Origin of the sequence: Microvirga sp., assembly GCF_014699075.1 — a bacterium.
Classification (GTDB): domain Bacteria; phylum Pseudomonadota; class Alphaproteobacteria; order Rhizobiales; family Beijerinckiaceae; genus Microvirga.
Genome location: NZ_JACXAB010000019.1, coordinates 1 through 56,406, shown reverse-complemented (window position 1 = coordinate 56,406; position 56,406 = coordinate 1). Strand labels below are relative to the sequence as shown.

Sequence of the window (56,406 nt, the reverse complement as noted above, 5' to 3'; positions counted from 1 at the left end):
TGGCCCTCGAGGCAGGCCACATGGGAACCTGGTGGTACGATCCGGACAAGGATGCCGGCGGCTGGTCCCCGCAGGCGGCCGCGATGATCGGGCTGCCTGAAGCCATGGCGACGATGAACCCGAGGGACTGGGTGGGCATCCTTCATCCCGAGGACGCGGATCGCGTCATCGAGAAATGGCGCGCGGCGGTGAGGAGCCGGGGCGACTACGAGGACGAGTACAGGATCCGTGACAAGAACGGGAACATCCGCTGGATCAACTCCAGGGGCCGCGTGTTCCTCGATACGCAGAAGCGGCCGGTCTATTTCGTCGGCATCCTGCACGACATCACCGAACAGAAGCACGCCGAGGAGCAGCAGCGCTTCTTCCTGAACGAGCTGAACCACCGGGTGAAGAACACCCTGGCCACGGTCCAGTCGATCGCTTCCCAGACCCTGCGCACAACGGAGTCGCCGGGACAGTTCAGGGAAGCTTTCGAGGGCAGGCTCCTGGCCTTATCGAAGACTCACAACCTCCTGACGCGGCAGTCCTGGCGCGAGGCGGAACTGCGCGACGTGGCGGAACAGGAACTGGCCCCCTACCGCAAGGCCGGCGACGCGCGGGTCGTGCTCGAGGGCCCTGACGTGAAGCTGCCGGCGCGCTACGCCATCAATCTTGGGCTGGTTCTGCACGAGCTGGTGACGAACGCGGCCAAATATGGGGCGCTCTCCACCAATGTGGGCCATCTGGAGGTGGCTTGGTCCGTCATCGAGAGCGAGGATCGCCCGAAGCAGTTGCGCATCCGCTGGTCCGAAAGCGGCGGGCCGCCCGTTGCGCCGCCCAAACGCCAGGGCTTCGGCTCACGCCTCATCCGACGCAGCATCGAGGGCGAGCTCGGGGGCTACATGGTGCTGAACTTCGCCGAGAGCGGAGTCGCCTACGACATTTCCGTTCCGCTGACGCCACCGGCTAGCGCAGCAGCATAGACAGCAGGCGGTTCATGCTTCTTCCATAGGGCGCCTTCGTCATGCCGGCTCCGTTGAAGCGCGCCTGCCGGAACACCGACCGGGCATGGCTGAAAGTCTTAAAGCCCGCCTCTCCGTGATAGGCCCCCATGCCGCTCGGCCCCACGCCGCCGAAGGGCAGCTCCTCCTGCACGCAATGCAGCAGCGTGTCATTGATTGCGACGCCACCGGATTGCGTCCTGGCAAGAACGCGCTCGGCGGTCGCCTTGTCATGGCTGAACAGGTACAGGGCCAAGGGATGCGGACGCGCGCCGATGAAGCGGCAGGCCTCCTCGACATCGTCATAGCCGACGACGGGAAGGACAGGGCCGAAGATCTCCTCCTGCATGGCCTGAGCCTGATCGGGCACATTGGTCAGCACCACAGGCGCGAGCTTGCGCTGCGCTGCATCCAGCGTCTCGCCGCCCGGATTGATCTCGTGCACCTGTGCGCCGCGCTCGCGCGCATCGTCGATGAGATGGCGAAGGCGTGCATGGTGCCGCTCGCTGACGATCCCCGTGTAATCGGGATTGGCCGCAAGGGTCGGGTACAGACTTGCGACCGCATCCCGATAGGCAGCGACAAATGTTTCCTGCTTGTCACGCGGCACGAGCACGTAGTCGGGCGCAATGCAGGTCTGGCCCGCATTGAACAGCTTGCCGACGGCGATCCGCTCCGCTGCCTTCTCGACCGGGTAATCCGTCGCTATGAGTGCAGGCGATTTCCCTCCCAGCTCCAGCGTCACCGGCACGAGATTGTCGGCCGCCGCCTGCATGACCTGACGCCCGACCGATGTGGAGCCGGTGAAGAGCAGGTGATCGAACGGCAGATGTGCGAACACCCGCGCTACATCGGGCTCACCCTGCACCACGGCCACTTCCGCCGAATCGAAAACCTCCGCAATCACCTCCTCCATGAGTGCGGAGGTGCGCGGCGTGATCTCCGAGGGCTTGATCATGACCCGGTTGCCCGCTGCCAGCGCTCCCGCAAGCGGCCAGAGCGCGAGCTGGACCGGATAATTCCACGGGCTCACGATTCCGACGATGCCGAGGGGCTGATAGAGGGTGTGCCCGGTGCCGGGTTGGAACATCCATTGAATAGGGCGGCGGCGCGGCTTCATCCAGCGGCGGAAATTCTTGCGCGCATGGCGTAAGGCGGCGATCACCGGGTAAAGATCCGCCAGCTTCGTCTCATGCGGCGAGCGATGCCCGAAATCGGCCGCGATGGCCTTCGTGAAGTCATCGGCATGGCGCACGAGCGCCTCGCCGAGCGCGCCGAGCGCCTCGTCGCGCCGCTCAGGCAACAGTCCCCCCTGCTCCGCCCAGGCATGCTTCTGGGCTTTGAAACAGGCCTGCAGCCGGTCTCTGGCCGGATTGGGGACGGCGTCGTGCACGGGTCAAAAGCTCCTCTGGCTCCAGGCATCATATGGCGGAGGAAACATCATTCTCAACACAGCATCGCCCGAGACGGATTGACGGGGCGTGCCGGATCGCAAGGATAACCCTTTGACCCGTCCCGCAGGAGAACGACAGTGAACAGCCCCTCCCCCGTGCTGTCGATCGAGAATCTCTCCATCGGCCTGCCGGCCCTGGCCGACCGGCAGCACGCGATCAGGAACCTGTCGCTCTCCATCAAACCGGGCGAGACCCTGTGCGTGGTGGGCGAATCCGGTTCCGGCAAGTCAATGACCGCCATGGCGGTCATCGGCCTGCTGCCGGTAGGCGTCGGAGTCCTGTCGGGTGCGATCAAGCTGGGCGGGCGCGACCTCCTGTCTCTCGATGAGTCCGGCTGGTGCGATGTTCGCGGTCGGGAGGTCGGCACGGTGTTTCAGGAGCCGATGACCTCGCTCAACCCGGTGATGCGGGTAGCGGACCAGATTTCCGAGACCTTCCGAGCCCATGGACTGCACAGCTCCAGTGAGCGCGACAGGCGTGTGCTCGACCTCCTGACGGAGGTGCACCTGCCTCACCCGGAACTGATTGCCAGAGCCTATCCGCACGAACTCTCCGGCGGCCAACGCCAGCGGGTGATGATCGCCATGGCGCTGGCGCTCGAGCCCAAGCTCCTCATTGCCGACGAGCCGACCACGGCGCTCGATGTGACCACGCAGGCACAGGTGCTCAAGCTCATCGACAACCTGCGCCGCAAGATGGGCACGGCGGTTCTGTTCATCACTCACGATTTCGGCGTGGTGGCCGAGATCGCCGACCGGGTGGCCGTGCTGCAGCACGGCGAACTGGTCGAGGAAGGAACGGTTGATGAGGTGCTCACCCGCCCGCAGCACGCTTACACCAAGCGGCTGCTTGCCGCCGTTCCCTCTCTGACGCCTCCGGCCCCCAAGGTGCTTGCAGGCGAGCCCATTGCCCTCAAGGTTGACGGCCTGACGAAAACTTATGGTGGCCGCGGCTTCTTCCGCAAAAGCCGCGAGGTCCAGGCGGCGGACGCGGTGAGCTTCGACATCCGGCGTGGCGAGACGCTCGGGCTCGTCGGAGAGTCCGGCTCCGGCAAATCGACGGTCGGGCGCTGCGTGCTGCGGCTGATCGAGCCTGATGGCGGGGCCATCACCATCGGGGATCTCCCGTTCGGCACCCTGTCCCAGCGCCAGTTGCGTTCCCACCGCCAAAAAATCCAGATGGTGTTTCAGGATCCCTTCGCCTCCCTCAATCCGCGACGCACCGTCGGTCGCATCATCGCCGAGGGGCCGGTCACGCAAGGAATGGACCCGGCCAAGGCTCTCGATGATGCGCGCATCCTGCTGGAGAAGGTCGGGCTTCCCGCACAGGCCATCGACCGCTATCCGCATGAATTCTCCGGCGGCCAGCGCCAGCGCATCGGCATCGCCCGCGCGCTCGCCATGCGGCCGGACGTGCTGGTGGCGGACGAGGCCGTCTCAGCCCTCGACGTGTCGGTTCAAGCTGAGATTCTGAAGCTGCTGAAGGGCCTCCAGGAGGAGTTCGGCCTTGCCATTCTGTTCATCACCCACGACCTGAGGGTTGCCGCCCAGATCTGCGACCGCGTGGCTGTCATGCAAAAAGGGCGGATTGTGGAAATGGCTGAAACCGCGCAACTGTTTGCGCATCCGCGGGATGCCTATACCCGCCAGCTCCTGGCCGCCGTGCCGGGCATGCACACAACGTTTTAGGGAGACGACACCCGTGAACGATCAGGTCAGCGCGACGGTTGCGCCCAACATGGTGTTCCAGAATTTCATCGGCGGACGCGACCGCCCTGCATCGGACGGCATGACGCTCGATGTATTCTCGCCCGTCGACGGCACGCTCTTCGCCCGCATCGCCTCCGGCACGGCGCAGGACATCAATGAGGCCGTGAAGGCTGCTCGTGAAGCGCTTGATGGCGCATGGGGCAAGCTGACGGCGACGGAGCGCGGGCGCCTGCTCATGACGCTTAGCCTCGCCGTTGAGGCCCATGCGGACGAGTTGGCGCTTCTGGAAAGCCGCGACAATGGCAAGCCGCTGCGCCAGTCCCGCGCCGATGCCGTCGCACTCGCCCGCTATTTCGAATTCTACGGCAGCGCCGCCGACAAGCTGCACGGCGATGTGATCCCGTATCTCAACACCCATTTCATCGGCGTCGAGCGGGTGCCGCACGGGGTGACGGGACATATCGTGCCGTGGAACTACCCGATGCAGATCTTCGGCCGCTCGGTAGGGGCGGCATTGGCTGCCGGCAACGCCACCGTGGTGAAGCCGGCGGAGGACGCCTCGCTGACGATCCTACGCATCGCGGCGCTTGCCCGCGAAGTCGGCTTGCCCGAAGGCGCACTCAACGTGGTGACGGGCCTCGGCCGCACGGCAGGCGCGGCACTCGCCGGTCATCCGGGCATTGATTTCCTGTCCTTCACCGGCAGCCCCGAGACTGGCACGGCCGTCCAGGTTGCGGCAGCGCGGAACCATGTGGGCGTGACCCTCGAACTCGGCGGCAAATCGGCCCAGGTGGTGTTCGACGATGCGGATCTCGAACGCGCGCTGCCGACCCTCGTCAACGCCATCATCCAGAACGGTGGCCAGACCTGCTCGGCCGGCAGCCGCCTGCTGATCCAGCGCGGCATTTTCCAAGACGTGGTCGACGCCGTCGCAGAGCGCTTCCGCGCCCTGCGCGCCGGCCACCCGGAGCATGAGCCCGATCTTGGCCCGATGATCAACCAGGCGCAGCAGCGCCGCGTCCTCGGCTACCTGGAGCGTGGACGCAACGAGGGCCTCACAGTCGTCGGCGAGGGTGTGGTGGCGCTCGACGCGCCTCCCGGCGGTTATTACGTGGCGCCAACCTTCCTCGCTCCCGTTCCGCACGAAAGCATCCTGACCCAGGAAGAGGTCTTCGGACCGGTGCTGGTGGCGACGCCCTTCGAGGATGAGGCGGAGGCCATCCGGCTCGCGAACGGCACGCAATTTGGCCTTGCGGCAGGCGTCTGGAGCCGGGACGGGATGCGCTCCACGCGCGTCTCCCGCGCCATGCGCGCAGGCCAGGTTTTCGTGAATTGCTATGGGGCCGGCGGCGGCATCGAGCTGCCCTTCGGCGGCTTCGGCCGCTCGGGCCATGGCCGCGAGAAGGGTTTCGAGGGTCTGATCGAGTTCACCACGACGAGGACGCTCGTCATCGCGCACGGATAAATCAACACGTTTCAATCAGGGGAAGAACGCATGAATCGCCTTGAAGGCAAGGTGGCGCTGGTCACGGGCGCCGGGTCGGGCTTCGGCTTGGGGATCGCGGAAACATTCGCCCGCGAAGGCGCCAAGGTCGCCATCGTCGACATCAACGAAGCGGCGGCCAAGAGCGCGGCGGAGACAATCGGCACTTCCGCCATCGGATTGGCGGCCGACGTGTCGAAGGCCGCCGACGTGAACGCAGCGGTCGAGAGGACCATCTCGGCCTTCGGCAAGCTCGACATCGTCGTCAACAATGCGGGCATCAGCCATCGCAACCGGCCGATGCTGGAGGTCGAAGAGGACGAGTTCGACCGTGTCTTCGCGGTGAACGTGAAGTCGATCTACCTCTTCGCCAAGGCGGCCGTTCCGCTGATGCAGAGGCAGGGAGGCGGCGCGATCATCAATGTAGGCTCAACGGCAGGCCTGCGCCCGCGTCCGGGCCTGACCTGGTACAACAGCACCAAGGGCGCCGTGCACACCATGACCAAGTCCATGGCCGTGGAGCTCGCCCCCAGCAGGATCCGCGTCTGCGCTCTGGCCCCGGTCGCCGGAGAGACGCCGCTGCTCGCCACCTTCATGGGCGAGGACACGCCCCAGAAGCGCGAGCAATTCGTCAATTCCATCCCGCTCGGCCGCTTCTCGACCCCGCAGGACATCGCCAACGCGGCTCTCTACCTCGCCTCGGACGAAGCCAGCATGATCACCGGCGTGGTGCTGGAGGTCGATGGGGGACGGTGTATTTGAGGCCAGCAACATCCGCCGCGACATCGCCGACCCTGTGCCGATGGTCGCGGTTTGAAATGACACGCCCTGTCATTCCGGGGCTGCGCAGCAGAGCCCGACCCGAAGGGCCGCGCCGAAGGCGTGGAAATCCATAACCGCTAACGGTACAGAACCAGACGTAACACTGCTCGCTCTTCTTGAAACGTGGTGGTTATGGATTCCGGGCTCGTCTCTGATGAGCCGCCCCGGAATGGCAGGGGCCCATCAGCCCTTGGACCACGCGAACGTCAGCGGCGACTCCCGGAAGGCAAACCGGTCGAGATGCGAGACGACAACGCCTTTCATCCGCTGCAGCGTCTCGTCGTCCTCTGCCTCCACTTTTACCGTGAGGGCCTCAGAATCCGCCGTCACGGTGGCAACGGCGGCCGGGAAGCGCACGATTCCCTCGTTTTCCGACAGGTGGACATCCAGCTTGTGGCTCCAGTGCTTGCAGAGCTGCTGGAGGTATCTGGCGCCGTTCACAGTCGGCACCCGGGATGTCTCAAAAGCCATCTCAAAGCCTTTCGTTGCCGCCAAAACCGTTCACACGAGTGGGCTTTGCGGGTCACTCAACAAGCCTGCTTAGGCTTTCCCAGAACCGAAGTTAAGTGAACAATCCGTAACGGCGGTCTTCCATCCGGCGCCATCCTGCGTAAGCTGAGAACATCGCGACCTGTCGCAGCCCACACCGGATGGAGTTCAAGCCTGATGACGAAGCGCCTCCTGACTGCCGCCCTCCTCCTCTCCGTCAGCGCCCTTCCGGCTTTGGCCGCCAAGACCTCCCTGGTGGTGGGCATGCCCATCGAGCCGCCGGGTCTCGATCCGACGATCGCCGCCCCCGTGGCCATCCGCGAGGTGACCTGGGTCAACCTCTACGAAGGCCTGGTGCGCATCGATCGCAGCGGCAAGGTGCAGCCCCTGCTCGCGAAAAGCTGGGAGGTCTCGCCGGACGGCCTCTCCTACACCTTCCGCTTGCAGGAAGGCGTGAAGTTCCACGACGGTTCGACATTCGATTCGGCGGATGTGAAGTTCGCCTTCGACCGCGCCCGCGATCCGAAATCGACGAACGCCCAGAAGCAGATCTTTGCGCCCATCACGTCCATCGAGACGCCCGATCCCGCCACCGTGGTGATCAGGCTGAAGGAAACCTCGGGCAACTTCCTCTACTATCTCGGCTGGGGCGACGCGGTGATCGTGGCGCCCGAAACGGCAGCCAACAACGCGGCGAACCCAGTCGGCACCGGACCGTTCAAGTTCAAGTCCTGGACACGCGGCGACCGGGTGGAGCTGACGAAAAATCCCGATTACTGGCAGAAGGACAAGGTGAAGCTGGAGAGCGTCACCTTCCGCTTCATCAGCGATGCGCAGGCGCAGGTGGCGGCCCTGCGCGCGGGCGACGTGGACGCCTTCCCGAACCTCGGCGCACCGGAGCTCTTCGCCGAGTTCCAGAAGGACAACCGCTTCAAGGCGGTGGCCGGCAACACGGAAGGCGAGACCGTCGCAGGCATCAACAGCGCGAAAAAACCCTTCGACGACGTGCGCGTGCGCCGCGCGCTCATGCATGCTGTCGACCGCAAGGCGCTGATCGAGGGCGCCTATTCCGGCTTCGGCCAGCCTATCGGCAGCTTCTTCTCGCCGAACAACCCAGCCTTCGTTGATACCACGAACGTCATTCCCTACGACGTGGAGAAGGCAAAGGCGTTGCTGAAGGAGGCAGGACACGGCAACGGCCTGTCGATCACCATCAAGTCGCCCCAGATGGCCTATGCCAGCCGCTCGGCGGAACTGCTCTCGGCCATGATGGCGGAGGTCGGCGTCGACCTGAAGATCATCCCGACCGAGTTCCCGGCCAAGTGGATCGAGGAGGTGTTCAAGAACAAGGATTACGATGTCACCATCGTGTCCCACACGGAGCCACTCGACATCGAGATCTTCGCCCGCGACAGCTACTACTTCAACTACAAGAACGAGAAGTTCAAAGCCCTGGTGGCGGAAGCAGCCAAGACCACGGACGAGAAGGCGCGTTTCGCGAAGTACGCCGAGGCGCAGAAGATTCTCGCCGAGGACGTGCCCGCCCTCTTCCTGTTCCAGCTGCCGAAGCTCGGCGTGTGGAACGCGAAGGTGCAGGGTCTGTGGGAGAACTCACCGATTCCGTCGAACGATGTGACGGAAGTTTCGTGGAGCGAGTGAGACAGGGATATGGTCTCACGCAGCTTCCTTTGACACGCCATCATCCCCGGACTTGTTCCGGGGATCCACGTCTTAACACCGCTCAAAGACGTGGATGGCCGGGACGAGCCCGGCCATGACGGAAAGGTTTCACCTGGTCACAGTACCCTCCCCGCAAGGGGGAAAGAGAGAAGCGTAAACTCGTGCTGCGTCTCGTCATCACCCGACTCGTTTCCCTCGCGGTGACACTCCTGTTCGTGTCGCTGGCGATCTTCCTGATCCTGGAGGTTCTGCCGGGCGATCCGGCTGCCATCATGCTCGGCACAGCCGCACGGGAGGATACGCTGGCCGCGTTGCGGCAGGAGCTCGGACTCGATCAGCCGGCGCTCCTGCGCTATCTGCAATGGATCGGCGGAATCTTTCAGGGCGATCTCGGCACGTCGATCACCTACAAGATGCCGGTCTCGACGCTTGTGGCCGAGCGCATGAACGTGACGCTTCCGTTGAGCCTGCTCGCCATCCTGATCTCGACTGCCCTCGCCCTGCCGCTCGGCGTTGCAGCGGCCGCGCGGCGCGATGGGCCGGTGGATCGGGCCGTGCTCGTGTTCAGCCAGCTCGGCGTCGCGGTTCCGAATTTCTGGATTGGCCTCCTGTTCATCCTGTTCTTCTCCACCTGGCTCGGCTGGTTCCCGGCGGGCGGCTTTCCCGGCTGGAACGCTGGCGTCGGCCCTGCCCTGCAGGCCCTGCTCCTGCCGGCCGTGGCGCTTGCCCTGCCCCAGGCCGCCGTGCTCACCCGCGTGACGCGCTCGGCCACCCTGGAAGTGATCGGCGCCGACTTCGTGCGCACCGCCCGCGCCAAGGGCGTCGACAAGAGCGCAACGCTGCGCCGTCATGTGGTGCCGAATGCGCTCATTCCCGTGACGACCATCCTGGGCCTGCAGCTCTCGTTCTTCTTCGGCGGCGCGATCCTGGTCGAGAACGTATTCAACCTGCCCGGGCTCGGACGGCTCGCCTACCAGGCGCTCAATCAGCGCGACCTCGTGGTGATCAAGGACATCGTGCTGATCTTTTCCGGTCTGGTGATCGTGGTGAATTTCCTGGTCGACATCGGCTATGCCATCCTCGATCCGCGTCTGAGGAGTCGGGCATGACGAAGCGAGCGCGCATTCCGCTGAATTCCGCGCTTGTGGTCGGCGGCATTCTGACAGTGCTGCTCATCGCCACGGCTCTCCTGTCGCTCGTCTGGACACCAGAAGTGCCGACCCGCGTGCGTGTTGCCATGCGCCTGAAAGGCCCCGGCGAGGTCGGCATCCTCGGCACGGATCATTTCGGCCGCGATGTCGCTTCGCTGCTCATGGTTGGGGCGTGGAACTCGCTTGCCATCGCCTGGCCGGCGGTTCTGCTGGGGGCAGCCATCGGCACCGCCATCGGCTGTGCGGCAGCCGCTTGGAAGGGCTTGGCGGACGAGATCGCCATGCGCGTGTCCGACGTGGTGTTTGCCTTCCCGGCCGTGCTCTCCGCCATCATGATCGGCGCACTCCTAGGCTCCGGGCCGCTTGCGGCCATTCTGGCGATCGCGGTGTTCAACATCCCCGTCTTCGCCCGCGTCACGCGCGGCGTTGCCCTTCAGGTCTGGACGCTCGACTACATCGCAGCGGCGCGCGCCATCGGCAAGCATCCGCTGCGCATCACCTGGGAAGACGTGATGCCCAACATTGCGGGTGCATTGATCGTGCAGGTCACGATCCAGCTCGCTCTCGCGATCCTCACCGAAGCAGGCCTGAGCTACCTGGGCTTGGGCGTGCGCCCGCCGAACCCGAGCTGGGGCCGCATGCTCAGCGATGCGCAGACCTACCTCTCGCAGGCGCCGCACCTTGCCATCGCGCCGGGCATCGCCATCGCCCTTTCGGTGCTCGGCCTGAACCTTCTCGGTGATGGCTTGCGCGACGCGCTCGATCCGACGCTGAAGGGAAGAGGCGCTACGGCTTAAGCGCCTCGGCAAACCCATTCTCGACCTCATCCTGAGGAGCAGACGCGTCTGCGTCTCGAAGGAGCTTCAAGAGAGCACTGGATGATCCTTCGAGACGGCCGCTTCGCGACCTCCTCAGGATGAGGGTGGAGTATTGGTGAGCGCTCTCAAGCCGCATTGCTCGTTGCCTTCTGCAGGTCAGCCAAAATCTCGTAAGAACGCAACCGCTTGCCGTGATCGTAGATTGCCGAGGCGACGATGAGTTCGTCCGCGTCGGTCTCGGCGATGAAACCCTCCAGTCCTTCCCGCACGGTCTTCGCGGAACCGACGAAGGAGCAGGAGAGCATACTCATGGCCTGCGCTTTTTCATGCGGCGTCCAGTAGCTCTCGATATCGTCGATCGGCGGCTGAAGCTTGCCGCGTGTGCCGCGGAACATGTTGGTGAAGGCCTGCTGTGCTGAGGTGAAGAGACGCTTCGCCTCCTCGTCCGTCTCGGCGGCGATCACATTGACGCCCACCATGGCGTAGGGACGGTCGAGCTGGGCGGACGGCTGGAAGCGCTCGCGGTAGACCTGCAGCGCCTGGATCAGGGCACCCGGAGCGAAATGGGATGCAAAAGCGTAAGGCAGCCCCAGCATGGCAGCCAACTGCGCGCCGAACAGGCTGGAGCCCAGAATCCAGATCGGCACGTTGGAGCCTGCCCCCGGCACGGCCTGAATCACCTGATCGGGCTGCACGGGCCCGAGCAGCGCCTGCAATTCGAGCACGTCCTGCGGGAAGGTATCGGCGGCGGTCGGATCCCGGCGCAGGGCCCGGAGCGTGCGCTGGTCGGTGCCAGGCGCGCGACCGACGCCGAGATCGATGCGGCCTGGGTAAAGCGCATCGAGGGTGCCGAACTGCTCGGCGATCACCAGGGGCGAATGGTTCGGCAGCATGATGCCGCCAGCACCCACGCGGATCGTCCTGGTGCCGCCGGCCACATGGCCGATTGCCACGCTCGTCGCCGCACTCGCGATGCCCACCATGTTGTGGTGCTCGGCGAGCCAGAAACGGGTGTAGCCCCACTTCTCGGTGTGCTGCGCCAGGTCGAGAGAGTTGCGCAGGGCATCGGAGGCCGTGAAGCCTTCGGGGATATGCGCGAGATCGAGAACGGAGAAAGGAGGCATGGACAATCTTTCTGGTGCGGTTCAAGGCCGAACAAGGGTGATCATGAGATCATCATTCTTGGCCTCGGATACAACCCGCCGAGCCTCCCGCTCGGGGCACACCAGCCCTGCAAGTAAAAACCCGGCGTCTGGGACGCCGGGTTTCCGCTGGCTTGACGGATCAGGGATCAGCCGCGGGTGCGGGCGCGGATCATGTAGCTGTCGAAGGCGTATTCGGCCACTTGGAACCAGAGGTATTCCTCGTTGCGGAAGGCGCGGATCGAGTCGATCAGCTTCTTGAAGTCCGCATTCTGGGCGGAGATCTCCGCATAAACCTCATTGGTCGCCTTGTAGGCGGCATCCAGGATCTCCGCCGAAAACGGGCGCAGCTGCGCGCCGGCGCCCACGAGGCTGCGGAGTGCGGCCGGGTTCTTGGTGTCGTACTTGGCCAGCATGTCCTGGTTCGCCGCCATGGCGGCGGATTCCACGATCGCCTTGTAGTGCTTCGGCAGCGATTCCCACTTCTCCTTATTGAACATGAAGTGAAGCGTCAGGCCGCCTTCCCAGAATCCTGGATAGTAGTAGTACGGCGCGACCTTCTGGAAGCCGAGCTTCTCGTCATCGTAAGGGCCGATCCACTCGGCGGCGTCGATGGTGCCGCGCTCGAGCGACGGATAGATGTCGCCGCCGGCCACCTGCTGCGGAATCACGCCCAGCTTCGCCATCACCTGACCGGCGATGCCGGCGATGCGCATCTTCAGGCCCTGCAGGTCCTGAACGGTCTTGATCTCCTTGCGGAACCAGCCGCCCATCTGGGTGCCGGTGTTGCCACCGGGAAGGGCATAGAGGTTATGCTTGGCCATGAACTCGTTCACGAGGCCGATGCCGCCGCCATGATACTGCCAGGCATTGAGCTGGCGGGCATTGAGCGTGAACGGCACTGCCGCGGCGGCCGCGAAGGTCGGGTCCTTGCCGACATAGTAATAGGCTGCCGTATGGGCCATCTCGACCGTGCCGGAGCTGACGGCGTCAGCGGCCTGGAAGGTGCCGACGATCTCGCCTGCTGCGAAGGGCTGGATCTGGAACTTGCCCTCGGTCGCCTCGGACACGTACTTCGCCAGGAAGTCGGCCCCGCCATAGATCGTGTCCAGGGACTTCGGGAAACCCGAGGTCAGACGCCAGCGGATCTCCGGATTGGATTGGGCGATGGCCGGCTTGGCAATGGCACCGGCTGCAAGGCCTGCACCGGCTGTGGTGAGAAAGTTGCGGCGTTTCATGATTGCCTACTCCTGTTCGGGGGCATGTCGCGCTTTGAAGGAGGCCCGGTACAAGGGATTGGTGACGCTCAGTAAAGTTAGACTAAAGTTTTAAATTCAATGTCCCACGCGTGGCGGCTTCCGGCGAGCCAATCAACAGCATCCGTGATGGTTCCAGACTAACATATTGATAAGCTTCACACACTTTCTGCGGATGGTTCGAATTCACAGATCGAAGTGGGTTAGCGCGTGTCGCGAGCTATGAGATCAGCGCAGAAGCAGGCAGGCGAGCTTGCACACGAAGCATGAGTTCGGATGCCGGGCCTTACGCGTCGCGAGATGAGACGCCGGGCTAAAGGATCGACAGTCGCGAGCGTGAGCAATCGATCTCGGCCATGGCTCCGTAGGGCAGCGTCGCGATCGGGTCGGTGTGGCCGAAATCGAGTTCCGCCAGAACCGGCAGATGATGGAGGCCAGCCTCGTCGAGCGCGCGCAGGACCGTCCGTTCCTGTTCCTGCCGATACGCTTCATCGGTCTGCCCTCCGGGCCGCCCGAGAACGATGCCGGACAGGCGGTGCAGGATGCCCTGCGCTGCGAAGTTGCGCAGCCAGCGGAGCACCTGTGTGGCCGCCGGCGCCTCCTCGGAGGTTTCGTAGAACAGGATCGCGCCGTCCCAATACGCCAATGGAGGCCACCAGTCCGAGCCTTTGAGCATCTCCAGCACTTCGGCGCAGCCGCCGATCAAGTGTCCCCGGACGGTGCCCTCTCCCTGCAGGATTCGGGGACCGGTCGAGGGTGTCAGCTTGCGACGTTTGTTCTGGTTCTCAGGATCCTTCCAGGGCAGGTGCTCGACCGTCCATCCCTGGCTGTTCGCCTCGATCTCGCCGATGGGTGTCGTTTGGAAGACAGCCTTGCGCACGGAGGTTTCCGCGTAAGCGTGCATGCCGCCATTCTCGGCAAAGCCTGACATGATCATTGGGCCGTAGAAGGAGCAGAGACCAGCCTTAAGGCAGCCGAAATGCAGGACTGTCGGGTCCGAATAGCCGAGAAACACCTTCGGATTGCGCGCGATCACATCGAGATCGACATGCGGGATCAGCCGGATGGCATCGTCGCCGCCGATGCTGGCAATGACGCCTTTGATGGAGGGATCAGCAAAAGCCGCGTTGATGTCCTCGGCGCGTGCCTTGGGATTCCGGTCGAGCCAATCCACTTCGCGCAAAACGTGAGGCATCTCGACGGGCACGAGTCTGAGCGCATCCGCCAGATAGCGTTTGCCGGCCTCGTAGCGATGCGGGAAAACCGCCGGGCCGCCCCAGCTCGTCGAGACGATGGCAACGCGATCACCCGGCCGAAGGGCCTGCGGTTTGACGAGAGGTCTCTGCCACCAGCGATCCGCCATGATGTCCTCTGCGAAGTGAGCACACTTTTTGGCAGATCCTGCGCGCAAAGAAAACGGCGCTGCTCACGCAGCGCCGCCCATTGTTGGGATCGGTGCTGAGGCTTAGAAGTCCATGCCGCCGGCAGGCATGGCCGGAGCAGCGTCCTTCTTCGGCTTCTCGGCGATCATCGCCTCGGTGGTGATGAGCAGGCCCGCCACCGATGCGGCGTCCTCGAGCGCCACACGCACGACCTTCGCCGGATCGATGATGCCGAACTTGTACAGGTCGCCGTATTCGCCGGTTTGGGCATTCCAGCCGGCAGCGTAGTCCCTGGCCTCAGCCACCTTGCCGACGATGACGGAGCCGTCCTCGCCCGCATTGATGGCGATCTGACGAGCCGGAGCCTGGAGCGCGCGGCGCACGATTTCGACGCCGGTCTTCTGGTCGTCGTTGGCGGGCTTCACGGCATCGAGCGCCTTGAGTGCACGCAGCAGGGCTACGCCGCCGCCGGGCAGGATGCCCTCCTCGACCGCCGCCTTGGTGGCGTGCATGGCGTCATCGACGCGGTCCTTCTTCTCCTTCACCTCGATTTCGGTCGCGCCGCCGACGCGGATCACCGCGACGCCGCCTGCGAGTTTGGCGAGACGCTCCTGCAGCTTCTCACGGTCGTAGTCGGAGGTGGTCTCCTCGATCTGCGCCTTGATCTGGCCGACGCGGGCTTCGATGTCGCGCTTGTCGCCGGCACCGTCCACGATGGTAGTGTTCTCCTTCTCGATCACCACCTTCTTGGCGCGGCCGAGCATGTTGAGCGTGACGTTCTCCAGCTTGATGCCGAGATCCTCGGAGATCGTCTGCCCCTTGGTGAGAACCGCGATGTCCTCGAGCATGGCCTTGCGACGGTCGCCGAAGCCCGGAGCCTTCACAGCGGCGATCTTCAGGCCGCCACGCAGCTTGTTGACCACGAGGGTGGCAAGAGCCTCGCCTTCTACGTCCTCGGCGATGATGAGGAGCGGCTTGCCGGTCTGAACGACGGCTTCCAGCACGGGCAGCATGGCTTGGAGGCCCGAGAGCTTCTTCTCGTGGATGAGGATGTAGGGATCCTCAAGCTCCACGCGCATCTTCTCGGCATTCGTGATGAAGTAGGGCGAGAGGTAGCCGCGGTCGAACTGCATGCCCTCGACCACTTCGAGCTCGGTCTCCAGGGACTTCGCTTCCTCGACGGTAATCACGCCCTCGTTGCCGACCTTCTGCATGGCCTCGGCCAGCATGCGACCGACGTCAGAGTCGCCGTTGGCCGAGATGGTGCCCACCTGGGCGATCTCGTCGTTGGACGTGACCTTCTTGGCGTTCTTCCTGAGATCCGCCACCACGGCCTCGACGGCAAGATCGATGCCGCGCTTGAGGTCCATGGGGTTCATGCCGGCGGCCACAGCCTTGGCGCCTTCGCGGACGATGGCCTGAGCCAGAACGGTCGCCGTGGTGGTGCCGTCGCCGGCACGGTCGTTCTGCTTGCTTGCCACCTCGCGTACCATCTGGGCGCCCATGTTCTCGAACTTGTCGGAGAGCTCGATTTCTTTCGCGACGGTGACGCCATCCTTGGTGATGCGCGGAGCCCCGAAGCTCTTCTCGATCACCACGTTGCGGCCTTTGGGGCCGAGGGTGACCTTCACCGCGTCGGCGAGGATGTCGACGCCGCGCAGCATCTTGTCGCGAGCGTCCAGGGCGAATTTGACTTCCTTAGCAGCCATTGTTCGTCACTCCTGTGAGACGTAACGATGTGTGACTCTGATTATGGATTTGGCCTTAGGCGGCCTTCTTCTGGACGGCGGACTGCTCCAGCACGCCCATGATGTCGCTCTCCTTCATGATCAGGAGATCCTGGCCATCGATCTTGACCTCGGTGCCGGACCATTTGCCGAACAGCACCGTGTCGCCGACCTGAACGTCGAGGGGCACGAGCTGGCCCTGCTCGTTACGGGCGCCGGGTCCGACGGCGATCACCTCGCCCTGCTGGGGCTTTTCCTTGGCGGTGTCGGGGATGATGATCCCACCCGCGGACTTCTGTTCGGCCTCGATGCGGCGGACCACAATCCGGTCATGCAAAGGACGGAACTTCATGAAGCTTCCTCCAATGATATCAGTCTATTAACTGCCTCAAGCGGAGCCGTTCGGGCCTCCGCGGTCGATGATTTGGTTGAAAGAACGTCACCGTTCAAGAGGGGTCATGAAAATTTTTTGGCACTTATGGGAACCGAGTGCCAAACCGGTCTCGCTGTCATTCCGGGGCGAGCAAAGGGAGAGCCCGGAATCCACAACCGCTAACAGGGCAGAATAGGACTTTATGAGAGCCGCAGCACTCTTGATCAGCGTCGTGTTTATGGATTCCGGGCTCCGCTACGCGGCCCCGGAATGACAGTGGAAAACTAAGTATGAACCTTAGAAGGCCTCGGCTTTAGTAATGCGGCGGCGGAGGCTCGGGCGAGCGGGGCCCGGTGCTGTCCTCGACCTCCTCAACCCTGTCCAGCACCTCGTTGAGCTGGCGCCTGAGGGCATCGATCTGCTTCCATTGGGCAATGACCGTCTGGTTCAGGTCTTCGATCACCTGATCCTGGTAGGCGACGCGCACCTCCAGGGCCTCGATCCGGGCATTGGCGGCATCAGGATCGGTCATCATTCGACTCCCCTGCCTCCACCAAGCCATGGCCCAGGGCCACACGCTCGTCGAACACGAAGCACTCGCCCTTCCACCGGCTCTCGGCTTCCGGCGTGTCCTCCAGGTATTTGAGGATGCCGCCCTTCAGGTGGAAGACCTCCTCGAAGCCCTGGTTCAGCATATAGGCGCTGGCCTTCTCGCAGCGGATGCCGCCGGTGCAGAACATGGCGACCTTCCTGTGCTTGGCCGGGTCGAGCTCGTTCTTCACGAAATCCTTGAACTCGCTGAAGCGCTTGATCCGGGGATCGACCGCGCCCTCGAAGGTGCCCATCTCGACCTCGAAGCCGTTGCGGGTATCGAGAAGCACGATGCCGGGCTCCTCCAGGAGCCGGTTCCACTCGGCCGGCGACACATAGGTGCCGACCCGGCGCAGGGGATCGATCTGCGGATCGCCCAGGGTCACGATCTCCTTCTTCAGGCGCACCTTCATGCGCTTGAACGGCATTTCGGACGCGGCGGAGAACTTCAGCTCCAAGTTGTCGAGGCGGCTGCCGAACAGCGCCCCTGCCCGCAATTCGGTCATGAGCGAATCGATGCCCTCCCCCGTGCCGGCCACGGTGCCGTTGATCCCTTCATGGGCGAGCAGGAGCGTGCCCTTGATCCCGAGGTCGAGGCAGAGCGCATGAAGCGGGTCCTTGAGTTCCCGGAAGTCGGGCAGCGGAACGAACTGATAGAGAGCGGCAACCTTGTACGTCATGGCGGCTGTTTATCAGGAGGAGCCGAGCCGGGGAACCCGGCTGCGTGATCCGCGATGTCGCTCCAATAGTGACACACGCTCGTCATCACCGGCCTTGTGCCGGTGATCCCGATTTGAAAAGCGCTGCGCCCCACAGAATCGGGATGGCAGGGACAAGCCCGGCCATGACGTGGTGAATGTCAGCGGCTTACCTAAAGCTTCGGCCAGGGCCGCTTCTCCGGGCACATATCCTCCCAGGCTTGGGAAAGCCGGAGCACCCCCACATCGTCGAAGCGGCGGCCGATGATCTGGAGGCCGATGGGCAGGCCCGCCTTCGTATAGCCGGCGTTCACGGAGGATGCCGGCTGGTCCGACATGTTGAAGGCGACCGTGTAGCCGATATGCTCGAAGGGCTCCTCCGGATTGTGGATCGGCGACGCCAGTTCCGCCGGATAGGCCACGCAGGGCGCCACGGGCGAGATCACGAAGTCGAAGCTTTGCGTGGCGGCCACTGCCGCGTGGCGCATCATCATCATCTGGTTCATCCCGCTATAGACTTGCGAGCCTGTCAGGCTCTTGCCTCCCTCGGCCCATTGCCGGATGTAGGGCAGGATCTTTCCACGCTCTTCCTCGCTTAAAGGAGCCATGTCGGTCCAAGCGCGCTGGCGCCAGAAATCGTCGAGACCGTCGAGCATCTCGCGAGTGATGAAGGCGGGCGCCTCCTCGATGATGGCACCGGCATCGGAAAAGAGCTGCGTGGCCCGCTCGACCGCAGCGCGGATCTCCGGGTCGAGCGGCATGCCGATGCCCGCCTGCATCATCACGCCAATCCTCAGGCCCTTGAGGTCGATCCCGAGATCGAGCCAGGGCAGATCCTGGTACGGCAGGCTCATGGCGTCGCGCACATCCGGACGCGTCAGGCTCGTCATCATGAGAGCGGCATCGCGCACCGTGCGGGTCATGGGCCCGGCCACACGGCCATAATAGGTGGGGTCAATGGGGATGCGGCCGAAGCTCGGCTTCAGACCGAAGACTCCACACCACGACGCAGGCAGGCGGATCGAGCCGCCGATATCGGTGCCGATGTGGAACGGCCCATAGCCCGCGGCAGCCGCAGCGCCTGCTCCTGCCGAGCTGCCGCCGGGATTCTTCGACAGGTCCCACGGATTGCGTGTGAGCGGATGGAAGCTGGAGAGGCCCGAGGAGAGCATGCCGTAATCCGGCATGGTGGTCTTGGCGAGAATGACCACGCCATCCTCGCGCAGCCGTGCCGCCGACGGTGCATCGTCAGCGGCAGGAACGAGCGGGCGTGCAGCGGTGCCGAGCGGCACCGGCGTTCCCTTGGTGGCGATGTTTTCCTTGATCGTTGCTGGTACACCGTCGAGCGCCCTCGCCTCACCACGCATCCAGCGTTGCTCCGCCTCGGTTGCGGCGCTCAGGGCCGCCTCGGGATCGAAGGCATAGAGAGCCTGAAGCCGCGGCTCGTAAGCCTCGATGCGAGCGATGACAGCCTTCGTCGCATCCACAGGCGATATCGACTTGCGGGCATAGGCTTCAAGGAGCTGGGAAGCCGACCAGTCGGCGAGGTTCTCGGATGAATTCCGAGAGGAATGATGTGCCGACGATTGCGTGCTCAATGCGAAACTCTCCCGCTCGCGGATTCGACCGGCAGCCATGCTGAAGCCATCCTCGGGCCTGGTAAACCCGTTTTACCGCATCTCTGCGCATGGCCCTATGAAGCTGGTGCAGGGGCATGTCGGTCCGGCCTCGCCCAAACGGCTGTTTCCAGCTCTTTGGAGGCATCAGCCTTACCTTGGCGGCACAGAGCTGGGCCGATGCCTGTTATCGGCCGGGAGAGTGGAACATCATGTTCAGAATGATTTTTTGAGAGGTGATGGAATAACAACGCTCATTTGAGTGTTTATACTGAGAGACTTGGCTATTCAGCCGCTAGTTGTGCCATTACAGTATTGCAGTATGGCTGATTTCCGTTTTGGAAGTCGGCTCAACCCAGTGATCCCTTGCCATGAAGAATGGTTCCAAGGCTGCCACTCACCGAAGAAACCGGCTCCTCGCCGCTTTGGAGCTTGAAGACTTTTCTTGGCTTGAGCCCCACCTTGAAATCGTCGATCTGCCGCGGGGCAAGGTACTCTTCGAAGTAGGAGAGCCGATCAGGCACACCTACTTCCCCCATGACGCAATCGTTTCTCTCCTGACGGTTCTTCGGAGCGGCGGATCCGTCGAGATGGCCGTCTTCGGCCGGGAAGGCGCCCTCGGATTCATCAGCGCGCTCGTCACACGCCAGTCGTTCGGCCGCTACATCACTCAAATTCCTGGAACGGCGTCGCGCGTTTCCCTGGAGCGGCTGAACGAAGGCGTGGCGGAGCGGCCCAAGCTGCGGCATGCCATGTTCCGCTTCACCGAGGCGTTCTTGGCCCAGACGCTGCAGACTGTAGCCTGCAATGCCGTTCACAGCGTCGAAGCCCGATGCTGCCGATCCATCCTGACCACGCGGGATCGCACGGACCGGGATGAGCTTCCCCTGACCCACGAAACACTAGCCGAGATGCTGGGCGTTCAGCGCTCCACGGTCAGCAGCGTCACGAGCGCTCTTCAGAAAGCCGGCCTCATCGTTCAGGGAAGGGGCACGATCCGAATCACGGATCGACAAGGCCTCGAAGCGACGGTCTGCGAATGCTACCGCACAATCTGTGAGAGCTTCGAGAGGCTCCTGCCCGGTGCGCTCAGACGCGATTGATAGCGTCCGAATGGTCTGTGATGTGCAGGCCAGCACAAGAGTTTTCAATGAAAACGATTTCTTCCGAGCTTATGTCGGCTACCCAACAGACGAGGTAACTCCAGCTCAGTACCTTCAATCTTTATTAACGCAAGTTAATACGAGGAAGAAGATGAACGATACTAAGTTTCGCAAAGATGAATTTAATAACAGGGCTCTCCACCCGAGAATTTACTCACCCGCATATCAACCTTTGCTGCAGTCTCTCCTGGCGACCCTGGCCGATCTGGACTTCGACTACGAACAGGAGCGCGAGAAACTCAGCAGCACGTCACCCGACGCCACCATCAAGGATCGTGCTCTCGAGAAGCTCAAGAACCGGCATCGAGAACGCCGCGAACCGTACATTCAGCAGCTTGCCATCCTGCAGAAGCGCATGATGGATCTGAGGGCCTGATCCGATCGGCTTGAATCCGTTCGGTGCATCCCGATGCGAGGCACCGGATTTGAATAACAAAAGAATTCTGCTGGGGGCTAATGCACTCGATGAACAGGTCACACGAGTGCCATCACAAGACCTGAGCACATCACACATGCTCACGCGGGATTGTAAGCCAATGACAGAGGAAGAGATTGAGGTCGTTGCGGAAGAACTGGCCAAGATCGGGGGCGTCACCTGGTATCCGGGCAGGGAGAGGGGAACCCTGATGAGGGTCGTCTGCGATCGCTACCGTGACCGCGCCAGGGTCGCGATCGAAGCGCTGGAGCGCCACCGCGCGGCCCGACAGGCGAGCGTAGCCCAGGACAACGAGAAGCCTGCAAGTCTGCCGACAATCAGCGCGCCGGTTTCCCTCGCCAACGATGACATCCGACCGGGAGCCACCGTGATCTACCGTCCTCCCGGGGACCGCAGGGCCTATCCCTGCCGCGTGGTCGAGATCGAGGGCAACCGCGCCTATCTCGCGCCGATTCTGCGGGCTTGCACGGAGTGGGTGTCCGTCGAGCACCTGATGCCGTCCGGGACGGACGATGTCGTGGCACGCGACTGAATGACAAAGGGCGGTTCCTTTCGGAGCCGCCCTCGCCGATCAACCACCCACACGCCTACTGGGCCAGCTTGCTGTAGGTCCCGCCCTTCCAGACATTGATGTCGTATTTTGGGTCCTTGATGTCGCCCTTCTGGTCGAAGGTCACCGGACCGATCACCGTGTCGACACTGGTGCTGCGCAGGGCCTTGGCCACCGCCTTCGGGTCCGCGCTGCCGGCCTTCCTGATGCCTTCCGCGATTGCCTGGACGGTCGCGTAGGAGAACAGGGTGAAGCCCTCGGGCTCGAATCCGATCTGCTTGAACTGCGCCAGCGCCTCCTTGGCCGCCTCGCTGCGGCGGGCATCGGGCGGGAAGGTGAAAAGGGTTCCCTCAGCCGCAGGTCCTGCCACCGAGGCGAATTCCGGAGTCGCGAGACTGTCGCCCATCATGAGCTGGAACTTGTAGTTCTGATCCGCGGCTTGGCGCATGAGGAGGCCGGCCTCTGTGTGGTAGCCCCCGAAATACAGGAACTCGACACCCTGGCTCTTGAGGCGATTGACCACCGCCGTGTAGTCCTTCTCGCCGGCGTTGATGCCCTCGTACAGCACCTCCTTGACGCCTGCGCCGTTCAGCGAGGCCCGCACCACATCCGCCAGCCCTTTGCCGTAGGCGCTCTTGTCGTGAAGGATCGCAATCTTCTTCGACCCATAATTCTGCTTGATCCATGGCCCGATGAAGCGGCCCTGCGCGTCGTCGCGCCCATAGAGGCGCATGATCGTCGTCCAGCCCTGCTCCGCCGCCTTGTCGGTCATGGCCGGATTGCTGGACGCCGGGCTCATCATCAGCACGTCGGCCTCCGCATAGATCTCGGAGGCCGGGATCGAGGAACCGGAGCAGGCATGGCCATCGACGAACTTGACGCCGTCGGAAATGATGCGGTTGGCAATGGCGACGGCCTGCTTGGGATCGCAGGCATCGTCATGCACGACGATCTTGATCGTGTTGCCGTTGACGCCGCCATTCTTGTTGATGGCCTGCGCGGCCAACTCGGCGCCGTTCTTGAGCTGCTCGCCGATGCTGGCCACCGCTCCCGTCAACGGGCCCGCCACCGCGATGGTGATCTCCGCAGCCTGCGCGAAGCCAGCGCTGACCAGCAGGGACAGGGCAGACAATTGATAGGCGTATGCTCTCTTCATGGGCTTGCCTCCATGTTCGACTGTTTAGTTTCTATGCGTTGGCGTCTTGAACCAATTGTGCTCCGAACCGGCGGACCCGGAAACGGGAGATGTCGCTCGCAGATGTCTTCCCCAGAGCAAGGTCGGCCAACACCTCGCCGATGACGCTGGCGAACTTGAAGCCATGTCCCGAACATGGCGACGCGAGAACGATCCGCGGGTCGACAGGCGAGAGATCGATCACGAAATCCTCGTCCGGCGTACGGGTGTACATGCAGGCGCGCATCTGTCGAAGGGGGCCGTTCGCATCCGGCATCGCCAGCTTGAGCATCCGCCGGATCTGCGCCTCGTCGGCGGGACCGCCATCCTGCGCCAGGTCACCTGCCGTCGGCAGGACCGTTCCCTCCCGATGGGAGGCTGTCTTGACGCCGGTGCCGGCGAAATCCGGGAATCCGTAGCAGGCATCGTCTTCGGATTCGAGCAGGAAGACCGGGCAGCGATCCGGCGTGAAGAGCGAGGGCTCGAGCGGCGAGAACCAGCCGAGCACCTGACGGGTGATCTTGAGATGCGGCGTCAGCGCGGGCGCGAAGTCGCCGATCCACGCACCGGTCGCCACGATCACCGAGCCGGCCTCGATCACCTCCGTGTCTGTCCGCACCCGGATCCCCGCACCGAAGGGCTCGATGGCCACGACACGCGTGTTCATGCGGGTTTCCGCGCCCTGCTTCTCGGCCAACCGCACGAAGGACCGTATGGCCAGTTCCGGCCGAAGGAACCCGCCTTCGGGTTGGAAGAGGCCGGTCCAGTGAGACGGAACCTTGAAGCCGGGAAAACGCCGGGTGATCTCCGCCGCGGTCAACACGTCATGAGTCAGCCCGTGCTGCCTGGAGGCATCGAGGGAGCCGCTCACGATGGGAGATCCCGGATAACCCGCTTCGAGAACACCCGTCACCGTCAGGATCGTTTCGCCGGAGACGTCCTCCAGCTCGCGCCATTTCTCCAGGGCCCGCCGCACCAGAGGCACGTAGGACGGGTGCTCGAAATAGGACAGGCGGATGATCCTGCTCTCGCCGTGCGACGATCCCCTGTCATGGCCTGGTTCGAACTGCTCGATGCCGACGACGCGGTGACCCTGGCGGGCCAGGTTGAACAGAGCAGCGCTGCCCATGGCGCCGAGCCCGATCACCGCTACATCGAATGTCTTCATCGACTTCCCTTCACCGCCTACTGCGCAGGATGGCGGGCATCGCGGCTGATACGGTCGACAGCGTAAAGCCTTCTGCACCCCTGCCAACCCATATTCACGTTCTTGCACGGCGCTTCAGCCGGAAAAAGAGGCTTGGAGGGAACCCTTTCGGTGCACTTGCGATTCCCCGTCCATCGAATGAGGAGAAACGACATGAGCCGCGGCTTTCCATCCATGACAGCGCTTCTGGGCCTTCTGGCCGTTGCCGGTTACCAGAACAGGGACAAACTTGCCGAGATGCTCGGCGGCGCCTCGGGCAACCGGACCGGTTTGCCGGGAGGAGCGGGCCAGCAGTCGGGCGGAATGGGCGGGCTCGGTGGCCTTCTCGGCGGCGGAGGCCTGGGCGGGCTTCTGGGTGGCCTGAGCGGCAATGCGAGCCCCGGCGGCCTGGTGAGCGGCGGCCTGGGTGAATTGATCAACAGCTTCCGCCAGAACGGCCATGGCGACACGGTCGATTCCTGGGTGGGCACCGGTCCCAACAAGGAGGTTGCACCGGACCAACTGGAGCACGCTATCGATCCCGACGTGCTCGCGACGCTGACGCAGCAGACCGGGCTTTCCCGCGAGGAGCTTCTGTCTCGCCTGTCGAGGGAGCTGCCAAAAGCGGTGGATCAGTACACACCCAACGGGCGCGTTCCGAGCGAGCAGGAATTCTAGTCGAACTGCTTCACCGGATTCATCGTGTACAAGCGCTGCGCTCCCGGCCCAAATCCGGGGCGCAGTCGATCTTTTGACACTCCTGAGAGCGGCGCCGGCGACGGGCAGACTATCCTTCTTGAGGTGTGATCGCTGTGACTTGAGAAACTCTACCCTTTTGTCCTGGTCGCCTACCCCCATCGTTTTCCCCGACGCGCCTCGCAATCGGATAGGCTTCTCCCGCTTCGTCAAAGGGCGGAGTGAGGGAGAAGCTGATGCATACGGATCGGTTTGTCGTCTTCAAGTTTCAGGGCGAGTGGCTGGTCACCTACGCGGACCGAAAGCAGACGGCGTTTGCAACATGGCAGGACGCGGAGCGCTCTGCGTTCGATGCCGCCGACAGTCTCGCTTCCAGCGGCCATGCCGTTTCCGTCCTCATCTTACCGGATGAAGCCGAGGCAACGACTCCGCTTCCGGACAACAGCGCACAAAGGGCGAGTTTGAACTGACTCGAAACATTCTATCGCACTCAAGGCGTCAACCCTGGGGATAAAGGGCGCTTTAGGTCCATGCCTCCTGACCAAGGCCAGCCTGCCGCAAGCTTGGGCATTCAGTTGCCACAATTGTATGCCCAAAAGCCGAGATTGTTCGGATTGTTCATTGGAGAGGATTGTGATTGCAGCCTACAATCTCGACGAGATGGTCGACCTCCTTGCGCTCAATCGCCCGTTTGAGGGTCCTGTCGGCCAGACCATGGCCGGCAAAGTCGCGACGCTAACTCTTCGGGACGCGGTCACCCTGGTTGTCGAGGATTGGGCCGATGACAAGTTCCGGCAGCTGAGCGCCGTCATCGTGAGGCCCTCCGGACCTGCAATCCGGGGCCTCGAGGAGATCAAGGATCTTTATGCCATGGCGGAGGCCGCTCCGGCCTCCTGACGGGCCCTGCCGCCCCTCCGCGGCCGGCGAATTTGGACCTTGACGAAAGCACCCTGTTCGCGTCTATTGCGCCACCTGCGAAGCGGGATCCCGATCCTGCCTTTTCGCCTGGAGACGTGGCCGAGCGGCTGAAGGCACTCGTTTGCTAAATGAGCATACCCCAAAAGGGTATCGAGGGTTCGAATCCCTCCGTCTCCGCCACTAACTCATTGAAATCATTGAGCTTTTTATCTCACAGGGATAATTCCAGGGATAATAAGCTTGGGATTCAGTGGAAAGAGTTGTGGTAACTGCGGGGATAACCCGGTTCGTAAATCCTTGCGCCGCTTAGGAAATCCGACCATCGGGCCTCTTGCTCATGAGCGTCCTAGCTTGCCCGGCGCATGACTCAACAGTGCCTTACCCTCAGTACGAGCAGACGCTATCGGCGGGAAGACACCGATAGCCAAAACCAATCACCACAGTTCCGTTTCCGAGTTACAATCTTTCGTTGGCGCGCTTGAAAGCGGCCGCGCAAATGAGCCTGTGAATAATTCACCTGTTATTTGAAGCACATAGGGGCTCTGGGTACGCCTGGAGGATGAACAATATTTTGAGATAATGAGATAAAATGAATGAGTTGGCTCTTTTCGCGGGCGCTGGTGGAGGAATACTCGGAGGCCATCTGCTCGGATGGCGAACAATTTGCGCAGTCGAATGGAACGCCCACGCCGCAAGCGTACTTGCCGCTCGACAGAATGACGGACTTCTCCGGCCCTTCCCGATCTGGGATGACGTTCGCACCTTTGACGGACGCCCTTGGTGTGGCCGTCTTGATGTCGTTTCTGGCGGCTTTCCCTGCTAGGATATCAGTGCCGCGGGGCGTGGAGCTGGCATCAATGGAGCGCGCAGCGGGCTCTGGCGAGAAATGGCAAGGATCGTTCGCGAGGTACGACCACGCTACGTCCTCGTGGAAAACTCCGCAATGCTCACTTCTAGAGGGCTTGGACGAGTTCTCGGAGACTTGGCCGAGATGGGGTTCGATGCGGAGTGGGGTGTCGTATCTGCAGCCGACACCGGCGCTCCCCATTTACGAGAGCGCATCTGGATTGTGGCCCACGCCAACAGCAGTGACTGCAACCGGCGGCGCAGCCCTGTGCAAATGGGGCGGATCGGGAGCACGGGCGAAGTTGCGCACCATGGTTTCCGAAAAGGAGCTGAATGGCCCACTGAACCCGGAGTGGGTATCTTGGCTCATGGGGTGGCCGCGCGGGTGGAGCAGCTTACAGCCCTTGGGAACGGACAGGTTCCAAGAGTGGCAGCAGCAGCATTTACTATTCTCGCTGGACGCGCAGCAGGAGGCGGCCTGACATAAGTGACCTCGACGAGATCCAGCGCGTCAGTACTGACGACATCCTCTCCCGCTTGCGACAGGAGGAAGCTGCGCGTGCCGAGCAAATCAGGATGTGGCGCCGCAACGCCTGTGGCGGGAGCATCCAGGAGGCTGATCACTACCACCGCCTGGCGAGCGATGCAGCGTTCGAGATCGCCCGGCTGCGGCTCAAGCTGCGCGAGGCCGCGATCTCATACGAGATTTCGGGGTGACGTATGGGTCGAGGCGGTCAACCGCCTCTCGCACCGTCTGAGCATAATTTCGGTTTAGCTGAGCTGTGAGAGGAGCATGCTGATTTCTCATGAGCACTAAGCGCCCGTCTAGGCCCTTAGCTCCCGTGGGAATGCCACCAAGGAGAATGAGTTGCTGTGAGTGCTGGTCGATCAGCCCGTAAGCCCTCAAAATCGCTTTGACGGTTTCGACGTCGAGTAGCCCAAGTTTAGAGATTAGTTCAGGCATCACCCGAACCAAATTCCCAACGTTCGGAGTGTAGAAAGAATCCTCGCCATTGACGCTGCCGAGGGTCTTTGCATTCGCAAGCAGCATCTCTTCGATAGAAATCAGCTCAGCTCGCAGTGCGGCAGCAACTGAGCGCGCGTCGGCGCTGCGGAGCGCATCATCCCTCCGCCGATTTAGGTAAGCATTGAAAAGCGCGCCCAGCAGCAGGGCGATCAGACCAATTGCGGACCCAGTTAGCGACCCCACGAAGGCAGCGGCTCCGCCCGAAAGCCCCTGTAACCACTCAAACATACTTCGCCCCAGACCAATATTCTTGGGACGCGCCGGGCCCAGCGCGCCGCCGCCGAAGCGGCTCCCTTATCCCTGGGACCAAAGTGAATGGAAGGCCCGCCCGGGAGCAGATGCCCAACCATTGGTTGTCCCCTCTCTCACGCCCGAAGCGTTACGAGCTGGGCCTTCCCTGCTTTGAGAAAGGGCGCAGTCCAATCAAGCCGTTGCCGGCTCCCCTAGCGCTATCTCGGGCCAAAGCAGCGATCACATTGGTCCATTCTCAGGGATAATTCCAGGGATAATTGAAGGACATCGAGGGGTAGCCCAGGGTAAGGGGCCATTGAGTTCATTATGTATTTTGGCCCTGAGTTACCCTCCAAATACCCTGGAAAGTGTACGGAGGGGGTTCGAAGCCCTCCGTCTCCGCCATTCCGTTGATCTAAATTCTTCTACTTGTTGACTTATTCCTCAAGTCCGCAGGGTGGGCGCCGACAGTAGCTTAAGGCCAAAGTTTCCTAACAGAACTGCCTTGGCTCAAATCATCAAACCACCAATGTCTCAGCAGTAGGCAACCTCGTTTCCGACAGCGGCTACCCCTCTGAAATGGTGACTATGTTCTTTAAGTGGAGGATGGGCCGCTAGACCATCGCTGCCCCGGCCAAGGCGATCAGATTCGGCCACGACCGTCCAGAAGCGGATATGGGGGTGTCTGGGACCAGCATGCTGGGACTCGAATCCAGAGCTCTTTGATTAAAAGTCAGATGGTTGGATGGAGCTGTTTTCCAGCTGTTCAGCGCCCCGGCAGAGGACCAGGATCTTCGTAGTTTTCGGCAGCGCGGCGCGCGAGGGTGATGGCCGCAGTGTCGCTAAACTCTACTTGGAAGTCCTCCCGAGCCGATTCAAGAAATCGGTTGAGGGTAGAGGGTCCGAAGAAGTGCATCGGGATCATCAGCGGAGCATTGATTGCCCGCAGCACCTCCATCATGTCGAACGTCTCCAGCGTGTAACCACCATCCACCGGCACCAGCAGAACATTGATGCGCCCTAGCTTCTTCAAATGCTTGGGCGAGAGGGTGTGGTGCAGGTGACCCAAATGAGGGATGAATAGCTGGGCGGTCTCAAACACGAAGATAGAGTTGCCATTGTATTCCGTCGCTCCACAATAGCTGCGGATGTTCGTTGGCACATTCCTGATGCGCACATCCTGCACGGTCAGGTCCTGGACGGCAGGCCCTCCGGCGGGGTTCCAGCCCTTGAGCACATGTTTGATTCCCGGATCCGGACGTAGCTGAAGTGGGTGGAGTGCGCCTTGTTCATCGTGGCCACGTCGGGCGTGACGCGCGGATGTGTGCCATCGCTGTCGTCGGTGGCGATCCGTACTCCCTGCGGTATCCCGATCAGGAAGGTGGCGTGGCCCACGAAGGTAAGGTCAACCTCGTCTTGGCGCAACGCAGCCCATGACAACAGAGTGTCTCGGAAGGCAATCGGGCCAGGGCAGCTTTCCGACTCCGCCCAAGTAGCAGACAACCGCGCGCTCAGGCCTAGCCATGCAGCAACCGCACAGGCGATTTGCATCAATCTTATCATCGGCGCCTCCACTGTCCTAGATCAGGAAAGTCGTAAACCTCCAGGATGCCGGCGGAACATTGAAGATGAAGGCATTGGAAGTCGCCAGACCACAAGCCGATGGCTCACATGGTCTCTCGCGCCGCAAATGATTCCCTCCGGCCGCTACCACGATAAGACGAGAGCCCCCGACATCAGAGGCCTTCAGGCAAGGGGCGCACGCTGCGGCGCCAAGAGGATGGCCTGCTCAAGGGCCTCAAGCATGCTCCGCTCGTCAGCCCGGCCCGTTCCGGCGATATCGAAGGCTGTGCCATGGTCAACGGACGTGCGGATCACGGGCAGCCCCACGGTGACATTGACGCCGTCCTCAATACCAAGGACCTTGACCGGGCCGTGGCCCTGGTCGTGGTACATGGCGACCACGAGATTAAAGTCGCCGCGTTGGGCGCGGAAGAACAGGGTATCAGCCGGAAGAGGGCCTTCGACATGGAGGCCGCGCGCCTGGAGGGCCTGCACGGCTGGCTCTATCTTCTGCTCTTCTTCACCACGGCCGAACAGTCCGTTTTCGCCGGCATGAGGATTGATCCCGCACACCCCGATGCGGGGGCTGGCGATCCCCGAGCGCACAAGGGCCTCGTGTCCGCGCAGAATGGTCCGTTCGACCACCCCCGGCTCGATTTTCGCAATGGCATCGATCAAGCCGATGTGGGTGGTCACGTGGATGACGCGCAACTTCGGTGTCATCAGCATCATCGAGACTTCCGGCGTACGCGTCAGTGCCGCTAGGATTTCGGTATGGCCCGGGAAGGGATGCCCTCCTGCGTGGAGCGCCTCCTTGTTGAGCGGGGCCGTGCAAATGGCATCAACCTCATTTACTGAGGCTAGTGCGACCGCCCGCTCAATGTACCGGAATGCCGCATCGCCCGCGAGCGGGGACAGCTTGCCCCAAGGCAAATCATACGGAATCAGGCCGAGATCGATGCAATCAACCGATCCATACTCGAACGCAGCCTCCTGCGGACCTGACGCAGGTCGAACTATCAGGGAGGATCCGACGATCTCACCGGCCTGCCGCAGGCGGTTGACATCTCCAATGATCAGGGGGTTACACCGCTCGTAGACCTGCCGATGAGCAAGCGCCTTCATGATGATCTCGGGACCGACACCGGCCGCATCGCCCATTGTGATCGCTATGACAGGCTGATTCATGCACGCATCCCTCTCTCCAAGAGATTACATTACTCGCTCACTGCAGAATTGGAACGACTGCTCCGACGACCTTGCAGGGCTGCGCGGCACCGTTTCAAAGTCGCAGGATCGCCAAAGGCCCCGGCCTTTGTGATCACCGGGATGGCAATAGCACCGGTCGATACTCCAAGGGATGCTCCGGGCTCGATCTCGCCCTGGATTCTCAACCCTGATATGCCAGCCCGATCCAGAATCGCTCGTGCCGTCTCGCCACCGGTCACAATAAGCCCGCCAACCTGGGACAGGCGCGGGGCAATCAGCTCCGCCAAAGCCGCAGCAAGCTGCGGCCCTTCCTGTAAGTTGATTACCTCACCCCTAATCGTGACCGCGACGTCTGACCCCGATGTCAAAGCCGCATCCAGTGTTCGCGCATAGAACTGCACTTGGTCTAGGGCATTGCTCTCCCGTAGAGCTGACGGCAGAATGGTTAGGGATATGACGCCCTGTTCCTCTGCCAGCGCATCAAACTGCGTGTGTGACACACTGGATGCACTGCCCACGACAGCAAGAATGGGCCTTGCCGCCGCCCATATTGGGACTGATGAGGGAACGACCTCCCCCTCCCTGGCCGTAACGAGAGCCCGCATCAGGCCTGCAGACCCGACCCAAAGCGGCTTTCCCGGCAGCATGAGTGATGCGGCCGCAACTGTGAGCAGATCGTCGTCTGTCTCAGCATCGCACACAACAACATCGCACCCGACTTCTGCCGACTTTGCGAGCCGCGCCTTGAGTGCCTCTGAACCGAGCGCGACCTGCTCGAGAGTGGCCATTCCGACCCTGAACCCTGCATCCTCAAGGATAGCCCGCAGATCGCCGGAACCTGCCAAGCCCGCCTGTTTCCAGAGGCCTGTGTTCCCGAGCGGGGTGCCGTTGACGAACACCTGCCCGTTGATCGTAGCGCGTCCCGTTCCCGGGAAAGCGGGTGCAATAATCACAAGGGGCGGATGCCCAAGCACATTGGTTGCGACTTGACGGATATGGGCAAGCTCCAATGGCCAGTTGCCACGCAAAGTAGAGTCAATCTTGTGGTAAAGGATGCGTGTGCTCTTGCTGTAGAGCTGTTGGACAACTCCTATGACGGCGGCTCCGGCCTCCTGGGCCGTCATGGCCCGTGAGTTCACATCGACTGAAACAGCAGTTGCACCGCCCGGATCGGCTTTCGCATCGAGGAGAACCACCGTGTCGGCGCCCACCGTGGCGCAAGAAACGGCGCAATCTGCGGCACCAGTCAGGTCGTCAGCAATGATAAACGTTTCAGTCATCGGCGTCCGGCTACCCCAGCCTCTAGAGACATACTTACTAGTACATCGATTCTGAACTGCCGATCAGGCTCGTGAGGGATTGCATTGCGCTTTGGCGCCCTCGCGGTAACTTCGAGCCAGGATCACGGTGGTGGAGCCATCATGGCTGGAAGGCAATGGGTCCGTGTTCGCTCCCAAGTGGGACAGAAGCCGCCTGAACCGGAGAAGGTGGCGATTACCGCCGCCTGCGAGCGCTTTCTGGCCGAGGTGCTGCGCCCGCGCTTCCTGCCCGAGATCCGGCCCAGTACCGCGTTCAACTACCCGGTGGCCATCCTGGGTAAATGGCATGGCAACAAATACCGCTTCCTGCAGCGCTTCCGCTGCGATGATCCAGACGCGCTCGAGCCCGAGTTCGATTCGCCGTTTGCGCGTCTGGAGTATGTTGGCCGCGACTGTTTTGATGTGTCCTGGTATCGCCATACGGGCGAGTGGTGGTGTCTTCACCGCTCGGTCTCCCTCACCGAGGCCTTGCGGCTGATCGAGAGCGACGGCCATCTGCACCCGGTGTGACGCGCCGTTGCGCCCCATGGGCTGGAACAAGGAGGCGCGATGTCCCGTGCGACTGTGTCCGTTCTGCCTCTCACCGCGGCAGATCACTCTCTCCTGAGCACGCTCGCCCAGGCGCGCACCGCTCCCCGTCACCATGCCGAGCGCGCCGGCATCGTGCTGCAGTTGGCGACGGGCCGAAGCGTGCGTGAAGCCGCAACCCGGCTTGCTCTCAGTCGGCAGCGGGTGAGACGCTGTGCCAGGCGAGCCGCAGCGGTCGGGGTCATCCGCGCACTGGACGACTTGCCCCGCTCCGGACGCCCGCGCCAGATCACGCCGGCGGCGCGGCTGTGGCTGGTCGGGCAAGCGTGTGCCCAGCCCAAGGCCCTGGGCTATCCTCATGAACTGTGGACCTTGCGGCTTCTGGCCAGCCATGCCCGTCGCCTCGGGCCCGCGGCCGGCCACCCCTGCCTGGCCACTCTGGTGCCGAGCACGGTTCGGGCCATTCTCCAGGAGCAGGAGGTCCGGCCGCACAAGGTCCGTTACTATCTGGAGCGGCGTGATCCTGCCTTCGATGAGCGCCTGGCGGCGGTGGTTGAGGTCTATCGGGCCGCGCAACAGCTCCAGGATGTCGCGCCGGAGGGGCATCGGGTGGCGATCCTGTCCTATGATGAGAAGCCGGGGCTGCAGGCGCTTGCTCCTACTGCCCCGGACCGGCCGCCGCAGCCGGGCCGGTATCCAACAGTTCAGCGGGATCATGAATACAAACGGCTGGGCACCGTGACGCTCAGCGCTGCGGTGGACCTGGTCTCAGGTGTCGTTCATCACGCTCTCACACAACGCCATCGCAGTTGCGAGTTCGTGGCCTTTCTGCGCCGCCTCGATGCGAGCTATCCGGCCGAGTGGCGGATCCGTCTGCTCCTGGACAACCATTCCGCCCATCGCTCGCGGGAGACCCGCCGCTTTCTGGACAGCTGTCCCGGGCGGTTCGAGCTGGTATTCACGCCCAAGCACGCCTCGTGGCTCAACTATGTCGAGACGTTTTTCTCCAAGATGGCCCGCTCGGTGTTGCGCCACATCCGCGTCGCCAGCCGGCAGGAGCTGTGCGAGCGGATCACCGCTTTCATCCAGGCCTGCAACGACACCCCGGTTGCTCCAAAATGGTCCTACGGCTTGGGCACCCCTGAAGCGCGTGCAGCCCCATGAACTGCTTCGAGAATTCAAAAACGATGTACTAGCCACAGATGAACTCGTAAGACGGCAACGTTCGAGTGCGCTGATGGCGTGGCACTGTCGCGGTGGTGCCTTCAGCATTCACTCCGTAGACCTGAAACACACGCTTGGCCAAGTCTAGACCGACTGTGGTAACTCCCATGGTGGAGAGTTCCTTGCTCGAGTTTGCCTGATAGCAATCTATCCTGACACTCAGATTCTGTCAGTGGCAGCCATCCATCTCATCTGCTTATAAGATTGGACAAGTGGCTCCTCCAGGAACGCTAAGGGTCAAGGAGTAACCAACCGCAGATGGAATGAAGGTCCGATCACCGCCTCATGAGCAGATCAAAGCGTTTCTTCCGAGATGTGCCAGATGCTGACACCAAGGGGGCAAACGTCCGGCGGACTGCTGTTCGAGAGACCTAGCGCAAACTGGGCATAATTCCACGTACGTCTCGTAGCAACGCATGTTGGCATAGACCTCCGGGAGCTTCGATGCAGGATGCACCGGCGAGTGGAGCTCACCAAGAAGATCCGGGGCATTCGGCTATGCCGCGGCATGGGCAGCAGGACGGATGCCTCCAACGCCCCATTTCTTGACATCACCGTCCCAGCGCAGCGCAGCGCAGGACATCATTCGGCAGCGATCCTTGAACGCGCATCCGCACGAGTGTCTGATGGAACAGCCAGGATTGCTCTGTCGAGCGTTTCCGTCTCAGGTTCATCCCTTGGCCCGACGAAGCGGCTGAACATGCGACTGAACAGGCGCGACAGGTCATCCATGAGGATGAAGAAGGCCGGCACGAACACCAGTGACAGCAAGGTCGAGACGATCAGTCCCCCGATCACCGCGATGGCCATCGGTGCGCGGAATTCACCGCCCGCACCCAGCGCCAGAGCGCTCGGCAGCATGCCGGCAGCCATGGCAATGGTCGTCATCACAATCGGCCGCGCCCTTTTGCGTCCGGCATCAATGATGGCTGTTTTGCGGTCCACACCTTTCGCCACCTCCTCGATGGCGAAGTCGACCAACATGATGGCGTTCTTGGTCACAATGCCCATCAGCATCAGGAAGCCGATCACCACCGGCAGGCTGATCGCTTTCTGCGTGATCACCAGGGCCATGATCGCGCCGCCGATCGACAAGGGCAGCGAGAGCAGGATCGTGAAGGGTTGCAGGAAGTTGGCGAACAGAAGGATCAGCACGCCCAGCACCATCATGATGCCGGCTCCCATGGCCTTGCCGAACGAGGTGAAGACCTCCGTCATGACCTCGGCGTCACCCGTCTGCTTGATCGTGACGCCCGGCGGAAGATTTTTGACCGTCGGCAGGTTGTAGATGGCCTCCAGCACCTCGCCGAGCGCATCCGTGCCCCGCATGTCGGCTTCAAGCGCCACGCGCAAGGAGCGGTCATAGCGGTCGATGGAGGTCGGTCCCTGACCGAACGAGATGTCGGCGACAGCCGAGAGCGGAACGGCAGCGCCGTCCTTGGCCGGGACCTTGAGGATATCGATCAGCGCTCGGTCGCCGCGTACCGCCTCGGGCAACTGGACGCGGATCGGGATCTGCCGGTCGCCGGCATTGAACTTGGCGAGATTGGCCCCGACGTCACCGATGGTTGCAACCCGCACCGTCTCGGACAGCACGTCCGTCGACACCCCGAGCTCCGCCGCTAGGTCCGGCTTCGGGCTGATGCGGATCTCGGGCCGGTCGAGTGGCGCCGTCGACATGGGATTTTCGACAGTCGGAATGCTCGCCATCTCGCGCTGGAGCTTGGCCGCGGTCTCAACCACCACGCCTTGGTCGGGTCCGCTGACAATGAGCTGAAGTCCGCGTTGTCCGCCCTCTCCGAGGACGAAGAAGCGGATGTCCGGCACGTCGCGGAACTCCTCGACAATACGGCCCTCGAACTGGCGTTGCCGCAGGGACCGATCCTCCTTCGGCACGAGGTTGACCGTGAAGGTCGCCAGCCGCACCTCTTTCTTGCCGGGAAGCTGGAGGCCGCCGTTCACGAACACCGACCTGACCTCGGGCATGGCGCGCAGGCGCTCCGCGAGCCGGTCGCTCACCTGCTGCGTATCGCTCAGTTTCGATCCGGGCGGCAGCTCGGCCACGAAGAGGGAGCGGGAGATATCCTCCTCCGGCAGGAACGCCGACGGCAGGAGATTGGTCGACCAGAGCGATGCTCCGAAAATGCCGAGCCCAAGGATGAAAGTGATGAACTTGTGCCGGACGGACCAGCCGACCAGGCGGGTGTATGCCCGCATGACGAACCCGTCCTTCTGCTCGACATGTTTGTGCGGCCGCATGAAATAGGCCGCCATCATCGGGGTGATCAGCCGGGCCACCAGAAGCGAGATCAGGACCGCGGCCGCGACGGTGAGCCCGAACTGCTTGAAGTACTGCCCGGCGATGCCGCCCATGAAGCTGACTGGGGCGAACACGGCGACGATGGTGAACGTGATCGCAATCACCGCCAAGCCGATCTCGTCCGCCCCTTCAAGCGCGGCACGGTAGGGCGACTTGCCCATGTGCATGTGGCGCACGATGTTCTCGATCTCGACGATGGCATCGTCGACCAGGATGCCCGTCACCAGGGTCAGCGCCAGAAGGCTCACCAGGTTGAGCGAAAAGCCCATGGTGCTCATGATCCAGAAGGTGGGCAGCACCGAGAGCGGCAGGGCTATGGACGCGATCAGGGTAGCGCGCCAGTCGCGCAGGAAGATGAACACTACGATGACGGCCAGGATGGCGCCCTCGATGAGCGTGTGCATGGCGGATTCGTAGTTGCCCACCGTATAAGCAACGGTGTCGTCGATCAGGTCGAAGCGCACGTCGGGATGAGCCTGACCCAACTCGGCGACTTTGGCGGCGACTGCCTGGCCTACTGTGGCGTCGCTGGCGCCGGTTGCGCGTGTGACCGCAAAGGCGACAACCGGTTGACCGTTGAACCGCGCGAAGGTGCGCGGCTCTGCGGCGGTGTCGGTGACGGTTGCCAGTTCATCGAGGCGAACCTTTCGATTGCCTGGGAGAGTGATGCTGGTCGACGCGAGGTCTCCAAGTGTTTGCGCGGCACCTAGGGTCCGGATCGACTGCTCCTGCCCGCCAACCTCGCCGCGTCCGCCGGCAAGATCGACGCTGGTCAGGCGCAGCTGCCGGTTGACATCCGCAGCCGTGATGCCGAGCGCCAGCAATCGATCAAGCTTCAGCTCGATCCGGATCTCGCGCTCGACCCCGCCCACTCGTTCAACGCGCCCGACACCCTGGACGCTCTGAAGCTGACGCGCCACAACATCATCGACGAACCAGGACAGTTCTTCCGGCGTCATGGCGGGGCCGGAGGCGGCGTAGGTGACGATCGGGAGACCGGCGATGTCCAAGCGCTGAATGACAGGCTCGTCGATGGTGCGTGGCAGGTCGGAGCGGATCTTGGCAACCGCATCCTTCACGTCATTGACGGCCCGATCCGAGTTGATTTCGAGCCGGAACTCGATGGTCGTGGTGGAGATGCCTTCCGAGATCGTCGAGGTGATGTGCTTGACGCCGTTCACGCCGGCAACCGAGTCCTCAACCCGCTTGGTGACCTGGTTCTGGAGCTCGGACGGCGCAGCGCCGGCTTGCGTTACCGAGACCGTGACGAGCGGAACGTCGATGTTCGGGAACCGCGTGATCGGCAGCCCCTGGAAGCTGAAGACGCCCAGGATCATCAGGACGATGAACAGGACGAGGGACGGGATCGGCTTTCGGATCGCCCAGGCGGAGACGTTGAGCTGCATCACCGGGCTCCTTCGGCCTGCGCCGACTCGGCCAAGACCGGCCGGACCACATCGCCGTCGCGCAGGAAGCTGCCGGCCCGGGTCACGATCAGGTCGCCCGTGCTGACACCCTCGACCTGGACGAAGCCGTCTGCTGAGAGCCCGGTGCGGACCTGGCGTGTCTCGATGCGTTCATTGACTACGATCTGGACTGCTGCGCCCTTGGCGCTGTAGAGCACGGCACTGAGCGGAACCGCCACCCCCGTGGTCCGAGCCAGCTCGACGGTGCCCCGGGCAAAGGCTCCGATGCGCAAGGCGGGATCCCGAGGCAGGGCGATCCGTACCCTGCCGAGGCGGGTGGTGCGATCAACCTCCGGAGAGATGTTGCGCACACGCCCCTCGATCGTCCGGCCTCGGTCGATGCTCACCTGAGCGGGAGCGCCCTCGCGCAGGCGAACGAGTTGTGTCTCCGTCACCTCCCCTTCGAGTTCGATCTCGCCGTTCGCGATGATGCGAAAGAGCGGGTCGCCTGCGGCGGTCGCGGTGGCGCCGACCTTGGCGTTCTTGCGAGAGATGATCCCCGCTTGGGGAGCCTTGATCGCGGCACGGGCGAGGCGAACCTGAATCTCCCGTTTCTGCGCCTCCTCGGACTGCCTTTCAGCTTCGGCGATGCGCAGGCCGTCGCGGGCGGCGGCAAGGCGCCCTTCCGCGGCCCGGGCCGCGGAGACCCGCTGTTCAAGCTGGGCTTCTGTCGTGTTGCCGCCTTTGATGAGCGATCGCGTACGCTCCAGGGCCTGGGCTGCCTCGACCTGTGCGGCCTCGGCCTGCACGATCTGGCTGCGGGCTTGCGCGACCCCCGCCTCGGCTCGGGCAGAGGAGGCCGTGTTGCGGGCCAGTTCCGTTTCGAGGAGATCGGTCGCCAGACGGGCCAGAACCTGCCCCTTCGTGACCGCATCCCCCTCCTCGACCAGAATGTCCGTGATGCGCAAACCCTCCAGTTCCGGGGCGACCAGAACCTCCTCGCGCGGAACAAGCGTTCCGGTGACCACCGCCCGCTCCGTGATCTCCCGTTCCGCGATGCGCGTCACGGACACAGCGGGCGCAGGAGCGCCCTGCGGCTGCGCGGCCAACGCTGCCAGCGGGAGAAAGACCATGGCAGCCGCCACACTGTGCAACCTGCGCATCATGACACCCTTATCTCCGGCACCCGATGTCAGGTGCGTGTTAGGTTGATCTTCCCGGCAAAGGCCGCCTCGATGACAGCCATCAGGCTTGCGACCCCGCGCTCGGCATCCAGCGTGGCATCCACGGCCCGACGCACGAACAGGCCGTTGGCAATGGTCACGATCAAGGACGCGAGCACCTCCAGGTCAACCTCCGGAGCGATAGCCCCATTGGCCTGCGCCTGCCGGAACAAGGCGCACATGCGCTCGCAGATATCCCTGTCGAACGCCTCCGACATGGTGGCGAACGATCGGTTGCGGGTCGCCTCAGCCCAGATCTCCAGGCAGAGCACCGCCCGCTCCCGCGGCTCCTCGGCAAAATGCTTGTGGGCAATAGAGCGCAAGGTAGGCAGGAGGTCACCCGGCCAGGACAACGCAGCGAAGTCCTCACCGATCCGGGCACGGTCCCTCTCGGCGAGAGCCAGAACGACGGCATCCTTCGAGCCGAAGTAGCGGTAAAGATTACCAGGGCTCATTCCAGCCTCGGCAGCCACGTCCTGCATGGTGGTGCGGTGAAAACCGGAGCGGACGAAGCAGCGCTCGGCGGCATTGAGGATGCGCGTCTGACGCTCGGCAGATGGATCCGCCTTCGGGTCGAGGAGAACTTGCTGATCTGCCATGAGGCACAATGTTTCGAAGTTACGAGAATGAACGTTCATTCTCATGTATTCATCAGTCGGCGCAGGGTCAACCCACACCTAGTAAAATCCGGCGGCTGTCGAGTGGCCTGATCTGCCCCGGATTAAATTTCACAGTCATGGTCGGTTGAGAGTTTGTTGGTCACTAAAAATGAAACCCTCGGTCGGCCTGTGCTGGATTTGCTTCTATCAAAACGAAGGTAGCGACGGCATCAAGGTGCCCGATTTCGCTTTCCTCCACCGAGCAAGTTAGACTGGGAAGGACTTCTCTGGGTCGCGTCTCTGAAACTCACCTGCCCTACAGGAAGGCCGGTGTTCCTTAGGTAGGCGGACGTCCGCTGTGCTTCAGTTCAGAGGCAAAAGCGGCCCTTCGGCATTTCTGGCATGGCGCTACCGCGAAGACCGGCAGATCTACGTCCAGGCCGATGTCAACACTTGCGCTCAATCGCGATAACGCAACGCATCAACGAGAAGGGCGAAGGCTGGCGTGGGTTGCCGACCGCCTGGATAGTAGAGGTGATAGCCTGAAAACGGGCGGATACCGATCCGCCAGCACCCGAATGAGGCGTCCACTCTTGAGGAGTGCCTGCACGTGATCCTAGACCAAGGACTCTAATCCGAACCCCACCAATGTCGCGTTTAGGATCGGAGCGGTGTTGCTGAAGACGAACCGAACCATGTGGCGGACTCCGTCTCCGCCATTCCCTTCCCCGATCCTCTGCCCCTCTTGTCGAGCAAAGCTGGAAGCCATGCCCCAAGTCGACGGGGTGAAAGGGTGAGTTCAGCCTTTCACGCTCACGACGCCCGTCGCCACACCCGGACAGGACAGAACGAACTCCGAGTGCAAGCGGGTGTGCTCGATTCCGCTCACGACCGTGCAGCCCTTCAGGTCAGGTCTCGTGGCGATGTACTCGACCGCGGCTTCCTCATGCCTGACACCGGTTACTGATACGGGCACGATCCCGCGGCGCTGCTCGCACATGGTCTGCACCGCCTCGGAAATGGCGTATGCAGCCACCAGGATTGTTGGCTCTCCGGGTCTCTGGAAGACCTGGTAGCCGCCGCCGCATCGCGTCTCGACCTTGTACGCCGGTGTCGCCACGTAGTACGAGAGCGATCCGGGAGCCGTTCCTCGGGCACAGCCTGAGACGGATGCGGCCAGGACCGCAGCGAGAATCAAGGGCAGAGTCCGGGCGAGCATCGGTTCCTCGGAGTAGGAGCAGGGTCAGCCCTCCTAGCAGCAATTGCCGAGCTTGTCTTGTGGGCCTGTGCTCCCAGAAGCCGATGGGCTGTGCTAATCCGGCGCGGGAGAGGCAACACATGAGCGGGATGAGGCCATGATGGACATTCGGCGCATCGGCGTCGCTGCGCGATACAGCGATCTCGTGATCATCGGGAACACGGCCTATTTCTCGGGCTATGTCCCTGAGACCACGCTTGATGGATCCGTTGCGGAGCAGACCCGTGACATTCTCGGGCAGATCGAGCAGTCGCTGGCCGAGATCGGCAGCGACAGGTCGAAGCTCCTGCAGGCGACGATCTGGCTCGCCGACATGGCATCCTATGAAGAGATGAATGCCGTGTGGGATGCCTGGGTTGTTCCGGGGCAGGCTCCGGCCCGGGTCTGTGTCGAGTCCAAGCTGGCGGATTCCGACTACAAGCTTGAAATCCAGGTCATTGCCGCCCTTTGAGGCCGCATAACGTTACGCCCGCTCAGCCCTGGAATTGGCCTTGGCCAGCGCATTCATGCGCTTGCGCTCGTAGTGCTTGGCCAGCCGCAGATGGCGCCAGGTGGCGTAGTTCATGGCGATCAGGAAGCCGTAGGTGCCGCGCAGAACATGCAGCCTCCCGAAATAGGCTTTCAGGAAGGCGGCGGGGAACTCGAAATAGACCCGCCATGTGGGGATCGAGATGCCTCTCACCTCGAAGTCGACGGCCTGCTGATCCGTATAGCTGTTGAGCTTGGCGAGCTGATCCCCGAGGGATCGCACGGACCGGTGGTGCACGAGGCCCTTCAGCTTGCCGGTCTTCGTGTCCGGCTTCAGTTCGACCCGGTCATGAACGAGCGACGAGGAATACCGGCCGGCATCCCGACGGTAGAGCCGGACCGGCGCGACGCGGTAGGCCAAAGGGTGCGGAGCCGCCTCCCCCGGGAAGGTTTCCGCAATCCAGATTCCGTAGGCCTGGCAGGGAGGCTCCCCCTGGGCGAACAAGGCGCGTATTTCGGCCAGAAGCTCCGGCGACACTACCTCGTCCGCATCGAGGTTCAGGAGCCATTCGTGCCGGCACTGATCCTCGGCGAAGCGCTTCTGAAGGCCGTAGCCTGGCCATGGATTGTAAATGACGCGGGCGCCGAGTTCCTCGGCCACCGCCTGAGTTCCATCGGTCGAGCCTGAGTCGACAACAACCAAATCATCCGTCAGCCCGCGAATGGCGCGGATGGTCGCGCCGATCCGGTCGGCCTCATTCTTGGCAATGATGAAGACGGAGACAGGAAGCATGGCGGGTGCCTAGCCGCCCTACCGGTTGATGGCAAGAGCCTTGAATCGCTCAGCAATAGGCGGCTGGGCGATTGTTCAGGCCTGTGCTATCAATCCCTCAGCCTCGAGGGCGTGCTTCACCATCGGGCGGGCGGAGACCCGGGTCATATAGGCGGTCACGGCCGGATGGGCCGAGAGGTCGATGCGGTGAAAGCGGCTCCAGCTGAGCACGGTGAAACAATAGGCGTCGGCGACGGTGAAATGCTCGCCGGCCAAGTAGGACCGCTCCCGCAGGCACTGATCGAGATAGGCAAAGCGACGCTGGAGGTGGCTCACGGCCAGTTGCCGGGCCTTCGGCGGCATCGGGGCGGTCCAGAGCGGATCGAAGCCCTTGTGAAGCTCCGCGCCCGTGAAGTCGAGCCACTCCTTGACGCGGTAGCGCTCCAGGGATCCCAGTTTCGGCAGGAGGCGGGCGGCAGGCACCTGATCGGCCAGATACTCGAGGATCACCGGCACCTCGGCCAGAATGTCGCCGCTGTGAAGGGCGAGCGCCGGAACATAGCCCTTCGGATTGATCCTGATGTAGTCCCGGCCGGAAGCCGTCGTTTGGGTTTTCAGGTCGACCTTGTCATACTCGATCTGCAGACCGGCTTCGCAGGCGATAATCCTTGGCGCGAGAGAACAGGCTCCAGGCGTGTAGTACAGCTTCATCGTGACCCTTCTTCCCGAGCCCCAGCGGGAATTAAAAATTATAACGTAACACGATGACTAATTCCTACGTCATACGATGGCGCTTTCAAGGCACCTTAGACTAATGGATACAGTATTTCACAGGCCAGTTGCAGGCTCACCCAGAAGCTCTCCTGCGTGGGTTCGCTCCGCAGCCTTGATATGCTTTCGGACACGAAGCTGCGCCAGCAGGGGGAAGTGGTCCGATGCGACGCGGGCCAAGGGGGTTCTCACAGGCCCGGCATCGATCACCTCGATCGATTTGGTGACGAAGACGTGATCGAGGCGCAGCACCGGTGCGCGGGTGTGAAAGGTCGGCTGCGGCTCGCCGAAGGAGTTTGAGAGCTGGGCGTCCTGCAGCCTGTCGGCGATCAGCCGGTAGGATCGTGAAAGGGGCGGCGCATTGAAATCCCCCAGCAGCACCGCCGGCTCGCCGCAATCGGGATGGCCGATCCAATCCCGTCCGACGAGAGCTGCCGCCTGGGTTCGCCTTTCCCCCGAGCGGAGGGAGAGATGGGCGTTGACCACTTGGATCGTCTGCCCGTCGATCTCCACGGCCACCCAGAGGGCGCTGCGCTTCTCGAAGGAGGGTCGCGTCGACTGGGTGGGGAGCCGTCCCGACTTCACCACCCGCGAGGAGTGGCGCGTCAGGACTGCAATGCCGTACTGCTCGCCCAGGATGCGGATTGTGGGCTGGAAATGCAGGTCCATGCCGAGAGCCGAGGCCACGGTTGCGGCCTGATCCACCTCCCCTGCCCGCGCCCGCCCGACGCGCACCTCCTGCAGGGCAACGATGTCCGGCTGGCAGGATGCGATGACCTCCGCAATCCGGGTCGGGGAAATCTGCCTGTCCGTGCCGAGCCAGCGGTGGACGTTGTAGGTGAGGATCCGAAGGGTTTGCCCCGGGTTTTCGGTGTGCTTCAAAGGTTCGTACCGGCTCAATTATCGTTACAGGTAAAGGCACCGCCCCGCTCGGCACAAGCCAAAAGGTCCAATTGCCAAGAGGCCCAAGGGCGCGGCGTATGTGGCAAACGTGTCGGATCAATGACTCTGCTTAAAGCCCGGTTCCAGGGCTCGGCAGGTCTTGAAGGCGAGGTTTTCGAAGGCGCTTGACCTTCCCATGATTGGAAGGATTAAACCTGCTCCCTATATCAGGATCAGGAGATTCCCCATGGCCGCCGGCAAGCTTGCCCCTATCGATGCAATCGACATTCCCATCCAGGGCATGACCTGCGCGTCCTGCGTGAACCGGGTCGAGAAGGCGATCCGTTCGGTCGAGGGCGTGAAAGCCGCCAATGTCAATCTGGCGACGGAACGGGCCCATGTGGAATTTGGATCGGGCGGCGCAAATCCCGCCGCCGTTGCCGAGGCGATCCGCACGGTGGGCTACGAGCCCTCCGACAGATCGGTCGAGCTGAAGATCGGCGGCATGACCTGCGCCTCCTGTGTCGGCCGGGTCGAGAAGGCGCTGAGCCGAGTCCCCGGTGTCCTGGAGGCCAACGTCAACCTCGCCACCGAACGCGCCTCCATCCGTTATCTGGGCGGAGCGGACATGGTGGGCCGCCTGATCGACGCCGTCGCGCAGACCGGCTACGAGGCCGAGGCGTTGCGGCAGGGCGACGATCACAACGACCGTGAGCACGCGGCCCGGGAGGCAGAGATCTCCGGTCTCCAGCGCTCCCTTGCGCTTGCAGCCATCCTGACCCTGCCCGTCTTCGTGCTCGAAATGGGCTCGCATTTCATCCCGGCGATCCATTACTGGGTGATGGGCACCCTTGGGCACCGCACGAGCTGGTATCTGCAATTCGCGCTCACCACCCTGGTGCTGTTCGGGCCGGGCCTGCGCTTCTTCCGCAAGGGCATTCCCGCGCTCCTGCGCTGGGCACCCGACATGAACTCCCTCGTGGTGCTCGGCACCAGCGCGGCTTACGCCTATTCGGTGGTGGCCACCTTCCTGCCGGGGCTCCTGCCCGCCGCCATGGCCAATGTCTATTACGAGGCCGCGGCCGTGATCGTGACCCTGATCCTGCTCGGGCGCTATCTGGAAGCCAAGGCGAAGGGGCGCACCTCGGAGGCGATCAAGCACCTCATGGGCCTGCAGGCCAAGACTGCCCGTGTGATGCGCGACGGCCAAACTCTGGAGACCCCGCTCGATCAGGTGCTCGCCGGCGATGTCGTCCAGGTGCGCCCAGGCGAGAAGATCCCGGTCGACGGCGAGGTCCTGGAAGGCTCCTCCTTCGTGGACGAATCCATGATCACCGGCGAGCCGGTGCCGGTGCAGAAAGCCCAAGGCACCGAGGTCGTGGGCGGCACCATCAACAAGACCGGCAGCTTCACCTTCCGGGCCACCCGCATCGGTGCCGACACGGTGCTGGCCCAGATCATCCGCATGGTCGAGCAGGCGCAAGGATCCAAGCTGCCGATCCAGGCGCTGGTCGACCGGGTGACGGCTTGGTTCGTGCCGGCCGTGATGGCGGCTGCCGCCCTCACCTTCCTGGTCTGGCTCGTCCTCGGCCCTGAACCGGCGCTGACATGTGCGCTGGTCAATGCGGTGGCCGTGCTGATCATCGCCTGCCCCTGCGCCATGGGTCTGGCCACGCCGACCTCGATCATGGTCGGCACGGGCCGGGCGGCAGAGCTCGGCGTGCTTTTCCGCCAGGGCGAGGCCCTGCAGAGCCTGAAGGAGGTCGGCGTCGTCGCCCTCGACAAGACCGGCACCCTGACGCAAGGGCGCCCGGACCTGACCGATTTCGTGACCGCTCCCAGCGTCTCCGAGGCGGATGCGCTGAGGCTGGTTGCCGCCGTGGAAGCCCGCTCGGAGCACCCGATCGCCCAAGCCATCGTCGCGGCCGCCGAGAAGCGTGGACTCGCTCTGCCTTCGACCCACCGCTTCGAGGCTGTGCCGGGCTTCGGCGTCTCGGCCACGGTCGAGGGCCGGAAGGTCGATGTGGGCGCGGACCGCTTCATGACGAAGCTCGGACTCTCGGTTGCGGAGTTCAGCGACACGGCCGCCCGCCTCGGAACCCAGGGCAAGAGCCCGCTCTATGCGGCTGTCGATGGCCGGCTTGCGGCTGTCATTGCAGTTGCCGATCCAATCAAGGCCTCGACCCCTGAAGCCATCGCGGCTCTCCATGCCCTCGGCCTGAAGGTCGCGATGATCACCGGCGACAACCGCAGGACCGCCGAAGCGATCGCCCGGCAGATCGGCATCGACGAGGTCGTGGCGGAGGTCCTGCCCGACGGCAAGGTCGAGGTGGTGAAGCGCCTGCGCGCAACGCATGGCAAAATCGCCTTTGTCGGCGACGGCATCAACGATGCGCCGGCGCTGGCGGAGGCCGATATCGGCATTGCCATCGGCACCGGCACGGACATCGCCATCGAGAGCGCCGACGTGGTGCTCATGTCCGGCGACGTGCGCGGCGTGGTCAACGCCATCGCCCTGTCGAAAGCCACCATCCGCAACATCGGCCAGAACCTGTTCTGGGCCTTCGCCTACAACGTGCTGCTGATCCCTGTCGCCGCGGGCGTGCTGTACCCGATCTACGGCATCCTGCTCTCGCCGATCTTCGCGGCGGGCGCCATGGCGCTCTCCAGCGTCTTCGTTCTCGGCAATGCCCTGAGGCTGCGCGGCTTCAAGGCTCCCGTTCCCTCCGTGCAGGGCACCGCCTCTGCCGCTCGAACTGCTGAAAGTGTCGCATGAATATCGGACAAGCCGCTCAGGCCTCCGGCGTCTCCGCCAAGATGATCCGCTACTACGAATCCATCGGGCTGATCCCGAAGACCGTGCGCACGGAGGCTGGCTACCGGGTCTATTCGGATCATGACGTGCATACCCTGCGCTTCATACGCCGGGCACGCGATCTCGGTTTCTCCGTCGAGCAGATCGCCGATCTGGTGTCGCTCTGGCAGGATCGCGAACGGGCGAGCAAGGACGTGAAGGCCATTGCACTCGAACATGTGACCCTGCTCGAGCGCAAGATCCGCGAATTGCAGGAGATGGCTTCGACACTGACGCATCTCGCCAGGAACTGTCATGGCGACACGCGTCCGCATTGCCCGATCCTGGAGGAGCTGGCGAACGACGAGGCTGGACAAGGTCACGTCAAGCCGGATGCGAAGTTCGGCGTGCTGGGCAAGGCGCCTGCGCGGTAGACTGATTAAGCGAACCACTCCCTAAAGCCGTCATCCTGAGGACGTCACGCCCAGTGACCGTCTCGAAGGATCAGGGCGCCTCCAGCACCCGCTGGAAGCTCCTTCGAGACGCCGCTGCGCGGCTCCTCAGGATGAGGTTGAAGGGTGATCGGACACTTAAGCCGCCATCTCGACCTCGCGGCCGCGGCCGAGATCGCGCATGAGCTGCTCATAGCGGGGCATTCGACGAATCTGGCGTCCGTAGTGCCGGCGCAGAGCATCCACGAGCCGCCCGTTGCGGGACAAAAGCTCGTCGGCGAACGCGATCATGAGCGAATTCGGCCATGCCTGAGGACGAATCTCGGTCAGTCTTTCGAAGAGCTTTTCCTCACTCTCCTCCGGATGCGTCTGAGCCAACAGGGTCAGCATGGCAGCCGTCGAGCGGGACACACCCATATGGCAGTGCACGAGCAGATGCCCCTCGATCTTCCCGGCATGTCCCGCCGCCACCTCGTCGCCGAAACGCAGCACCGCCTCCACATGCTCAGGTGCAGGCAGGACCATGCCTTCAATGGGATTGATGATGTCATGGAAGCGCAGGATCGTTCTGTGATGGGGATCGTAAGATCCGAAAGCCTCGGGGTCCGGATGGTCCGGGTCGAGAATCGATAGCACATGCGTCACGGACCGCTCGCGCTGGTCGGGCAATTCCGAGATGCCGCAGATCGTGAGCATATGGATGGAAGGAGATTGCATCAAAGCACTCGCTCGAAAGCTGAATAGGAACGGAGACCTTACCGGACCTTGTCGGGAGGTTAACTCATGCCTCTGGAATTGGATCAACCCGTTCAAAAGACTGTGTCTTGCAAACCACAGGCGCTGTCTGCCACATTTCCGCCACGGTGCATCCACCTTCTCGTCACCACCGGGACTATGTCTCTTGAGGAGTACCGCCACCCGTCAGGGCCGGCGGATGATGCTAATAACCAGAAACTGCAGGTTGCCCAACTGATGTTTGCTGCACTGGCCCCGAGCCGATCCCTGTTGCACAGAGCTGTCCGCTCCCTTGCCCTTCTCCTTCCCATAGCCTTGGCGGCCTGCGTGTCCACCCAGCCTCCGCCGCAGCAAGCCGTGCGCCGCATCGATCCCGCTTATGCGGCGATGTACGGACCCCGCCTTGACGAGCCTCATCCGCTCCCCGTTACCGATATTTCCGAGGTCGACCCCCGCTTCCTGCGCCGCGAAGTTGCCTATTACGGCCGCGAGGAACCCGGCACCATCGTGGTCGATACGCAATCCCGCTATCTCTACCTGGTGCGCGAGGGCGGCCGCGCGATCCGCTACGGCATCGGCGTCGGCAAGGAAGGCCTCGCCTGGAGCGGCCGCGCCCGCGTTGGCCGCAAGGCCTCGTGGCCAGGCTGGACTCCCACTGCGGCGATGATCAAGCGCGAGCCGGAGCGCAACGCCCGCTGGGCCGGCGGCATGCCAGGTGGGCTGAACAACCCACTCGGTGCGCGCGCCCTTTATCTCTACGATAACGGCCGAGATACTATGTATCGCATCCACGGTACGACCGAGCCCTGGTCCATCGGACAATCCGTGTCGAGCGGCTGCATCCGTCTGTTCAACCAGGACATCATCGACCTCCACAGCCGCGTCCCGGTCGGTTCGCCCGTGGTGGTGCTGCAGGGCCAGCGCCTCTTCGAGGTCGAAGACGAGACGCGTGTGTCGTCGGCATTCTGACGGCACCTGTACCATTCCAGACAGGGATAGAGGGCTGGCCGCTGGCTAGCCCTTTTTCTTTCGTGACCTGCACCGCCTAGAGTGTAGGATCGCCCTGTCTCTGCTGGAGGCATGGTCATGACAGTGGAACGCGCGATCCTTCTGACCGTCGGCGGGCTCATCATTCTGAGCGTCCTGCTCGCCGTCTATATGAACATCAATTGGCTTTGGCTCACGGGCATTCTCGGCGCCCATCTCGTGCAGGTATCCTTCACGGGCTTGTGCCCCGTGGTGATGATGTTCAAGCGCATGGGCCTTCCGAGCAAGGCCGGTTTCACCTGAGACCTGAGCCCGCCCCCCTGGAGGCTTCCGCGGGCTGTCCTATGACTCTCTAGGACACAAGGCACAGGAGCCCCCATGGACGAATGGTTTCCCTCGGCGCTGAAGCTGATGACGCGCGCCATCGAGGTCGGTGGGATCGCCATCATTGTCCTCGGGCTTCTCGGCGCCAGCATCGCCGTCGTATGGCAGGTGCTGCGAGGCCGCTCCGGATCGGAGGCCTTCAGCCTCTACCGCTCCAACCTGGGGCGGGCCATCCTGCTCGGCCTCGAGTTTCTCGTGGCGGCCGACATCATCAGCACGGTGGCCATCGAGCCGACGCTCCAGAGCCTTCTCATCCTGGGCGGCATCGTGCTGATCCGGACCTTCCTGAGTTTCTCCCTTGAGGTCGAGATCGAAGGGCGCTGGCCCTGGAACAGGCACAAGGCCGAGGATGAGCGCTCCTCAAGCCGAGCTGCCTGACGCGGGGGTGGCTTTCAGATCACTGCAAGGCGGCGATGATCCGCCGCAGGGCATCGCGGCTCGCTTTGATGTGACGTTAGGGCAATTTCAAGGAATATTGCCCATAATAGCTTGTGCAATTCATCAATAACCGCACGGAAGCGCCTGTGAGAGAGACGACGTCAGGATGTCAGGGATGCCGGAGCGCAGAGCCGCTCCCCTTCGATTTCACAATGGCCTTCCACCCGATCGTCGATGTCGCGCGAGGCACCGTTTGGGGCTATGAGGCGCTCGTGCGCGGCACCGGCGGAGAATCCGCAGGCGCGATCCTGAGCCAAGTCGATGAGGAGCAACAGTACAAGTTCGATCAGGCCTGCCGGGTGAAGGCCATAGAGCTGGCAGGACGCCTCTTTCCGTCAACGGATGACACAAAGCTCTCCATCAACTTCATGCCCAACGCCGTCTACGAACCGGCCGCCTGCATCAGGACATCCCTCGAAACCGCACGCCGCGTCGGTTTCGACATGAAGCGCATCATGTTCGAGTTCACCGAGAACGAGCGCATGGCGGATACGAAGCACGTCGCCAGGATCATCGCGGAATACAGACGTCTCGGCTTCATCACGGCCATCGATGATTTCGGCGCCGGCCACGCGGGCCTGAACCTTCTCGCAAACTTCCAAACCGACCTCATCAAGATCGACATGGAACTGATCCGCGGGATCACGGATTCCGCGGCCCGTCAGGCCATCGTCGCCGGCATCCTGGTGATCGCCCGCTCCCTCGACATCACGATCATCGCCGAAGGCATCGAGACCGAGGCGGAGCTTGCGACCTTGAGAAGCGCCGGCATCAATCTGTTCCAGGGCTTTCTGTTCGCCCGTCCGGCTGTCGAAAGCCTGCCGACAGTTTCATTCAACGCCTGACGATCTGCAGGCCACGATCTGTGTCGGTTCGGCTCGTGTGATTGAATGGCGGCCCAATCCTTGGGCCGCCATTTTTGTTGAAGCCGATCAATCGCTCACGTGCACCAGAACATGCCGCTTCTTGCCGGCCGTCAGCTTCAGGGCTCCCCCTGTGAGATCGGCTGCGGTGACATGGGAATCCGCATCCTGCACGAGAGCCCCGTTGAGCCTGGCCCCGTTGTTGAGCACGAGACGACGGGCTTCGCTCTTGGAAGCGGACAGCCCTGCCTGAACGAGAAGCTGCGCGACGGTCACCCCAGAGTCGAGTTCGGCCCGCGGCAGATCAATGTATGGGAGCCCGGCGGCATGCTCCCCTGACTCGAAGGTTCTTCGAGCCGTCTCCACCGCATCTCGCGCCGCATCCTCGCCATGAGCAAGCTTCGTCGCTTCCATGGCGAGGACATGCTTCGCCTCGTTGATCTCGGCACCTTTGAGCTGGCCGAGCCGCTGCACCTCATCGAGCGGCAGCTCGGTGAAGAGACGCAGGAAGCGGGCGACATCGTCGTCCTCGACGTTGCGCCAGAACTGCCAGAACGCGTAGGGGCTGAGCTTCTCCGAATTGAGCCAAACGGCGCCGCTCGCCGTCTTGCCCATCTTGGCCCCTGCCGATGTGGTGAGCAGCGGCGTCGTCAGGCCGAAGAGCTGGCGCTGGTCGATGCGGCGGGCGAGTTCGATCCCGTTGACGATGTTGCCCCACTGGTCCGAGCCCCCCATCTGCAGCACGCAAGCATGATGGCGTGACAGCTCCAGGAAGTCGAAAGCTTGCAGAACCATGTAGTTGAACTCGAGCAGCGTGAGCGGCTGCTCGCGCTCCAGCCGCTGGCGTACACTGTCGAAGCTCAGCATCCGGTTGATCGTGAAATGCGTGCCGAAATCGCGCAGAAACGGCAGGTAGCGCAGCGGGTCGAGCCAGTCGGCATTGTCCACCATCACCGCATCGGTCGGCCCGTCGCCGAAGGTCAGGTACCGGGAGAAGACCTGCTTGAGGCCCGCGGCGTTCCGGGCGATCTGCTCCCCGTCGAGCAGCGGCCGGCTCGCATCGCGAAAGCTCGGATCGCCGATCTGCGAGGTGCCGCCGCCGATGAGCACCACCGGCTTGTGGCCGCACTTCTGCAGCCAGCGCAGGGTCATGATCTGCACGAGGCTGCCGACATGGAGGCTGTCGGCGGTTGCGTCGAAGCCGATATAGGCCGCAACCGGCCCGGCCGAGAGCCGCTCGTCGAGAGCGGCCAGATCGGTGCATTGGTGGATGAAGCCGCGCTCGGTGAGCGTCTTCAGGAATTCGGATTTCGCGGTGCTCATGTCTGTCTCTCAGGGTTTAGCGGGAGCCGCTGCCCGGAGACCTGATCACCAAATGAAGATGCCGCCGGAGAGCGGCGGCATCGAACGTTTGGTCGCAACCGAACGGAGCCGCCCTATGGGGACGGCGTAAAATAGTTCGTGAAGGTGGTGCGACCGGTGATCATGGGAGCATTCTTATGAGCACGAGGCAAAATCGTCAACTGGCTTCAGAAATAACGGTTGTCATTCCCGGCCGGAGCGCAGCGGAGGGGAAGGGAATCCATAGCGCCACGTGCGTGGGTGGATCCCCTTCCCTCGCTCCGCTCGCCGGGGATGACACCATACTTTGAAGCTAAGTCACGACTCTAAATATGACTTCAAATTCCCTCGCACGCGCTCCAGCACCGGCATATCCGGATCCGGCAGGGCGAAGCTCTGGCCTGTGATCCGCTCGAGGGCATCGATGTAGACCCGCGAGGTCTCCAGAACCACGTCCTGCGGGATCTCCGGAACATCGTCCTTGTAGGGATCGCAGCGCGCCACCACCCAGTTCCGGACGAAATCCTTGTCGAAGCTCTCCGGGCGCTCGCCCGCCTCGAAACGCTGCTGGTAGCTCTCCAGGAACCAGTAGCGGCTCGAGTCCGGCGTGTGGATCTCGTCGGCGATCATGATGGTTCCGTTCTCGTCGATGCCGAACTCGTATTTGGTATCGACGAGGATGAGGCCGCGTTCGCGGGCCATTTCCCGGCCCTTCGCGAAGAGCGCGAGCGCATAGTCGGAGACCGTCTGCCACTGCTCCCGAGTCAGCAGGTTCTGTTCGACGATCTCAGCGGGCGTGAGAGGTTCATCGTGGCCGCCGTGGAAAGCCTTGCTCGTCGGCGTGATAATGGTCTGCGGCAGCTTCTCGTTGTCGCGCATGCCATCGGGCAGACGAATGCCGTACATCGCGCGCTCGCCCTTCTTGTAGAGCGAGAGGATCGAGGTGCCTGTGGTGCCGGCGAGATAGTCGCGCACGACGATCTCGACAGGCAGGATGGTGAGCCTTTGCCCGATCAGCACGTTCGGGTCCGGATATTCGATCACGTGGTTGGGGCAGATATCAGCGGTTGCTTCGAACCAGAACTTCGCCGTCTGGGTCAGCACCTGACCTTTCAGGGGAATGGCCGCGAGGTTGCGGTCGAAGGCGCTCAAGCGGTCGGACGCGATGATGATGCGGCGCCCGTCCGGCAGGTCGTAGTTGTCGCGCACCTTGCCGCGGTAGTGGTTCGGCAGCTCCGGGATGGTGGCGTCCTCAAGGACGTAACCGGCATAGGCTCCAAGGGCTGCTTTATCGACCATGCTCACCTGCCAAGGATTTTCCACGCGCCGCACTGCGGTGGCGGCAGGCGGAGTTCTAGCCGGAAATCGCGCCCATGCTAGACCCCAAGGTCCAAAAACCTGCCCTGTCCACCAGAACGGGTTTACTGACCGGCCCGGGCATCCCGGCGATAGGTTGCGTTGAGGCCAGACAGGGTCACGGTGGTCTCGTAGCCCTGGGCATCGATGATGGTCCACGCCTTGAGCGCATTGGCCCGGGTGTCGAAGCGGAGCGTAATCTTGGATGTGCCGCCCAGCGTCGCGCTGTCGTCGAAACGAACAGTCACAACCCCATCGCGGCCAACCTGCACGTCACGCACCTTGGTGTCACGGGACAGGTCGATATTGTCCTGCACGAGGAACTTCAGGGGCGTCTGGGCGACGGGATAGACATCGTTGGTGCCGAGCTTCTTGTCGCGGATCGCCACGTTCTTCCCGTCGGAGACCACCTCGAGGGTGCTCGGCGGCGCATAGGCGAAGTGGAACTGGCCGGGGCGGCGCATGGAGAGATTGCCCTCGGCCTGCTGACCGTTCGGGTTCTTCTGCACGAAATAGGCCGACAACTGGTCGATGCTGTTGAAATAGGCGTTCACCCGATCAAGGGCCTCCTCGGGGGACTTCGGTCCGGGCGGTGAGGTCGGCGTTGGGGCCGAAGCGGGTGCTGCCACAGCCGTCGCAGCGGGAACGGCCTGGACCGGGGTCGATCGCGCGGGCTTGGGTGGCTCGGCAACCTTGGCCGGAGGCGGTGCCTCAACGGGCTTGGGGGGTTCGGCCGTCTGGGCAGGCGGTGGAGGCGCCGGCTTCTGGGGCTCGGGTGCGGGCGACTGGGAGACCGGCTTTTCGGAAATTGCGGCAGGAGCCTGGGGCTTCGGCTGCGGTTTCGCGGCCGTCTGAGGAGTGGGCTGCGGCTTCGGCTGAGCAGCCTTTTGCGGTGCAGGGGCCGGCGGCTTGGGAGCGGCCGCCCTCGGCTGCGGGCTGGGCTGAGCCTGCTGGCTCGGCCGTGCTGCGGGTGCAGCCGGTTCGGCTTGAGGAGCAGCCTGAGGAGCGCTCGCCGGAGGGGTCGGCTTCTTGAAAACGCCGTCCAGGAACCGGGTCAATGGATCGGAGGGCTGCTGAGCAGCGGCCGGGGACACGCACGCCAGGGCAAGAGCAAGACCGAGAATGCAACGCGGGGACGAATGGAGCATGACGCCACTGCTAACCTGAAAAAGCACGACGGCCGGTGCGCAAAAGCACGGCTCATCAAGGATTTATGGCTTGGATAAGAGGCTGAATGAAGGCAGGAACCTTGGCGTTGGAAGCGATTCGTGTCCAGGGCGCGTCAGGCCGCATCCGCCAACTCATCGTCATCGATAGCCTGACGAACAGGCGCCGGACGCGGCTTGGGCGCGCGTGGGCGGGAGGGCTGCCGCTTCTTGGCCTTGGCGGCTGGCTTCGATGGGCTGCCGATGCCCCTCCACAAGGCCTGCCAGCTCCAGGCGCCGGGACCTGTAAGGGTGTAGAAGAGAAGTCCGGCGAGAACTCCGAGATGGGACAGGAACACAGCCTGCTCGGCCTGCCGCGTCAGGCCACCGTAATCCCAGAAGCGGTGTAAGGTTCCGGTCGTCACCACAAAGGCGGCGATCAGGACGGAGGCGCTCAGTCGCGGTGCTAGGCCCAGAGCGAGGGCCAGAGGCCCGAAGACTTCCGCAACCACAACCACGGTCGCCACCACATCCCCATAGGGCATGCCCTTCATGGTCAGGGTCGCGGCAAAGCCGGAGATGTTCATGGCCCGCCCGATGGCGCCCGGCAGGAAGCAGCCCGCCAGCAGAAGGCGGTTCAGCAGCAGAACTCCGTTGATGCTCGTACCCCTGTCCATGGCCTGCCCTTTCGCCTTTGCCGGCCGGGAATCGGCCTGTGCTGGGACAGCATTTGACGGAAAGGTTCTTAACCTGTTCTTAGCGCGGCCAGGGGTTTTGCGGGTCTCTAGAGCTTGAGGTTCCTTTCCCGGAGCATGCTTTCCCAGCGCAGGGAGTGATCCACGATGCTGGCGAGGTCGTCGTGGCGCGGCTGCCATCCCAGCCGGGAGCGAATGCGGTCCGAGTTCGCCACGATCGTCACCGGATCGCCGGCCCGACGGGGCGCAAAGCGCGCCTCCACAGGCTTTCCGGAGACCTTGCGGACCGTCTCGATGACCTCGGAGACGGAGTAGCCATGCCCATAACCGCAATTCACCACAAGGCTCTCGCCACCCTGATCCAGATGGTTCAGGGCGAGCATGTGGGCTGCGATCAGATCGGTCACGTGGATGTAGTCGCGGATGCAGGTCCCGTCTGGGGTCGGGTAGTCGGTCCCGAAAACCTCCATGTGGGAGCGCATGCCCAGCGCCGTCTGGATCGCCACCTTGATGAGATGCGTGGCATTCGCCGTCGACTGGCCGTGGCGCAGGGCGGGATCGGCGCCGGCCACATTGAAGTAGCGCAGGATCACGTAGCGCATGTCGTGGGCTACTGCGACGTCGCGCAGCATCACCTCGGTCAGCTGCTTCGAGCTTCCGTAGGGAGAGAGGGGCGCCAGGGGCGCATCCTCTCCGAGCGGCTTGTCGGAGGCATTGCCGTACACGGCCGCCGTGGAGGAGAAGACGAACTTCTTGATGCCGGCCGCCACGGCGGCGGCCATGAGGGAGCGGCTTTTGACGGTGTTATTGAGGTAGTAGCCGAGCGGATCGGCCACGGATTCGGGCACCACCAGCTTGGCGGCAAAATGCGCGATGGCATCGATCTCGTACGTTTGCAGGGTGCGCAGAACCAGCTCGAAATCGCCGATATCGCCCACGATGAGGGGCACGCCCTCCGGTATGGACCAGCGGAAGCCGGTCGACAGGTTGTCGAACACGATAGGCCTGTGCCCGGCGTCGAGCAGGGCCAGCACCATATGGCCGCCAATATAACCGGCCCCGCCGGTCACGAGAACGTTCATGAGATCTCCTGGAGGAGCCAATCTACATTGTGTCATGGTGGCTCTATTGCAGCTGGATTTCCAGGTCAATCCGACGCCGGTAAACGTTAGAATAGCCTGTCAGACATGGACGGATGCAGCATGGACGATCGCAAGGAATATTGGTGGGTTCGCCACGAGGCCTCGATTCAGCCGGCGGAGGTCGGTTTTGTGGGTGGCATCCCGGTAAGCTTTCGGTTCATCGGAATGGCCGGCAGCATCCCAGCTGCATCGGCCGAACTGATCGAGCGCCTGCCCTCTCCTCCCGTGCCGCTCATCAGCCATCATGCTGAGCCGTCGCCACAGCCGCAGGCTCAGCCTCAGCGACGCGGCTCGTGGCTCTGGTTCATCGGGATCCTTCTTCTGATCCTCGTCGCCCAATGCTCAGGGCAGCTTTTCGATATGATCAAGTGAAACCGAGCTCATGCTCAAGCTTGACAATAGGTTCCGAGTCTCTTTTGGCAACGCCTCAGCCCATTCGAGGTAGGTCGGGTACTTCAACAGCATTAGCCTAAGGCGCGGCGACCGACGCGTTAAATCGAAATTGCATCGACAATACAAAATTGCTCCATTCCGAATTTGAGGAAACGCCTATTTAATCTTGAGCAATCTGGCAGTTACTGCAGAGGAAAAAGCCTTATGTTCATGACTTCACACGAGGCCGGACCAGCCCCGCCTTGAAAAGGTGGGACGGATCGTCTGCCTACCCGGCAGCGGTACTTCCTCAGCCCGACACCGAAGCGGCTGCGAACGACGCGGCCACGATAACGGCAAAACAAGACGAATGGCAGCCATCTCAGGCACTGGACGAAGTTCCGGCAACACTGACGCTCGCCGACACGTTCCTCGACCCATCTAAGCAAAGGACACCGAATAGTGGCATTCATCACTGTTGACTGAGGTGGCTCGGTTTGTTTGAACAGCGTTTTCGGCTGGATAAGTGGTGCGTCTGCCGGGGTTAGGCCGCCGCGAG

The 56,406-nt window shown here is 62.9% G+C and carries 51 protein-coding genes, 1 tRNA gene and 2 pseudogenes (1 of these 54 only partly in view); 26 read left to right on the top strand and 28 right to left on the bottom strand.

Annotated features, from left to right (window positions below; translation table 11 throughout):
* Positions 1-965, top strand: partial view of a sensor histidine kinase gene (locus IC232_RS20470; protein WP_190846806.1) — the final stretch only. Its footprint begins 1,099 nt before the window's first position; only the last 965 of its 2,064 coding nucleotides appear in the window; the start codon falls outside the window, past its left edge; the stop codon is at positions 963-965.
* Here the strand turns inward: IC232_RS20470 and IC232_RS20465 are convergent.
* Positions 949-2,376 (bottom strand): coniferyl aldehyde dehydrogenase, encoded by a 1,428-nt coding sequence (locus IC232_RS20465; protein ID WP_190846805.1) that lies wholly within the window; start codon positions 2,374-2,376, stop codon positions 949-951. The genes IC232_RS20470 and IC232_RS20465 overlap by 17 nt on opposite strands.
* 138 nt (positions 2,377-2,514) lie before the next feature.
* On the opposite strand from IC232_RS20465, the gene IC232_RS20460 reads away from it, so the two are divergent.
* The 3 genes from IC232_RS20460 to IC232_RS20450 are packed head-to-tail and all read left to right on the top strand — an operon-like array spanning position 2,515 to position 6,391.
* A complete protein-coding gene (locus IC232_RS20460; protein WP_190846804.1) occupies positions 2,515-4,125 on the top strand; it encodes an ABC transporter ATP-binding protein in 1,611 nt (536 codons plus the stop codon).
* Positions 4,126-4,138: 13 nt separating this feature from the next.
* The gene (locus tag IC232_RS20455) at positions 4,139-5,611 is read left to right on the top strand and encodes an aldehyde dehydrogenase family protein (RefSeq protein WP_409564947.1); all 1,473 of its coding nucleotides are present in this window, start codon (positions 4,139-4,141) and stop codon (positions 5,609-5,611) included.
* Between the two features lie 30 nt (positions 5,612-5,641).
* Positions 5,642-6,391 (top strand): SDR family oxidoreductase, encoded by a 750-nt coding sequence (locus tag IC232_RS20450; RefSeq protein ID WP_190846803.1) that lies wholly within the window; start codon positions 5,642-5,644, stop codon positions 6,389-6,391.
* A gap of 243 nt (positions 6,392-6,634) precedes the next feature.
* On the opposite strand, the gene IC232_RS20445 is transcribed toward IC232_RS20450, so the two are convergent.
* Positions 6,635-6,922, bottom strand: coding sequence for a DUF2218 domain-containing protein (locus IC232_RS20445; protein ID WP_190846802.1), 288 nt, complete (start codon positions 6,920-6,922; stop codon positions 6,635-6,637).
* Between the two features lie 195 nt (positions 6,923-7,117).
* On the opposite strand from IC232_RS20445, the gene IC232_RS20440 reads away from it, so the two are divergent.
* From IC232_RS20440 to IC232_RS20430, 3 genes are all read left to right on the top strand, one after another.
* Positions 7,118-8,599, top strand: coding sequence for an ABC transporter substrate-binding protein (locus tag IC232_RS20440; RefSeq protein ID WP_190846801.1), 1,482 nt, complete (start codon positions 7,118-7,120; stop codon positions 8,597-8,599).
* Positions 8,600-8,781: 182 nt separating this feature from the next.
* Positions 8,782-9,729 carry an ABC transporter permease gene (locus IC232_RS20435; RefSeq protein WP_190846800.1) on the top strand — a complete coding sequence of 316 codons (948 nt, stop codon included), beginning with the start codon at positions 8,782-8,784 and terminating at the stop codon, positions 9,727-9,729.
* Positions 9,726-10,568 (top strand): ABC transporter permease, encoded by an 843-nt coding sequence (locus tag IC232_RS20430; RefSeq protein ID WP_190846799.1) that lies wholly within the window; start codon positions 9,726-9,728, stop codon positions 10,566-10,568. Before IC232_RS20435 ends, IC232_RS20430 begins: the two co-directional genes overlap by 4 nt.
* A 146-nt stretch (positions 10,569-10,714) precedes the next feature.
* On the opposite strand, the gene IC232_RS20425 is transcribed toward IC232_RS20430, so the two are convergent.
* From IC232_RS20425 to IC232_RS20390, 8 genes are all read right to left on the bottom strand, one after another.
* Complete coding sequence (locus IC232_RS20425) at positions 10,715-11,713, bottom strand: LLM class flavin-dependent oxidoreductase (protein WP_190846798.1); 999 nt, start codon at positions 11,711-11,713, stop codon at positions 10,715-10,717.
* A 167-nt stretch (positions 11,714-11,880) separates the two neighbouring features.
* The gene (locus tag IC232_RS20420) at positions 11,881-12,969 is read right to left on the bottom strand and encodes a TRAP transporter substrate-binding protein (protein WP_190846797.1); all 1,089 of its coding nucleotides are present in this window, start codon (positions 12,967-12,969) and stop codon (positions 11,881-11,883) included.
* A gap of 331 nt (positions 12,970-13,300) precedes the next feature.
* Entirely contained in the window at positions 13,301-14,350 is a 1,050-nt protein-coding gene (locus tag IC232_RS20415; RefSeq protein ID WP_190846796.1) for a S66 peptidase family protein, read from the bottom strand.
* A gap of 102 nt (positions 14,351-14,452) precedes the next feature.
* Complete coding sequence (gene groL, locus IC232_RS20410; RefSeq protein ID WP_190846795.1) at positions 14,453-16,078, bottom strand: chaperonin GroEL; 1,626 nt, start codon at positions 16,076-16,078, stop codon at positions 14,453-14,455.
* 55 nt (positions 16,079-16,133) lie between these two features.
* Complete coding sequence (gene groES / locus IC232_RS20405) at positions 16,134-16,448, bottom strand: co-chaperone GroES (protein WP_190846794.1); 315 nt, start codon at positions 16,446-16,448, stop codon at positions 16,134-16,136.
* A 334-nt stretch (positions 16,449-16,782) separates the two neighbouring features.
* Entirely contained in the window at positions 16,783-17,001 is a 219-nt protein-coding gene (locus IC232_RS20400; protein ID WP_190846829.1) for a SlyX family protein, read from the bottom strand.
* Positions 16,988-17,740: a rhodanese-related sulfurtransferase gene (locus IC232_RS20395; RefSeq protein ID WP_190846793.1), complete on the bottom strand. Its 753-nt coding sequence runs from the start codon at positions 17,738-17,740 to the stop codon at positions 16,988-16,990. The genes IC232_RS20400 and IC232_RS20395 overlap by 14 nt, the downstream gene beginning before the upstream one ends.
* Positions 17,741-17,931: 191 nt before the next feature.
* Positions 17,932-19,395, bottom strand: a complete 1,464-nt coding sequence (locus IC232_RS20390; protein ID WP_190846792.1) for an amidase — start codon at positions 19,393-19,395, stop codon at positions 17,932-17,934.
* 350 nt (positions 19,396-19,745) lie between these two features.
* Between IC232_RS20390 and IC232_RS20385 the strand changes: the two genes are divergently transcribed.
* The 3 genes from IC232_RS20385 (at position 19,746) to IC232_RS20375 (ending at position 21,505) form a co-directional block, all read left to right on the top strand.
* On the top strand, positions 19,746-20,477 hold the full coding sequence (locus IC232_RS20385) for a Crp/Fnr family transcriptional regulator (RefSeq protein ID WP_190846791.1): 732 nt from the start codon (positions 19,746-19,748) through the stop codon (positions 20,475-20,477).
* A gap of 151 nt (positions 20,478-20,628) precedes the next feature.
* Positions 20,629-20,913 carry a hypothetical protein gene (locus IC232_RS20380; RefSeq protein WP_190846790.1) on the top strand — a complete coding sequence of 95 codons (285 nt, stop codon included), beginning with the start codon at positions 20,629-20,631 and terminating at the stop codon, positions 20,911-20,913.
* Between the two features lie 160 nt (positions 20,914-21,073).
* Positions 21,074-21,505 (top strand): hypothetical protein, encoded by a 432-nt coding sequence (locus IC232_RS20375; RefSeq protein ID WP_190846789.1) that lies wholly within the window; start codon positions 21,074-21,076, stop codon positions 21,503-21,505.
* A gap of 55 nt (positions 21,506-21,560) precedes the next feature.
* On the opposite strand, the gene IC232_RS20370 is transcribed toward IC232_RS20375, so the two are convergent.
* On the bottom strand, positions 21,561-22,679 hold the full coding sequence (locus IC232_RS20370) for a branched-chain amino acid ABC transporter substrate-binding protein (protein ID WP_190846788.1): 1,119 nt from the start codon (positions 22,677-22,679) through the stop codon (positions 21,561-21,563).
* 31 nt (positions 22,680-22,710) lie between these two features.
* Positions 22,711-23,865, bottom strand: a complete 1,155-nt coding sequence (gene solA, locus IC232_RS20365; protein ID WP_190846787.1) for an N-methyl-L-tryptophan oxidase — start codon at positions 23,863-23,865, stop codon at positions 22,711-22,713.
* Between the two features lie 192 nt (positions 23,866-24,057).
* On the opposite strand from solA, the gene IC232_RS20360 reads away from it, so the two are divergent.
* The 6 genes and pseudogenes from IC232_RS20360 to IC232_RS20335 all read left to right on the top strand — a co-directional run bounded on the left by IC232_RS20360 (position 24,058) and on the right by IC232_RS20335 (position 27,060).
* The gene (locus IC232_RS20360; RefSeq protein ID WP_190846786.1) at positions 24,058-24,561 is read left to right on the top strand and encodes a YidB family protein; all 504 of its coding nucleotides are present in this window, start codon (positions 24,058-24,060) and stop codon (positions 24,559-24,561) included.
* Between the two features lie 254 nt (positions 24,562-24,815).
* On the top strand, positions 24,816-25,049 hold the full coding sequence (locus IC232_RS20355) for a hypothetical protein (RefSeq protein ID WP_190846785.1): 234 nt from the start codon (positions 24,816-24,818) through the stop codon (positions 25,047-25,049).
* Positions 25,050-25,212: 163 nt separating this feature from the next.
* Positions 25,213-25,476, top strand: coding sequence for a hypothetical protein (locus IC232_RS20350; RefSeq protein ID WP_312895207.1), 264 nt, complete (start codon positions 25,213-25,215; stop codon positions 25,474-25,476).
* Positions 25,477-25,586: 110 nt separating this feature from the next.
* A tRNA-Ser gene (locus tag IC232_RS20345) sits at positions 25,587-25,677 on the top strand.
* Positions 25,678-26,086: 409 nt separating this feature from the next.
* Positions 26,087-26,830: pseudogene (locus IC232_RS33315) on the top strand (DNA cytosine methyltransferase).
* 89 nt (positions 26,831-26,919) lie between these two features.
* Positions 26,920-27,060, top strand: a complete 141-nt coding sequence (locus tag IC232_RS20335; RefSeq protein WP_190846783.1) for a hypothetical protein — start codon at positions 26,920-26,922, stop codon at positions 27,058-27,060.
* 1,307 nt (positions 27,061-28,367) lie between these two features.
* On the opposite strand, the pseudogene IC232_RS32490 reads toward IC232_RS20335, so the two are convergent.
* The 3 genes and pseudogenes from IC232_RS32490 to IC232_RS20315 all read right to left on the bottom strand — a co-directional run bounded on the left by IC232_RS32490 (position 28,368) and on the right by IC232_RS20315 (position 31,653).
* A pseudogene (locus IC232_RS32490) lies at positions 28,368-29,152 on the bottom strand (MBL fold metallo-hydrolase).
* A gap of 195 nt (positions 29,153-29,347) precedes the next feature.
* Positions 29,348-30,352 (bottom strand): 4-hydroxythreonine-4-phosphate dehydrogenase PdxA, encoded by a 1,005-nt coding sequence (pdxA, locus tag IC232_RS20320; RefSeq protein WP_190846780.1) that lies wholly within the window; start codon positions 30,350-30,352, stop codon positions 29,348-29,350.
* 29 nt (positions 30,353-30,381) lie between these two features.
* On the bottom strand, positions 30,382-31,653 hold the full coding sequence (locus IC232_RS20315; RefSeq protein WP_190846779.1) for a four-carbon acid sugar kinase family protein: 1,272 nt from the start codon (positions 31,651-31,653) through the stop codon (positions 30,382-30,384).
* 141 nt (positions 31,654-31,794) lie between these two features.
* Here IC232_RS20315 and IC232_RS20310 point away from each other — a divergent pair, with 141 nt between their 5' ends.
* Positions 31,795-32,202 (top strand): hypothetical protein, encoded by a 408-nt coding sequence (locus IC232_RS20310; RefSeq protein ID WP_190846778.1) that lies wholly within the window; start codon positions 31,795-31,797, stop codon positions 32,200-32,202.
* Positions 32,203-32,241: 39 nt separating this feature from the next.
* Positions 32,242-33,384, top strand: coding sequence for an IS630 family transposase (locus IC232_RS20305; RefSeq protein WP_190846777.1), 1,143 nt, complete (start codon positions 32,242-32,244; stop codon positions 33,382-33,384).
* A gap of 642 nt (positions 33,385-34,026) precedes the next feature.
* Here IC232_RS20305 and IC232_RS20300 read toward each other — a convergent pair.
* The 4 genes from IC232_RS20300 to IC232_RS20285 form a co-directional block, all read right to left on the bottom strand.
* Positions 34,027-37,170 carry an efflux RND transporter permease subunit gene (locus IC232_RS20300; RefSeq protein WP_190846776.1) on the bottom strand — a complete coding sequence of 1,048 codons (3,144 nt, stop codon included), beginning with the start codon at positions 37,168-37,170 and terminating at the stop codon, positions 34,027-34,029.
* Positions 37,170-38,333, bottom strand: a complete 1,164-nt coding sequence (locus tag IC232_RS20295) for an efflux RND transporter periplasmic adaptor subunit (protein WP_190846828.1) — start codon at positions 38,331-38,333, stop codon at positions 37,170-37,172. Before IC232_RS20295 ends, IC232_RS20300 begins: the two co-directional genes overlap by 1 nt.
* Positions 38,334-38,362: 29 nt before the next feature.
* A complete protein-coding gene (locus IC232_RS20290) occupies positions 38,363-38,992 on the bottom strand; it encodes a TetR/AcrR family transcriptional regulator (RefSeq protein WP_246812309.1) in 630 nt (209 codons plus the stop codon).
* 799 nt (positions 38,993-39,791) lie between these two features.
* The gene (locus IC232_RS20285) at positions 39,792-40,211 is read right to left on the bottom strand and encodes a hypothetical protein (protein WP_190846774.1); all 420 of its coding nucleotides are present in this window, start codon (positions 40,209-40,211) and stop codon (positions 39,792-39,794) included.
* Between the two features lie 139 nt (positions 40,212-40,350).
* Between IC232_RS20285 and IC232_RS20280 the strand changes: the two genes are divergently transcribed.
* A complete protein-coding gene (locus IC232_RS20280) occupies positions 40,351-40,701 on the top strand; it encodes a RidA family protein (RefSeq protein ID WP_190846827.1) in 351 nt (116 codons plus the stop codon).
* Between the two features lie 12 nt (positions 40,702-40,713).
* Here IC232_RS20280 and IC232_RS20275 read toward each other — a convergent pair whose 3' ends face one another.
* The 3 genes from IC232_RS20275 to IC232_RS20265 all read right to left on the bottom strand — a co-directional run bounded on the left by IC232_RS20275 (position 40,714) and on the right by IC232_RS20265 (position 43,143).
* On the bottom strand, positions 40,714-41,511 hold the full coding sequence (locus IC232_RS20275) for a glycosyltransferase family 2 protein (RefSeq protein WP_190846773.1): 798 nt from the start codon (positions 41,509-41,511) through the stop codon (positions 40,714-40,716).
* A gap of 75 nt (positions 41,512-41,586) precedes the next feature.
* The gene (gene gstA, locus IC232_RS20270; protein ID WP_190846772.1) at positions 41,587-42,201 is read right to left on the bottom strand and encodes a glutathione transferase GstA; all 615 of its coding nucleotides are present in this window, start codon (positions 42,199-42,201) and stop codon (positions 41,587-41,589) included.
* 117 nt (positions 42,202-42,318) lie between these two features.
* The gene (locus tag IC232_RS20265) at positions 42,319-43,143 is read right to left on the bottom strand and encodes an endonuclease/exonuclease/phosphatase family protein (protein WP_190846771.1); all 825 of its coding nucleotides are present in this window, start codon (positions 43,141-43,143) and stop codon (positions 42,319-42,321) included.
* A 247-nt stretch (positions 43,144-43,390) separates the two neighbouring features.
* Here IC232_RS20265 and IC232_RS20260 point away from each other — a divergent pair, with 247 nt between their 5' ends.
* Together IC232_RS20260 and cueR are read left to right on the top strand one after the other, a co-directional pair.
* Positions 43,391-45,919: a heavy metal translocating P-type ATPase gene (locus tag IC232_RS20260; RefSeq protein ID WP_190846770.1), complete on the top strand. Its 2,529-nt coding sequence runs from the start codon at positions 43,391-43,393 to the stop codon at positions 45,917-45,919.
* Entirely contained in the window at positions 45,916-46,371 is a 456-nt protein-coding gene (gene cueR, locus IC232_RS20255) for a Cu(I)-responsive transcriptional regulator (RefSeq protein ID WP_190846769.1), read from the top strand. Before IC232_RS20260 ends, cueR begins: the two co-directional genes overlap by 4 nt.
* Positions 46,372-46,527: 156 nt before the next feature.
* On the opposite strand, the gene IC232_RS20250 is transcribed toward cueR, so the two are convergent.
* Positions 46,528-47,106: a tyrosine phosphatase family protein gene (locus IC232_RS20250; protein WP_190846768.1), complete on the bottom strand. Its 579-nt coding sequence runs from the start codon at positions 47,104-47,106 to the stop codon at positions 46,528-46,530.
* Positions 47,107-47,361: 255 nt separating this feature from the next.
* On the opposite strand from IC232_RS20250, the gene IC232_RS20245 reads away from it, so the two are divergent.
* The 4 genes from IC232_RS20245 (at position 47,362) to IC232_RS20230 (ending at position 49,778) form a co-directional block, all read left to right on the top strand.
* Positions 47,362-48,093 (top strand): L,D-transpeptidase, encoded by a 732-nt coding sequence (locus IC232_RS20245; protein WP_190846767.1) that lies wholly within the window; start codon positions 47,362-47,364, stop codon positions 48,091-48,093.
* 117 nt (positions 48,094-48,210) lie between these two features.
* Positions 48,211-48,414: a DUF2892 domain-containing protein gene (locus tag IC232_RS20240; RefSeq protein ID WP_190846766.1), complete on the top strand. Its 204-nt coding sequence runs from the start codon at positions 48,211-48,213 to the stop codon at positions 48,412-48,414.
* A 75-nt stretch (positions 48,415-48,489) separates the two neighbouring features.
* The gene (locus IC232_RS20235; RefSeq protein ID WP_246812308.1) at positions 48,490-48,873 is read left to right on the top strand and encodes a DUF1622 domain-containing protein; all 384 of its coding nucleotides are present in this window, start codon (positions 48,490-48,492) and stop codon (positions 48,871-48,873) included.
* Positions 48,874-49,085: 212 nt separating this feature from the next.
* Positions 49,086-49,778 (top strand): EAL domain-containing protein, encoded by a 693-nt coding sequence (locus IC232_RS20230; protein WP_190846765.1) that lies wholly within the window; start codon positions 49,086-49,088, stop codon positions 49,776-49,778.
* Positions 49,779-49,865: 87 nt separating this feature from the next.
* Here the strand turns inward: IC232_RS20230 and tyrS are convergent, their stop codons facing one another.
* From tyrS to galE, 5 genes are all read right to left on the bottom strand, one after another.
* Complete coding sequence (tyrS, locus tag IC232_RS20225) at positions 49,866-51,119, bottom strand: tyrosine--tRNA ligase (protein ID WP_190846764.1); 1,254 nt, start codon at positions 51,117-51,119, stop codon at positions 49,866-49,868.
* Between the two features lie 336 nt (positions 51,120-51,455).
* Complete coding sequence (locus tag IC232_RS20220) at positions 51,456-52,436, bottom strand: phosphoribosylaminoimidazolesuccinocarboxamide synthase (protein WP_190846763.1); 981 nt, start codon at positions 52,434-52,436, stop codon at positions 51,456-51,458.
* Positions 52,437-52,558: 122 nt separating this feature from the next.
* The gene (locus IC232_RS20215) at positions 52,559-53,641 is read right to left on the bottom strand and encodes a LolA family protein (protein ID WP_190846762.1); all 1,083 of its coding nucleotides are present in this window, start codon (positions 53,639-53,641) and stop codon (positions 52,559-52,561) included.
* 134 nt (positions 53,642-53,775) lie between these two features.
* Positions 53,776-54,315 (bottom strand): DoxX family protein, encoded by a 540-nt coding sequence (locus IC232_RS20210; RefSeq protein ID WP_190846761.1) that lies wholly within the window; start codon positions 54,313-54,315, stop codon positions 53,776-53,778.
* A gap of 107 nt (positions 54,316-54,422) precedes the next feature.
* A complete protein-coding gene (gene galE, locus IC232_RS20205) occupies positions 54,423-55,415 on the bottom strand; it encodes a UDP-glucose 4-epimerase GalE (RefSeq protein WP_190846760.1) in 993 nt (330 codons plus the stop codon).
* Between the two features lie 120 nt (positions 55,416-55,535).
* Between galE and IC232_RS20200 the strand changes: the two genes are divergently transcribed.
* Positions 55,536-55,847 (top strand): hypothetical protein, encoded by a 312-nt coding sequence (locus IC232_RS20200; RefSeq protein WP_190846759.1) that lies wholly within the window; start codon positions 55,536-55,538, stop codon positions 55,845-55,847.
* Positions 55,848-56,406: the final 559 nt, after the last annotated feature.

What these genes read in the sequence shown, in the direction of transcription:
- IC232_RS20380 (WP_190846790.1), top strand. Translation starts at nt 20,629, where the DNA reads ATGAACGATACTAAGTTTCGCAAAGATGAATTTAATAACAGGGCTCTC.
- tyrS (WP_190846764.1), bottom strand. Translation starts at nt 51,119, where the DNA reads ATGAGCACCGCGAAATCCGAATTCCTGAAGACGCTCACCGAGCGCGGC.
- IC232_RS20355 (WP_190846785.1), top strand. Translation starts at nt 24,816, where the DNA reads ATGCATACGGATCGGTTTGTCGTCTTCAAGTTTCAGGGCGAGTGGCTG.
- pdxA (WP_190846780.1), bottom strand. Translation starts at nt 30,352, where the DNA reads ATGAATCAGCCTGTCATAGCGATCACAATGGGCGATGCGGCCGGTGTC.
- IC232_RS20390 (WP_190846792.1), bottom strand. Translation starts at nt 19,395, where the DNA reads ATGGCTGCCGGTCGAATCCGCGAGCGGGAGAGTTTCGCATTGAGCACG.
- IC232_RS20315 (WP_190846779.1), bottom strand. Translation starts at nt 31,653, where the DNA reads ATGACTGAAACGTTTATCATTGCTGACGACCTGACTGGTGCCGCAGAT.
- IC232_RS20425 (WP_190846798.1), bottom strand. Translation starts at nt 11,713, where the DNA reads ATGCCTCCTTTCTCCGTTCTCGATCTCGCGCATATCCCCGAAGGCTTC.
- IC232_RS20200 (WP_190846759.1), top strand. Translation starts at nt 55,536, where the DNA reads ATGGACGATCGCAAGGAATATTGGTGGGTTCGCCACGAGGCCTCGATT.
- IC232_RS20235 (WP_246812308.1), top strand. Translation starts at nt 48,490, where the DNA reads ATGGACGAATGGTTTCCCTCGGCGCTGAAGCTGATGACGCGCGCCATC.
- IC232_RS20420 (WP_190846797.1), bottom strand. Translation starts at nt 12,969, where the DNA reads ATGAAACGCCGCAACTTTCTCACCACAGCCGGTGCAGGCCTTGCAGCC.
- IC232_RS20240 (WP_190846766.1), top strand. Translation starts at nt 48,211, where the DNA reads ATGACAGTGGAACGCGCGATCCTTCTGACCGTCGGCGGGCTCATCATT.
- IC232_RS20395 (WP_190846793.1), bottom strand. Translation starts at nt 17,740, where the DNA reads ATGACGTACAAGGTTGCCGCTCTCTATCAGTTCGTTCCGCTGCCCGAC.
- IC232_RS20400 (WP_190846829.1), bottom strand. Translation starts at nt 17,001, where the DNA reads ATGACCGATCCTGATGCCGCCAATGCCCGGATCGAGGCCCTGGAGGTG.
- IC232_RS20430 (WP_190846799.1), top strand. Translation starts at nt 9,726, where the DNA reads ATGACGAAGCGAGCGCGCATTCCGCTGAATTCCGCGCTTGTGGTCGGC.
- IC232_RS20220 (WP_190846763.1), bottom strand. Translation starts at nt 52,436, where the DNA reads ATGGTCGATAAAGCAGCCCTTGGAGCCTATGCCGGTTACGTCCTTGAG.
- IC232_RS20230 (WP_190846765.1), top strand. Translation starts at nt 49,086, where the DNA reads ATGGCCTTCCACCCGATCGTCGATGTCGCGCGAGGCACCGTTTGGGGC.
- IC232_RS20415 (WP_190846796.1), bottom strand. Translation starts at nt 14,350, where the DNA reads ATGGCGGATCGCTGGTGGCAGAGACCTCTCGTCAAACCGCAGGCCCTT.
- IC232_RS20445 (WP_190846802.1), bottom strand. Translation starts at nt 6,922, where the DNA reads ATGGCTTTTGAGACATCCCGGGTGCCGACTGTGAACGGCGCCAGATAC.
- IC232_RS20370 (WP_190846788.1), bottom strand. Translation starts at nt 22,679, where the DNA reads ATGAAGAGAGCATACGCCTATCAATTGTCTGCCCTGTCCCTGCTGGTC.
- IC232_RS20300 (WP_190846776.1), bottom strand. Translation starts at nt 37,170, where the DNA reads ATGCAGCTCAACGTCTCCGCCTGGGCGATCCGAAAGCCGATCCCGTCC.
- IC232_RS20385 (WP_190846791.1), top strand. Translation starts at nt 19,746, where the DNA reads ATGAAGAATGGTTCCAAGGCTGCCACTCACCGAAGAAACCGGCTCCTC.
- IC232_RS20450 (WP_190846803.1), top strand. Translation starts at nt 5,642, where the DNA reads ATGAATCGCCTTGAAGGCAAGGTGGCGCTGGTCACGGGCGCCGGGTCG.
- IC232_RS20245 (WP_190846767.1), top strand. Translation starts at nt 47,362, where the DNA reads ATGTTTGCTGCACTGGCCCCGAGCCGATCCCTGTTGCACAGAGCTGTC.
- groES (WP_190846794.1), bottom strand. Translation starts at nt 16,448, where the DNA reads ATGAAGTTCCGTCCTTTGCATGACCGGATTGTGGTCCGCCGCATCGAG.
- IC232_RS20280 (WP_190846827.1), top strand. Translation starts at nt 40,351, where the DNA reads ATGGACATTCGGCGCATCGGCGTCGCTGCGCGATACAGCGATCTCGTG.
- IC232_RS20440 (WP_190846801.1), top strand. Translation starts at nt 7,118, where the DNA reads ATGACGAAGCGCCTCCTGACTGCCGCCCTCCTCCTCTCCGTCAGCGCC.
- IC232_RS20285 (WP_190846774.1), bottom strand. Translation starts at nt 40,211, where the DNA reads ATGCTCGCCCGGACTCTGCCCTTGATTCTCGCTGCGGTCCTGGCCGCA.
- IC232_RS20375 (WP_190846789.1), top strand. Translation starts at nt 21,074, where the DNA reads ATGACAGAGGAAGAGATTGAGGTCGTTGCGGAAGAACTGGCCAAGATC.
- IC232_RS20260 (WP_190846770.1), top strand. Translation starts at nt 43,391, where the DNA reads ATGGCCGCCGGCAAGCTTGCCCCTATCGATGCAATCGACATTCCCATC.
- IC232_RS20305 (WP_190846777.1), top strand. Translation starts at nt 32,242, where the DNA reads ATGTCCCGTGCGACTGTGTCCGTTCTGCCTCTCACCGCGGCAGATCAC.
- IC232_RS20335 (WP_190846783.1), top strand. Translation starts at nt 26,920, where the DNA reads ATGTGGCGCCGCAACGCCTGTGGCGGGAGCATCCAGGAGGCTGATCAC.
- IC232_RS20250 (WP_190846768.1), bottom strand. Translation starts at nt 47,106, where the DNA reads ATGCAATCTCCTTCCATCCATATGCTCACGATCTGCGGCATCTCGGAA.
- IC232_RS20310 (WP_190846778.1), top strand. Translation starts at nt 31,795, where the DNA reads ATGGCTGGAAGGCAATGGGTCCGTGTTCGCTCCCAAGTGGGACAGAAG.
- IC232_RS20290 (WP_246812309.1), bottom strand. Translation starts at nt 38,992, where the DNA reads ATGGCAGATCAGCAAGTTCTCCTCGACCCGAAGGCGGATCCATCTGCC.
- IC232_RS20210 (WP_190846761.1), bottom strand. Translation starts at nt 54,315, where the DNA reads ATGGACAGGGGTACGAGCATCAACGGAGTTCTGCTGCTGAACCGCCTT.
- IC232_RS20275 (WP_190846773.1), bottom strand. Translation starts at nt 41,511, where the DNA reads ATGCTTCCTGTCTCCGTCTTCATCATTGCCAAGAATGAGGCCGACCGG.
- solA (WP_190846787.1), bottom strand. Translation starts at nt 23,865, where the DNA reads ATGAAGACATTCGATGTAGCGGTGATCGGGCTCGGCGCCATGGGCAGC.
- gstA (WP_190846772.1), bottom strand. Translation starts at nt 42,201, where the DNA reads ATGAAGCTGTACTACACGCCTGGAGCCTGTTCTCTCGCGCCAAGGATT.
- cueR (WP_190846769.1), top strand. Translation starts at nt 45,916, where the DNA reads ATGAATATCGGACAAGCCGCTCAGGCCTCCGGCGTCTCCGCCAAGATG.
- IC232_RS20295 (WP_190846828.1), bottom strand. Translation starts at nt 38,333, where the DNA reads ATGCGCAGGTTGCACAGTGTGGCGGCTGCCATGGTCTTTCTCCCGCTG.
- groL (WP_190846795.1), bottom strand. Translation starts at nt 16,078, where the DNA reads ATGGCTGCTAAGGAAGTCAAATTCGCCCTGGACGCTCGCGACAAGATG.
- IC232_RS20215 (WP_190846762.1), bottom strand. Translation starts at nt 53,641, where the DNA reads ATGCTCCATTCGTCCCCGCGTTGCATTCTCGGTCTTGCTCTTGCCCTG.
- galE (WP_190846760.1), bottom strand. Translation starts at nt 55,415, where the DNA reads ATGAACGTTCTCGTGACCGGCGGGGCCGGTTATATTGGCGGCCATATG.
- IC232_RS20360 (WP_190846786.1), top strand. Translation starts at nt 24,058, where the DNA reads ATGAGCCGCGGCTTTCCATCCATGACAGCGCTTCTGGGCCTTCTGGCC.